Below are 57,671 nucleotides of genomic sequence, written 5' to 3'. Positions count from 1 at the left end.
CCTTACTTGGCGGTCAGGCCGTCCACGTATTCCTGGTTTTCGCCGATCCACTTTTCCACGACCGGGCCGTAGTCGTCCGTGTCTGCCTCGTTGAACATGGCGTTCTCCAGCGAGTACAGGGTCTCGGAGTCCATCTTGAAGTCCTTCAGCCAACCGGCCAGGGTCGGGAAGTCTTCCGCGAAGCTGTTGCTGGAGTAGGCGTAGATGCCCTCGGCGTCGCCGAGGGTTCCCTCCGGATCTTCGAGATCCTTGAGCGGGAACGCATCATAGGCCCAATGCGGGCGCCACAGCGTGACGGCGATGTTCTCGCCGGCGGCGGTGGCCGACTTGAGCTCAGAGAGCATGGCCGGGGTGGATGAGGTCAGGTACTCCATCTTGTCCAGGCCGTAGGTCGGGATGACGTTCTCGGTGGTGGCCTCGGTCAGGCCGGCACCGGGCTCGATGCCCACCAAACGGTTGTCGAACTTGTCGGCGTTGGCGGCAAGGTCCTTGAGCGAATCGACCGGAGCGTCCTCGTTCACCGCGATGGTCAGCTTGGCTTCGTCGTTCCACTGGCCCAGTTCGGTGATCTTGTCACCGTATTCTTCCAGGTAGCTGGCGTGCGTGACCGGCAGCCAGGTGTCCAGCGTCAGGTCATAGTCGCCCGTGGACAGGCCGGAGAATACCGGGGCCGGGTCGGCGTATTCCAGCGTGACCTTGTAGCCCTTCTCCTCCAGGATGGCCTTCCACAGTTCCGACGCGGCGATGCCCTCATCCCAGCCGTTGAAGACCGCGATGGTGACGTCCTGCTTGTCCCCGTTGTCCAGGCCGCTGGCTGCCTGGCCGCCGGCCTGCTCGCCGTTGCCACAGGCAGTCAGTCCGAGGGCCGCAATGGCGGCTACGGCCGCGAGCTTGCTGTAATGCTTCATATTGTTCCCTTCGTTATGCCCGTTAGGGCACGTTGATTGGTCTTGGAGCCAGACGTGTCAGGCGTCCTGCAGGCTTTGCTTCGCCGGCCGGCCGGAACGCTGGCGCCCTCCGGGCCGGGAGGCCTTGCCCACGCTGGCGGTCACTCGGTCCAGGAAGATGGCCAGGATCACCACGGCCAGTCCGGCTTCGAAACCGAGGCCCGCGTCGATCCGGTTCAGGCTGGCGACCACTTCCCCGCCCAGCCCGCCGGCGCCGACCATGCCGGCGATGACCACCATCGACAGGGCCAGCATGATCACCTGGTTGATGCCGGCCATGATCGTGGGCATGGCCAGCGGCAGCTGGATCTTGCGCAGGATGCTGCCGGGACTGGAACCGAAGGCGTATCCCGCCTCCACCACTTCCTTGTCCACGCCGCGGATGCCCAGCTCGGTGAACCGCACACCGGGTGCCATGGAGAAGATGATGGTGGCGATGATGCCGGGGACCACGCCCACCCGGAACATCACCAGGGCGGGAATCAGGTACACCATGGCGGGCATGGTTTGCATGAAGTCCAGGATCGGCCGGATGATGGCCGAGGCGGTGGCGGAACTGGCGGCCAGAATGCCCGCCGGGACGCTGATGACGATCGCCACCACGGTGGCCACGATGACCAGCGCGAACGACTCCATCGCGTGGTCCCACTGGTTCACGCCGACGATCAGCAGGAAGCCGACGGCGGTGCCCAGCGCCAGCTTCCAGCCCTTGGCCGCGTAGGCGATTGCGGCGAACACGATGATGATCACCACGGACGGAGGCGTAATGAGCAGCCACTCCAGACTGTCGTAGGCGCCCAAGAAGACACTGCGGATGAAGGCGAAGACCGCGGCGAAGGTCGCCAACAGCCAGTCAAGAGCGACGTCAACCCAGTCGCCCAGCGGGATGCGGAATTCGAGATCCATTAGAGGGTTCCCCCTTCAGCCGACGTCTTAACGTCCATCGATGTCTTGTTGAGCGTGCGCGTGACTTCCTGTTCGGGAATCGGCGCGGGAGCGCTTTCGACGATCGGAATGTCCGTGGTGCTGGACGGCACGTTGCCCAGGGCCGCAAGCAGTGTCACCCGGGGAATCACGCCCACCAGCCGGCCCTCGTCATCGACCACGGGCAGCGGAATGGGACTCTCCACAGCCAGGCCAAAGAGCTCCGAGAGCGGGGTTTCGGCACGAACCGGCCCGTTGCCATTGCGGACCGCGGCGGCCAAGTCCTGCGCCCGCGATTCGACCAGATGCATCACGTCCCGGTCGCGTACCGTGCCGAAGAAGGTCCGGCGCCGGTCCACCACGAAGGCTGCCGAAGTCTGCAGATCGCGCATGGTGCGCAGCGCGTTCCGCGGGCCGCCCGAGAGATTGACGACGGCGCGGGCCGGCTCCATCACCGATCCGGCGGTCAGCACGCGCGTCCGGTCCACATCCTGGACGAACTGCGCCACATAGTCGTTTGCGGGGTGCGTCAGGATGTCGTCGGGTGTGCCGATCTGCACAATCCGGCCGTCTCGCATCACGGCGATCCGGTCGCCCAGGAACATGGCCTCGTTCAAGTCGTGGGTAATGAACACGATGGTCTTGCCCAGATCCGCCTGCAGCGCGACCAACTGCTCCTGCATTTCGCGGCGGATCAGCGGGTCGAGGGCAGAGAAGGCCTCGTCCATCAGCAGAATGTCGGTCTCGGCGCACAGCGCACGGGCCAACCCGACGCGCTGCTGCATGCCGCCGGAGAGTTCCGCCGGGAACTTGTCGCCCCAACCTTCCAGCCCCACCAGCTTCAGGACCTTCTCGGCCCGGGCCAGACGCTCAGCCTTGGCCATGCCCTGAACCTCAAGGGCGTAGGCGGCGTTGTCCGCCACGGTGCGGTGCGGCATCAGCGCGAAGTGCTGGAAGACCATCGAAATCTTTTGCTGCCGGACCTTCCGGAGCTCGCCGTCGGAGATGGTCGATATATCCGTGCCGCCGACCACCACACTGCCCGCGGTCTGCGGCTGCAGCCCGTTGAGGGTGCGGATCAACGTCGACTTACCGGAGCCGGAGAGCCCCATCACGACGAAGATTTCACCGGCCCGGACGTCGAACGACGCATCGATCACTGCGGCAGTCCCCAAAGCGGAGACCTCCTCGCGCGTCTTTCCGGCTTTCAGGCGCTTGACTGCTTCGGCCGGTCGCTTGCCGAAGACCTTGTAGACATTTTGTACGCTCAGTGCAATTTGTTCGTTCACTACGGCCCGTCTACGCTGCAGCGCCGCCAGGAGCGGGCGGATTTGCAGCGATTGGTGCTTGGTCTCTTGCGGACAAATACACGCGTCAAACTCATAGGCTCCTGGTTGCCGTGGTGACGGCGCCCAGAAAGACGGTTTCGCCGAAGCGATGACGGGAAGCTCCCCCAACCGCCAGTTCGACGTCCAGCACATGTGGACTTGTGCCACGGGTCTGCGTTAGCTCGCCCACATGCCGTTCGTATTACTGGTTGTTCGTCCCCCACCGTAACAATCCGCTGTTCACTGTGAGCTGAATATCGGGCTGAAATCGGTAAAGTCATTGCAGGCTAGCAGCGGTATGGCCCCGAAATCCCGGGGCTGCGAAGGAGTTATGCCATCGTGACCACCGGCGCAGCAAACCGCGCGTTTTCGCAAGTGGATGCGTCCTGCGCAACAGATTTGCCTCACCAGGACGGGACGACTGTTGCCGTCCGTTGCTCCCGCAGGCGGGCAGGCACTCTCCGCTAAAGACACCCGCCTCCCTCGCTTCAGAAAGCATCCGGCAGCCAGGCAAGGCCGCCGGCAGCGCCGTATCAGACCGAAGTGATACCGAATAGACATGGAAGTCTTCTTGGCAATTGACGCCGGTGCTGTAACGCTCGACACACGCGAGCAGGTCGCGGTCACCATAGTCGACAAACAGAGTTACCCGACCATGCACCGCCCCTCGTACACCACAAGCACACTCGACCTGAGGAGAAGCATGACATTCGACGTTTCCGCCATGCGCGCGGAGTTCCCGTCACTGACATCTGGACTGGCCCATTTCGATGGCCCCGGAGGCACGCAGACGCCGGCGGTCGTGGGAGAAGCGATCGCCCAAACCCTGACTGGGCCGTTGTCCAACCGCGGCACCTCGGTCGCCAGCGAACGCAACGCCGAGAACGCCGTCGAAGGTTTCCGCACCGCCTTAGCCGACCTGCTCGGCGCCAAGCCCGAGGGGATTGTCTATGGGCGGAGCGCCACTCAAATCGCCTACGACTTCTCTCGCACCCTGGCGAAGACCTGGAAACCAGATGACGAGATCGTCGTCACCGGGCTCGACCACGACTCCAACATCCGCCCTTGGCTCCAAGCCGCCCAGACGGCCGGCGTCACCGTCCGCTGGATTCCGCTCGACCCCGCCACCGCAGAACTTGACCTTTCCGGCCTCACCGAGATCGTCAATGAGCGCACCCGTCTGGTCGCCGTCACAGCCGCTTCCAACCTGCTGGGCACCAAGCCCCCCGTTGCGCGAATCGCGGCACGCGCGCACGAAGTCGGTGCCCTCGTCTACGTCGACGGCGTCCATTACACCGCCCACGCCGCCGTCGACGTCAAGGCACTGGGTGCGGACTTCTTCACTTGTTCGCCGTATAAGTTCTTCGGACCGCACTGCGCCGCTCTCGCCGCCGACCCCGACTTGCTGGAAACCCTGAAACCCGACAAGCTCCTCCCATCCACCAACAACGTCCCCGAGCGATTCGAGCTCGGCACCCTGCCCTACGAGATCATGACTGGCGCGACCGCGGCCGTGGACTTCATCGCCAGCCTCGCACCGGTCGACGGCCCACGCCGGGAGCGGCTTATCGCCGCCCACCAGCTCATGGAGCAGCACGAAGTGCGACTACGTCACCGCATCGAAGAAAGTATTGCCAGCCTCGGGGACCGCATCACCGTCCACTCGACCGCCGCCGATCGAACCCCGACACTGTTCTTCACCTTCCGCGATAAGAACGCCACCGATGTCTCCCGGTTCCTCGCCGACGGTGACATCCTGGCCCCTGTCGGCAACTTCTACGCCCACGAGCCCTTCCAGGCCCTCAAGCTCACCGTCGATGCCGGCATGCGCGTCGGACTCGCCCCCTACAACGACGACACGGAGATCGACCGACTCCTCACGGCCCTGTCAGAGTTCCTCTAAGGACGACGGCTAGCGCCTTCGAGTTGTCGCAGCACGCGGGAGGGGTAAGCTCCGAAGTCACATCTGGTAAACGATCTGGCCATACGGCCGCAACGTCGTGTTGGCTCATTCTTCGATGGCGCGTAGGTGCTGTCGGCATACAGTGGCACGGCAGGCCGCCGTCGTCGTCGAGACCGAAGTCCCACCGGGACAAAAGAAAACACCCCGGTCCGAAGACCGGGGTGTCGCACGATGACCCGAGTCACCGCGAAGGATGTCTCAACTCATTACCTGGGTGGAGCTGAGGGGACTCGAACCCCTGACCCCCTGCATGCCATGCAGGTGCGCTACCAGCTGCGCCACAGCCCCTTGGAAGGGAAGTCTTTGCCGATGTGTCGGCGTGTATTCCACAGTGTGAATATCACCGATGGTGTCTTCACGAGTGGAGCTGAGGGGACTCGAACCCCTGACCCCCTGCATGCCATGCAGGTGCGCTACCAGCTGCGCCACAGCCCCGTTATCCTTGCGGATTCCGTGCCGCTTCCTTCGAAGCAACTTGAATATTCTATGCAGAGATCAGCACGGATTCCAAATCAGCGGACGGGTTCGGAACGTGTCACTGGCGCCGCACAGGACGGTACCATGCGGCAGGTGCCACGTTCCGCCTCGGCTACTCAGTCCCCGTTGACGCCGGCTTGTCGTCCAGTTGCAGGTCGATGGACGGGCAATCCTTCCACAGCCGTTCCAGGGCATAGAAGACGCGGTCTTCCTGATGCTGCACGTGGATGACCACGCCGGCGTAGTCCAGCAGTACCCAACGTCCTTCGGAGCGGCCTTCGCGGCGGATCGGGCGCAGATCCTGCTTGTGCAGTTCCTCTTCGATGCCGTCGACGATCGCGTTGACCTGCCGTTCGGTCTGCGCGGAGGCGATGAGGAACACATCGGTGATGGCCAGCCGCTCGCTGACATCGATGGCGACGATGTCTTCGGCGATTTTGTCGCTGGCTGCCTTAGCGGCGGTTCGCGCGATGGCGATAGAGCTTTCGGGTGCGGTCATGTGTCTCCTTGAAATGTAAACCAGCTATTGATTGGCGGCTTCAGCCGCCGAAAAGTCCAAGCATCATGGCGATTCCCGCTGCGAAGGCAGCGGCGCCAAGCACCAGGGCGGCACCGACGGCAAGCCGGGTCCGGTGGACCCGGGCCAGTCCCGCGGTCCGGGCGTCGAGTGGATCCAGTCCGTGGGCACTGCTGGCCTTGAGCGGGTGGATCGTAGCGCCGCGTCCCCCGGCCAGCGCTTCGGCCTCGGCCAGGATCTTTGACCGCGGTGCAGCACCCGTTGCTTCGGTTGCCCGGGGTGCGGGCGCCTGCTCCCGCGGCACCGGAACAGCCTGGGTTCTGGCGGAAGCTTCCGACTTCGTTGCAGGTGCTGTCGGCCGCCGCGGGCCGGGCGCCGCTTGGCGCTCGGGAGGCGTCTGGGCCGGAGCCGGCGTCGTCACTACAGGAACGTAGGACGTCGAGGACGGCCGGAGCACATGCTGGTCGGACCCCGGCACCGCCACGAACTCCATCGGCGCCGACGCAATGTCCGCTATCGGCCGGTTCGAGGCCGAGTGCCGCCGCTGTTCGTTCTCGTCGCTCAGCCGCTTCTTATCGGCAGCGCGGCGATTGAGGACTGCGGCACGCTCGGCCAGAGCCTTCTGCTGCGCTAGCAGTTCCAGGTCCACGTCATGCGGAGACTGTTCCTGCCTGGACTCCATCATGGCGACCATGTTCTTGGCCTGGCCCATCAGCAGGTCGCGGGCGGCCAAGGCCTGCTCCACGCTCATCTCGCCGGCGTCGACTGCCTCGCGTCCAGCGGCGGAGAGCAGTTCCTGCCCCTCGGTCTGCGGCTGGACCGGGTGCCGTCCTGTGTCACCGCTTCGCCGGGCGCGGCGGCCGCCTTCGATTGGCGGACGCTGCGGCTCATACGGGGCATCGGCCGGCGCAGCCGAAGTGCGGGTCCGGCCGTCGGCTGGCTGAGCCGCGGTGCGGGCCCGGCTTGCCATGGGCTTAGCCGAGCCGGCCGGGTCGACAGCCGGAGCGCCGGAGCCACCGGTCTGGCCAACCGCGGGGCCAGCCGAGGTTCCGGCAGGACCATCAGCCGGAGCATCCGGGGCGAGCCCGGGGTTTTCACGCTGCAATTGCTGTTGGCGCAACTGGCGCCGGGTCGGCACCTGCTCCCGCTCGGGGGCGGGAATCTGCGGCAGCGCTGCGGTCAGGGTCTTGAGCGCACGGCGTGCCTCTCGCTCGCGGGCGCGAGCCTGCGAGGACCGCTCGCCCTGGCGTTCCCGGGAGGCTGCGGGGCCGTCGCCGGAGGCTGCGGGGCCGTCGCCGGAGGCTGCGGGAGCTTCTCCCCCGCCGTCTACCGGGGCACCACTTGCTTGGGCATCCGGGACCTTCGGTTCGATGCCGGAGGCAGACTCCGGACCCGTACCGGCGCCATCGCGCTGCATCCGGATGTCCCGGCGGCTGCGCGGCGGCTGGGATTGATTGCTCATGCTGTACTGATCACCCAGTAGTAAACGACTGATTTCATTGGCTCGGTTCAAGTTGGCTCGTCACGGCGGCGCCCTGTGACGAGCGCCGGTAGAGACCGTACTTGGCTATGTACTGTACTACGCCGTCCGGAACCAAGTACCAGACGGGCTGGTCCTCGGCCACGCGCTCACGGCAATCCGTGGACGAAATGGCCATCGCCGGAACCTCCAGCAGGCTGACGTCCTTGCGGCCCAGGTTGTGCAGCTCGTGCCCCGGCCGGGTGACGCCCACGAAGTGCGCCAGCGACCACAACTCGTCGATGTCCTTCCAAGACATGATCTGCGCCAGCGCGTCCGCACCGGTGATAAAGAACAGTTCCGCGTCCGGACGCGCCGCGTGCAGGTCACGCAACGTGTCGATGGTGTAGGTCAGCCCCGGACGTTCGATGTCCACCCGGCTGACCGTGAACCGCGGATTGGACGCCGTGGCAATCACGGTCATCAGGTAGCGGTGTTCGGCCGGGCTGACATCGCGCCCGGTCTTCTGCCATGGTTGGCCGGTGGGCACGAAGACCACCTCGTCCAGGCCAAAGACGGACGCTACCTCGCTGGCTGCCACCAAGTGTCCATGGTGGATCGGATCGAACGTTCCGCCCATGACGCCAAGCCGGAGCTTGCGCCCCGGATAAGTGAGGTGCAGTTCTCCGGCTGGCGGGGCTTTGATAGGCAGCGCGGGCACGAACGGCTAGTGGCGCGCGGCTTGGCCGTGATCGTGCTTGTTCGGGAACTGGCGGTGCGGATCCACCTGTTCCTCGACGGCCGAGTGGCGCTGGCCCACACTGGTGAAAGCGATCGTGGCGAACATCAGGAGTACGAAGAAGGCCATGATTCCGGCGCCGATGGTCCACGCGGGGACCGGCAGTTCGACGTGGTGGGCTTCACTGGCCACGAGTGCGGCGTCGAGGACCTGAGACAGCATGATTCTCCCTTGATGTTTTTCAGTCCGGCCGCGCTCAGGCGGACGGGATATGGCTTCCTACTCATGGTACGCGTTCCGGCAACGGAACCGTGATTCAGCCCTGAGCAGGCCGACTCGCTCCAGGTTTAGTCGCGGACCTGGCCGTCGCCCTGGACGATCCATTTGGTGGTGGTCAGCTCCCGCAGGCCCATCGGGCCGCGGGCATGCATCTTCTGTGTGGAAATGCCCACTTCCGCGCCCAGGCCCAGTTCCCCGCCGTCGGTAAACCGGGTGGACGCGTTGACAATCACGGCGGCCGAATCGATCTCGGCAATGAACCGTTCCGCGTTGCGCAGGTCGTTGGTGATGATCGCTTCGGTATGCCCCGTGGTCCAGGTGCGGATGTGCCGCAGCGCGTCGTCCATGGAGTCCACCATGGCCACCGCCAGGTCCAGGTCCATGTACTCGCGGGCCCAATCGTCGTCGGTAGCGGTGGTGGCCTCGACGCCGGACGGCAGGATACCGGCCACGCGCTGGTCCACGTGCAGCCGCACTCCCGCGCCGGCCAGCGCAGCGAGCACATCGGCCGAGGCGGCGGCGTCGCGGTGCACCAGCAGGGTCTCCACGGTGTTGCAGACCGACGGCCGCTGCGTCTTGGCGTTGAGCAGGATGTCGACGGCCATCTCCGTGCCCGCCGATTCGTCCAGGTAGATGTGGACGTTGCCTTCGCCGGTCTCGATCACCGGCACCTTCGCGTTGTTGACCACCGACTGGATCAGTTCACGGCCGCCGCGCGGAATCAGCACGTCCACCAGCCCGCGCGCCTGCATCAGGGCGTTGGCGCCGTCGCGGCCGTAGTCGTCCACGCTCTGCACCGCATCGGAGGGCAGGCCCACCCGGTCCAGCGCATCACGGATGATGCCCAACAGGGCAACGTTGGTGTGCCGGGCCGCGCTGCCGCCGCGTAGGATCACGGCATTGCCGCTCTTGAGCGCCAGGCCGGCGATGTCCACGGTGACGTTCGGGCGCGCCTCGTAGATGGCGGCCACCACGCCCATCGGGACATGGACTTGGCGGAGCCGCAGCCCGTTCGGCAGGGTCTGCCCGCGCATCACGGTTCCCACCGGATCCGGAAGCACGGCAAGGCTTTCCAGGGCAGCGGCCAGCCCGTCGATCCGCTTGGTGTCCAGCGTCAGCCGGTCCAGCAGCGCGGCGCTGGTGCCGCTGGCTTTGCCCTCGTCCAGGTCCTGGCGGTTGGCTTGCAGCACCACGTCCCGCTTGGCGACCAGCGATTCGGCGATCTCCCGCAGCGCCTTGTCCTTCCACGCCCGGTTGGCCCGTGCCATCCGCCGTGCGGCGTTCCGGGACCGGACGGCGATGGCCTCAACGGCCGCGGCGGCATCCGGCTGCTGGCCGTCCTGGGACGCTTCGGCCGTGGACTGGGAAGAGGCTGTCTGGGTCATACAGCCGATTTTAGCCGGTGCGCCACGGGAAGCACGACGGCGGAGGTCACGTTACGCTGCAACCCCGGCCGGCGGCGTGGTTCAGAGCAGCACCAGGTCGTCCACGTGGATGATTTCGCGTTCGTACTGCCGGCCCAGCGACGCCGCGAGTTCCTTGGTGGAGCGGCCGAGCATCCGCGGCAGTTCGTAGGAGGAGAAGTTGACCAGTCCGCGGCCCACCACCCGGCCGTCGCCGTCGGCCAGTTCCACCGGATCCCCCGGCTCGAAGTCGCCCTTGACCGAGACGATGCCGGCCGGCAGCAGCGACCGGTGCTTGTCCCGCACGGCCTGCACGGCGCCGTCGTCGAGAATGAGCCGGCCCTGGACGGAGGCCAAATGCGCCAGCCACAGCAGCCGCGGCGGCCGGCGGGTGCCGCTGACCGCGAACCACGTTCCCACGTCCTCGCCGGCCAGCGCGCGGGCCGCGTTCGGTGTAGACGTGACCAGCGCCGGAATGCCCGAACCGGCGGCGATTCCGGCGGCCTCAACCTTGCTCATCATGCCGCCGGTGCCGACGCCCGCGGCTCCGGTGCGGCCAATGTTCACGCCGTCCAAATCCTCCGGCCCGGCCACCAGCGGAATCCGCTGCGCGCCGTCCTTGGGCGGACCGTCGTAGAGCGCATCGACGTCGGAGAGCAGCAGCAGGGCGTCGGCCTTGACCAGGTGCGCCACCAGCGCGGCCAGCCGGTCGTTGTCGCCGAAGCGGATTTCGTGAGTGGCCACGGTGTCATTCTCGTTGACAACGGGGACGACGCCGAGGTGCAGCAGCCGGTGCATCGCCCGGTAGGCGTTGGCATAGTGCTGGCGGCGCATCAAGTCCTCGGCGGTCAGCAGCACCTGGCTGACGGTGATGCCGCGGGCGCCGAAGGCCTGCGTGTAGCGGGCCATCAGCAGGCCCTGTCCCACGCTCGCGGCGGCCTGCTGGGTGGCCAGGTCCTTGGGCCGGCGGCCCAGGCCCAGCGGGGCCAGTCCGGCGGCGATGGCGCCGGAGGACACCAGGATGACTTCGGTGCCGGCGTTCCGGCGCGTTGCCAGCACTTCCACCAGAGACAGCAGCGCCTCCTCGGAGATGCCGCCGGCCACCGAGGTCAGTGAGGACGAGCCGACCTTGACCACCAGACGCTCTGCCGTCGCCAGCAGGGTCCGGTCGGCCGCCGTGGCCGGCTCAGAGCTCATCGTCGTCGTCATGGTCTTCCTTCTCGATCCAGACGCCTGACTTGCGCTCGGCCTCGAGCTCGGCGCGGGTGGCGGCCCTGGCCTCCTTGCGCTCCTGGTACTGCTCGCGCTTCTCTTCGCGGGTGGGCCGGATGTACTCCATCAGGCGCAGGTCGGTGCCGCGCGGGGAGGACAGCAGTTCCGCGCCGGCGGCCATGGTGGGCTCCCAGTCGAAGACCACCGCGTCGTCCTCGCCGATCACCACGGTGTCTCCCGGGCGCGCTCCGGACTTGAACAGCTGGTCCTCGACCCCCAGCTTGGCCAGCCGGTCGGAGAGGTAGCCCACGGCTTCGTCGTTGTTGAAGTCGGTCTGCTTGACCCAGCGCTCCGGCTTGTCGCCCAGCACCCGGAACAGCGGTTCCAGGTTCTTTTCTTCGCGGCGGATGATGAAGCCGCGGTCGTTCACGGACCGCGGGCGCAGCACGGCGGGGGCGACCTTCGGCGGGGCAGCCTTCACTTCGGCCCGCGCCGCGGTGACGATCTCGGCCATGGCGAAGCCCAGTTGACGCAGGCCCTCGTGGCTGGAGGCCGAGACTTCGAAGACTCGATAACCGCGCTTTTCCAGCTCGGGCCGGACGAACTCGGCCATGTCGCGGCCGTCCGGCACGTCCACCTTGTTCAGCGCCACTAGCTTGGGGCGCTCGTTCAGCGGGACCACGTCGCCGTCGGCCCCGGCGTAGCTCATGTCCACCGCGTACTGTTCCAGTTCGCGCTCGATGATCGCCAGGTCGGAGAGCGGGTCGCGGTCCGCTTCCAGCGCGGCACAGTCCAGCACATGCACCATGGCGGCGCAGCGCTCCACGTGGCGCAGGAAGTTGTGTCCCAGGCCCTTGCCCTCGCTGGCGCCTTCGATCAGTCCGGGCACATCGGCGATGGTGAAACGTACGTCACCGGCCTGCACGACGCCCAGATTCGGAACCAGCGTGGTGAACGGGTAGTCGGCGATCTTTGGCCGCGCCGCGGACATCGCCGCAATCAGGCTGGACTTGCCCGCCGATGGGAAGCCGACCAGCGCCACATCGGCGATGGACTTCAGCTCCAGGACGATGTCCCGCTCGTCGCCCGGAATGCCCAGCAGGGCGAACCCGGGCGCCTTGCGCTTGGCCGACGCCAGCGCGGAGTTGCCGAGCCCGCCCTGGCCGCCGGCAGCGGCCACGAATTCGGTGCCGTCGCCCACCAAGTCGGCGAGCACATCGCCGTTCTTGGTCTTGACCACGGTGCCGTCCGGCACGGGCAGCACCAGCGTGGCGCCGTTCTTGCCGCCGCGCCAGTCCCCCATGCCGGGGCCACCGTTGGTGGCATGCCGGTGCGGGGCGTGGTGGTAGTCCAGCAGCGTGGTGGTCTGGCTGTCCACGCGGAGGATCACGTCGCCGCCGTTGCCGCCGTTGCCGCCGTCGGGCCCACCCAGGGGCTTGAACTTTTCGCGCTTGACGGAGACGCAACCGTGGCCACCTGATCCGCCGGATACATGCAGGACTACCCGGTCAACGAATGTTGCCACGTGATCGATCTCCTCTATGCCGGTGGGCCCGAACCGAAACGGCCCACCAGTGATTCTAGTCTGGTTAAAACACCAGTGAGGCGGACCGTCGGCCCGCCTCACTGGAAAGCATTTTGCTGCTGGGGATTACTCCGCAGCCGCTGCCACGATGTTTACCACGCGGCGTCCGCGGCGGGTACCGAACTCAACGGCACCGGCCTCAAGGGCGAACAGCGTGTCGTCGCCGCCACGGCCGACGTTGGCGCCGGGGTGGAAGTGGGTACCGCGCTGGCGGACGATGATCTCGCCGGCGGAAACTACCTGGCCACCGAAGCGCTTGACGCCCAAGAACTGAGCGTTGGAGTCGCGGCCGTTGCGAGTGGAACTCGCACCCTTCTTATGTGCCATTTGTTTTGCCTACCTTTTGATCTTAAGGAACGTTACAGAAAGTCAACGGACCGCTTACGCGATTCCGGTGACCTTGACCTTGGTCAGTGCAGAACGGTAGCCCTGGCGCTTCTTGTAGCCGGTCTTGTTCTTGTACTTCTGAATGACGATCTTCGGACCGCGGAGATTCTCGACGATCTCGGCGGTGACCTTGACGTTAGCCAAGGCATCGACAGCAGAGGTGACCTTGTCGCCGTCGACCAGGAGCAGAGCAGGCAGCTCGATGGTGCTACCAGCCTCACCGGGGACGCGGTCAAGGGTCACGAGGTCTCCAACGGAAACCTTTTCTTGGCGGCCGCCGGCGCGGACAATCGCGTACACCACTTGGGAACTCACTTCTCTAGACGTTTATTACAGTTTTTGCTCGAATACGCAGGCACGCTCATGACGGCCTGGAAAGCACTGTGCATCCGCGCCTGCGGGTGGAAACCCTTCGAAGGCGTACGCACCGAAGATCTAGATTACGCTATTGCGGCTATCCGCCGCAAACCAGCGGCTCCGGGAGTGCCGGAGGGGCTCTGCGTGATCCTTTACCTGGCGCGAGCGGACTGGGATCCGTTCGGTCGCACCTAGTAATACTACTGCCGTCACGCCCGGACGCGTGCATTTCCCCTCCGCGACACGGCGGGCACAGCACAGGCCGCGGACCTTTTGGGTCCGCGGCCTGTCCTGTCACTGGTTGCTACAGCTCCGAGGCGGGCACTCCCACGCCCAGCACCAGCGGAGCGGCTGCTTCGGTCTTTCCTGCTGCTGCCTCCGCCAAAGCGGGCGCTGCCGGCGCGGACGCGGCATGCCGGTGGCTGCCGTTGCCCTCCGCGGAGATGGCGGCATCCACGGTCTCCACCGGGGCATCGGCCGCACCCTGCGGGCTGCTGGCGGCACGACGGCGGCGCGGCTTACGTACCGGGGCTGCTGCAGCCGGAGCCTGCGGCTCGGCGGCGGCCTCCGGCTGGACCTGGTCCGTCGGCCCCGACGGCTCGGCAGTTTGGGACTGGGCTGCCGGGGCCGGTTCCGGTGCGGCCACCGGGGCGGTCCGCTCCGGCTTCTCCACCGGGGCAACCTTGTTGAAGGCCTCGGTCAGGCTTTCCAGGGTCAGCGACGGCTCTTCCGGGGCGGCCACCGGAGCGTGCGTGGCGCGCGGAATGGCTACGGTTTCGCCGTTGATCTTCAGCACTCCCGCTCCGCCGTCCTGGTCGGCCGTCGCCGCGGGGGCAGCTACGGCTGCAGCAATGCCGGAATCGTCGGCACGGCGCGACCGGCGCTTGCGGCCGGAGGCAGCAGGCTGTCCCTGCGCCGGGGCCGCGGCCGCGGGTTCGGGCTTGCCGGCGCCGCTGGCAGCGGGGGCTGCCTCGCCGTCGTGCTGTTTGGCCTTGGCCGCCTCAGGATGCTCTTCCGCCTCGTGGGCGGCGTGGGCTGCGGCGGCGATGTTGGCCAGAGCCGCGCGGGCGGCCTCGGCCTTGGCCCTGCGCTCAGCGTCGTCCTCCTGCACCACAGGTGCCGGCGTCTCGGCGGGCGACTCCTGCTGGCCCTGGCCGCGGCTGCGGCGCTTTTCGCTGCGGGATTGCCGCTCCGAACGCTTCTCGATCCGGACCTGGTGGTGCTCGGTCGCGGCGCCAGTGCGGCGGTGCTCGACCGGTTCGTCGTGGGTGATCACGCCGCGGCCGGCGCAATGCTCGCACTGCTCGCCGAAGACTTCCAGCAGCCCGGTGCCCATCCGCTTGCGCGTCATCTGAACCAGGCCCAGCGAGGTCACCTCGGCCACCTGGTGCTTGGTGCGGTCGCGGCCCAGGCACTCGACCAACCGGCGCAGCACCAGGTCCCGGTTGGACTCCAGCACCATGTCGATGAAGTCGATGACGATGATGCCGCCGATGTCGCGCAGGCGCAGCTGGCGGACCACTTCCTCGGCCGCTTCAAGGTTGTTCTTGGTGACGGTTTCTTCGAGGTTGCCGCCGGAGCCGGTGAACTTGCCGGTGTTGACGTCCACGACGGTCATCGCCTCGGTGCGGTCGATCACCAGTGAACCGCCGGACGGCAGGAACACCTTGCGGTCCAGCGCCTTGTGGATCTGCTCGTCCAGCCGCTGGGCAGCAAAGATGTCCGTCTCCGACGTCCACTTCTCCAGCCGGTCCACCAGGTCCGGGGCCACGTAGGTGACGTAGGCCTCGATGGTGTCCCAGGCTTCCTCGCCGGAAACCACCAGCTTGGAGAAGTCCTCGTTGAACACGTCGCGGACCACCTTGATGGTCAGGTCCGGCTCCGCGTAGAGCATTTCCGGTGCCAGCGTCTTGGTGGAGCCGGCACGCGATTCGATGCCTTCCCACTGCGCGCGCAGCCGGTTGATGTCGTTCATCAGTTCTTCTTCGCTGGCGCCCTCGGCCGCGGTGCGCACGATCACGCCGGCGCCGTCCGGAACGTGTTCCTTCAGGATCTTCTTCAGCCGGTTGCGTTCCACGTCCGGCAGCTTGCGCGAAATGCCGGTCATCGAGCCGCCGGGTACATAGACCAGGAAACGGCCCGGCAGCGAGATCTGGCTGGTCAGGCGGGCGCCCTTGTGGCCTACCGGGTCCTTGGTCACCTGCACCAGAACCGAATCGCCCGACTTCAGGGCGAGCTCGATCCGGCGCGGCTGTCCGTCCAGGTGGGCGGCGTCCCAGTTGACCTCACCGGCGTAGAGCACGGCGTTGCGGCCGCGGCCAATGTCGATGAAGGCAGCTTCCATGCTGGGCAGCACGTTCTGCACCTTGCCCAGGTACACGTTGCCGATCAGCGAATCCTGCTGCGTCTTGGAGACGAAGTGCTCCGCGAGCACACCGTCTTCGAGCACGCCGATCTGGATCCTGTCGTCGCGCTGGCGGACCACCATCTGGCGGTCGACGGATTCGCGACGGGCCAGGAACTCGGCCTCGGTGATGACCTGGCGGCGGCGGCCGGACTCGCGGGATTCGCGGCGGCGCTGCTTCTTGGCCTCCAGCCGGGTGGAGCCCTTGACCGAAGCGACCTTGTTGCTGGGAGCGGTCTCTACCACCGGGCGCGGCGCCCGAACGCGGGTGACAGTGTTGGGCGGATCGTCCTCGGAGCCGCCGGTGAGTTCCAGATCGGCATCGCCGCGGCGGCGACGGCGGCGGCGGCGCGACGTCACGCCGTCCTTCTCCCCCGCACCTTCTTCTGCGGTTTCGGCGGCCTCGTCGGATTCTTCCGTGCCGCCCGCCTCGCTGCTGCCGGCCTCAGCCTCGGCGCGGTTGCGGGTGCGGCCGCGGCGGTTCCGGCGGCTGCGGCGCTGCCCACCGTCTTCGTCCTCCTCCTCGGAGTCCGCTGCCGCGGCCGGTTCCGGCTTGGCGGCGGCGACGGCGGACAGGTCCGGGGCGTGGAAGAGCAGGGATACCGGTGAGGCCGGAATGGTGAACGGATCGTGCCCACCCGCTTCGGCGGCTGGTTCTTCGGCCTGTTCCTCTTCGACGGCAGACCCGACTGCGGGCGCAGGCTGCTCCGCGGAGGCAGTCGCTTCCGCTGCTTCCGGGGCGGCGGCCGTGGCCTTGGTGGAACGACGACGGCGCGAGGGCGCCTTCGCGGGCTGCTCCGCCTCGGTGGCGGCCTCGGTACCGGCGACGTGCTGAGCCGGTGCCTCGGTGCCGGCGGCCGCCTCGGCGGTGGTTGCCTGGGTGGTGGCTGCCTGGGCGCCCGAAGCGCCCGTTTGCAAGGCCGTGGGCTCCTGCCCACCGGCCGGGGCCTCGCCTTCGGCGGTGGTCAGTTCAGCCGCGGCGGCCTCGGTGGTCTGCGCCGCGGTGCTGCGGCGGGTCCGCGTCGTGGCGGTAGTGCGACGGCGGCTGGCCGGCTTTTCGGCGGGTTCCTCCGCGCCTTCGGCCTCCAGGATGCCGTCGGCATCGACGGGCTGCTCGACCGGCTGCTCGGCACGGCTGCGGCGCCTGCGGGCCGGCTTGCCCTCGGTTTCGCCGTCGGCCGGCGCTGCTGGGTCCAGCACACCGTCGGGAGCGGCTCCGCCGGCGGGCTCGGCCGACTCGGCGGCCGGCTGCGCGTCGGTGCCCTCCTGCAGTGCCGCTTCCTGTGCTGCTGCTTCGGCTGCCTTCTGTGCGGCGGTCTTGCGCGGCTGGCGGGTTCGGGCCTTGGCGGCGGGGGCCGCTTCGGCAGCCGGGGCGGCGGCGGGTTCGCCAACGCTTGCGAAAGCTGTCTCTGTTGCCGCGGCGGTGGCCCCGTCCGGCTGCGTGGCCTGGGCGGCCGCTGCTTCGGCGGCCTTCTCGGCGGCGGTCTTGCGCGGCCGGCGCGTCCGGGTGGGGGCTGCCTGCGTTGCTCCGGCGGGCTGGCTGCCTCCCGGAACCGCATCGGTCGGCTGGTCAGCCGCGGGAGCCGCATCGGTGCCCCGCGCTGTGGCGGAGGCACCGCCGTCGTTAGTGGACTCAACGGCCGCGGCGGGCAGTTGCACATCCAGCTGGTCCTGCGACGGTGCGGACACAGTGGGCTTGCGACGGGGGCGCGGCGGTTTCTTGGCTGTTCCCTCCGGTGAGTCGGCCGGTGCGGAGGTAGCGGGTATTACCTGTTCATTATCCATTTAAAATTTTGCTCCAACCCTTGCGGCACCGGCCACATCCCGGTGCCCTTGGGGGCATGTAGCCGGGTGTCCGGGCGCCTGGGGCTGCCCGCCACCGAAAGTCGTCTTGGTATCACCCGAGCTCGCGCCATCACGTGGGGCGCGGCACACCCGGGGACCAGCGGCGCTTTTCCGTCTGCCGTATCTATCTTCTCTTCACCGGCAGGGCCGCCCGGCGGATTCCCAGCGCCCATCCGGATTGATGGGCTCCTTGTTCGGGAAGCATCGCCGACGGACCTGGAAGCCTGTCGCTGGACCAATAGCGGCATGTGGGGCCGCTATCAGCCACGATCATTCTCTCACACCGGGTCCGTTTTGGTGAGTATTAGCCTTTCCCTCCGGCGTAGAATCGAGCCAATTGCCCCCGAGCTCGAGGAACACGGTGCACATCGACGCGCAACCCTCCACATCCCTGGCCTCCACCGCCTCCGGCCACCGGCCGGACAGCGAGGTTCCCGGCATCGCCCGGGAAAAACCGTTCGCTTGGCTGCTGCTGACCACCGGCGTCTTCGGCTGGATCATGTCCGGCATCCTGGTGCTCGAGCGGCTGGCCACCTATCAGGACCCTGACCATGTGACCAGCTGCGACATCAACCCGTGGGTTTCCTGCGGCAAGGTGTTCCTGCACTGGCAGGCCTCGCTCTTCGGCTTTCCCAACCCGCTGATCGGCATCGTCGCCTTCGCGGTTCCCATCACGACGGCGGTGGCGATCCTTGCCGGGGCACGGTTCCGCCGCTGGTACTGGATCGGCCTGCAGACCGGCGTCACGCTAGGCTTCACCTTCGTCGTCTGGCTGTGGAGCCAGGCGCTCTACGACATCCACATCCTGTGCCTGTACTGCATGGGCGTGTGGGCCGCGATGATCGCGATGATGGTCCACACCACGGCGCGGAACCTGGCGCACGGGGTCATCAAGGCGCCCACGGGCGTGGTCCGCTTTGCCGGCAGCTGGGCCTGGACCATTACCGCCCTGCTGTGGATCGTGACCGCCGGGTCCATCTTCCTGGCGTTCATCGACGCGTTCCTGGGCTGATTTTTCTGCGCTATTTTCGTGCGCTTTTTCGTGCGCTGATCTTCGTCTTAAACGGCCAGAGGCCGCGTCCCCGTTCGGGGTCGCGGCCTCTGTGCGTTGCGCTGAGCCTAGTTGCGCTCAGCCTAGGAGAACCAGATGCCGATCTCGCGCTCGGCGGACTCCGGTGAATCCGAACCGTGGACCAGGTTCTGCTGCACCTTCACGCCCCAATCGCGGCCGAAGTCGCCGCGGATCGTGCCGGGAGCGGCGGTGGTGGGGTCGGTGGTGCCGGCCAGCGACCGGAAGCCCTCGATCACACGATGCCCCTCGAACACGGCGGCGGCCACCGGGCCGGAGAGCATGAATTCGACCAGCGGCTCGTAGAACGGCTTGCCGACATGCTCTTCGTAATGCTTTTCCAACAGCTCGCGGGTGGGCTCCACCAGCTTCAGTTCGGCCAGTGTGTAGCCTTTGGCCTCGATGCGGGCCAGGATGCTGCCGGTGAGACCGCGGGATACGCCGTCGGGCTTGACCAGTACCAGTGTGCGTTCAACGCTCACAATTTCTCCTCTGTCGCTTCACGATTAACCCCGTTTTATCCTACGGGACGGGCTGGCGGCTGCTCAGCGGACGTCGCCGCCCGCGGCCCCTGCCTCCCCGCCGTGCTGGCGCTCCCAGTCCGCCTGTTCGGCGTCGCGCTGTGCGTTCTCGCGGTCCAGCCGGCCGCCCGTGCGTACCGCGTACCACCAGGACAGGGCGAACAGCAGCCCGACCACGAACATCACCGGTTCGACGATGCCGGTGGCGATCAGCAGCACCTGCAGGCCCCAGCCGATGGCGTAGCCGGCGGGGCGGCGCAGCAGCGCGCAGCAGAGCACCAGCAGGACGCTGAGCCCGATGCCGAGCCCCAGGATCAGTGCCGGCGCGACCTCATCGCGGTAGAGCCCGAACACCACCAGCGTGGCGAAGAAGGCAACGAAGGCTTCCAGCAGCAGCACCGTGGAGGCGAACATGGTCTTGATCGAGCGCCGTTTCTTGGGCGTGTCCGGGCGCCATTCGCGCTGGGCTTTGGTCAGTTTGGCCATGGATCTTGTTACTTTCCTAGCAGGATTCGGGCGTCGGCGACCAGGGTGATGGACCCGGTGATCAGCACGCCGCCGGAGAGGTCGTTGTTGGCTTCGGCCCGGGCCACGGCCCATTCGATAGCGTCGTCCAGCCGGGGCGCGATGTGGACGGCGTCCTCGGGGAATCCGGCGGCCATGGCGTCCTCGGCCAACTGCTCGGCCGGAATGGCCCGGGGCGAGTTGGACGCGGTGACGCAGACTTCGTCGGTCAGATCCTTGAGCTGCTCGCGCAGTTGCTGGAACAGTCCGATGGCGTCCTTTTCCTGCAGCACCCCGACCACCGGGACCAGCGTGGTGAAGTTGAACGCCTCCAGGATGGCCTGCGCACTGGCCTTCATCCCGTCGGGGTTGTGGGCGGCGTCCACAATGATGGTGGGCGCGGTCCGGACCACCTCCAGCCGGCCCGGCGAAGTGACCTCCAGGAACGCCTCGCGGAGCACTTCGACGTTCAGCTCTTTCTCTCCGCCGCCGAGGAACGCCTCCAGCGCAGCCACGGCCACCGCCGCGTTCTGGGCCTGGTGCGCGCCGTGCAGCGGCAGCAGCAGGTCCTCGTAGCGGCCTGCCAGCCCATTGATGGTCAACTGCTGCCCGCCAACCGCCACCATGCGGGACTCGACGCCGAATTCAACGCCTTCGAAGCGGAACGGCACCTGCATGTCGCGCGCCTGTTCCAGCAGCACCTCGGCTGCGTCCAGCGGCTGCGCGGCGCTGATCAGGAAGCCACCGCTCTTGATGATGCCGGCCTTCTCCCGCGCGATGTCCGCGGTGGTGTCCCCTAGCAGCTCCGTATGGTCCAGCGAGATCGGGGTGACCACCGAGACCTGGCCGTCCACCACGTTGGTGGCGTCGGTGATGCCGCCCAGGCCGACCTCGACCACCGCCACTTCCACCGGCTCGTCGGCGAAGATGGCGATGGCAAGGATGGTCACGCACTCGAAGTAGGTCAGCCGCGGTTCGCCCTCGGCGTTCAGCTCCTGGTCCACAATGTCCAGGTACGGCCGGATCTCGTCCCAGACCCGGACGAAGGTCTCGTCCGCGACGGGCTCGCCGTCGATGCTGATCCGTTCGGTGACCTTGGACAGGTGCGGACTGGTATAGCGGCCGGTGCGGAGCCCGTGTGCCCGCAGGCCGGCCTCGATGATCCGCGCCGTGGACGTCTTGCCGTTGGTCCCGGTCAGGTGGATGCTTGCGAAGGCCTTGTTGGGTTCGCCCAGGATGTCCATCGCACGGAACAGCGGTTCCATCCGCGGTTCCATCTTGTTTTCCGGGGCGCGGCCCAGCAGTTCTGCGTAGACGCTCTCAACGCCGAATTCGTCACTCATGGTCGGTGTCCCTTCAGGATCCGGTCTTTTCCACGGACACGGCATCGCCGTCTCCGGCCACCAGGACAAGGTCCACGGTGAGGGTTTCTTGCGAGACCAGCCCCTGGTGCAGGGTGAGGGCGTCCAGCACGGACTGGTCTGCCGTCACCGTGGTGCGGATGCGGTCGCTGACTACCAGTCCGGCGTCCTTGCGGGCCTGCTGGATGGTGCGCACGTAGTCGCGCGCCACGCCCTCGGCTTCCAGTGCCGCGGTCACGGTGGTGTCCAGGACCAGGAAGCCACCGCCGGGCAGCATGGTGACTGCGGCACCTGCGGCGGCGTCCTCGGCGACCACCGTTTCCAGCGAGTATTCCGACGGCTCCAGCACCAGTCCCCCGGCGGTGACCACACCGGCGTCGTCCACCGACCAGTCACCGGACTTGGCCGCCTTGATGGCCTGCTGCACGTTCTTGCCCAGCCGCGGTCCGGCGGCCCGGGCGTTGACCACCAGCTTTTGCGAGATGCCGAACTCTTCCGGCGAGGCGTCCGCGGCGTCGATCAGCCGGACGGACTTGATGTTCAGTTCGTCCTGGATCATCACCGCGTACTGTCCCGAGAGCCGTTCGGCGCCCGGGACCACCGCGGTCAGCGAGGCCAGCGGCAGTCGCACCCGCAGGTTCGCTCCCTTGCGCAGGCTTGACCCGGACGAGCAGATCTGCCGAGTGGTGTCCATCAGTTCCACCAGCTCGGCAAGCTGCGGGAACTCACCGGCGTCAGGCAGGTCGGTCAGATGGACCGAACGTCCGCCGGTCAGGCCGCGCCAGATCTCCTCGGTCACCAGCGGCAGCAACGGAGCGGCCACGCGGCACACGGTTTCCAGCGCGGTGTAGAGCACGTCGAACGCGTCGCGGTCCTCGTCGAAGAACCGCTGGCGGGAGCGGCGGATGTACCAGTTGGTCAACGTGTCCAGGTACTCGCGCAGCGCATCGCAGGCACCGGAGACGTCGTAGGCGTCCAGCGCGGCGGTCATGTCGCGGACCAGGTCCCCGGTGTTGGCCAGGATGAACCGGTCGAGCGACTCCATCCCATCGATCCGGGCGGTGTCGCCGAGGACGGAGCCCGCCTCGAAGCCGGCGCCGTTGTTCGCGGAGTTGGTGTAGAGCTTGAAGAAGTGCCAAACGTTCCACAGCGGCAGCATCACCTGGCGGACGCCGTCGCGGATGCCCTGCTCGGTGACAATCAGGTTGCCGCCGCGCAGGATCGGTGACGCCATCAGGAACCAGCGCATGGCGTCGGAACCGTCGCGGTCCAGCACCTCGGACACGTCCGGGTAGTTGCGCAGGCTCTTGGACATCTTCTGCCCGTCCGAGCCGAGCACGATGCCGTGGCTGATCACATTGCGGAACGCCGGGCGGTCGAACAGCGCGGTGGCCAGCACGTGCATGGTGTAGAACCAGCCGCGGGTCTGGCCGATGTACTCGACGATGAAGTCCGCCGGGTTGTGGCTATCGAACCAGTCCTTGTTCTCCATCGGGTAGTGCACCTGGGCGTACGGCATGGAGCCGGAGTCGAACCAGACGTCCAGCACATCCTCCACCCGGCGCATCATCGACTGGCCGGTCGGGTCGTCCGGGTTGGGTCGGACCAGGTCATCAATGTACGGACGGTGCAGGTCCACCTCGCCGTCGTGATTGCGCGGCAGGGTGCCGAACGCTTCCTCCAGTTCGGCCAGCGAGCCGTAGACCTCGCGGCGCGGGTAGTCCGGGTTGTCCGATTCCCACACCGGGATGGGCGAGCCCCAGAACCGGTTACGGCTGATGGACCAGTCGCGGGCGTTCTCCAGCCACTTGCCGAACTGGCCGTCCTTGACGTTTTCCGGGATCCAGTTGATCTGCTGGTTGAGCTCGACCATCCGGTCCTTGAACTTGGTCACCTCCACATACCAGGACGAGATGGCGCGGTAGATCAGCGGCGTGCGGCAGCGCCAGCAGTGCGGATAGCTGTGCTCGAAGCTGGCCTGCCGGACCAGCCGGCCCTCGGCCTTCAGCACGCGGGTGATCGGCTTGTTCGCCTCGAACACCTGCATGCCGGCGATCTCGGCCAGCGGGCCCTCGGCGAAATTGGACAGGAACTTGGCGCCCTCGTCCACGGACACGATCACCGGGATGCCGTGGTCCTCGCAGATCTTCTGGTCGTCCTCACCGAACGCCGGAGCCTGGTGGACAAGGCCCGTACCGTCGGTGGTGGTCACGTAGTCGGCCACTACGATCTGCCAGCCATTGCCGGTGCCCCACTTTTCGGCGTCCGTGTAGTAATCCCACAGCGGCTCGTAGCGCAGGCCGGCCAACTGGGTGCCGGCGTAGGTGGCGGTGACCGCTTCGGTGGCGGCAGCGGCGTCGTCGTACCCCAGATCCTTGGCGTAGGAGCCGAGCAGGTCCTCGGCCAGCATGAACTTGTCCCCGGAAGCCAGGGTTCCGTTCGGTCCCGCCGGCAGCACCACATAGTTGATTTCAGGGCCGACGGCGAGCGCTGCGTTGGTGGGCAGCGTCCAGGGCGTGGTGGTCCAGGCGAGTGCATTGACGCCGGCCAGTTCCGCGGCCAAGGGGTTCTCCGAGCCGTCCGCCCGGATCGGGAAGGTGACCGTGACCGTCTGGTCCTGGCGCATCTTGTAGACGTCGTCGTCCATCCGCAGCTCATGGTTGGACAGCGGAGTCTCGTCCCGCCAGCAGTATGGCAGCACGCGGAAGCCTTGGTAGGTCAGGCCCTTCTCGTGCAGCTGCTTGAAGGCCCAGATCACCGACTCCATGTACTCGACATTGAGCGTTTTGTAGTCGTTCTCGAAGTCCACCCAGCGAGCTTGGCGCGTAACGTAGTTCTGCCATTCATCGGCGTACTTCATCACGGACGTGCGGCAGGCATCGTTGAACTTGTCGATGCCCATGGCGACGATCTGGTTCTTGTCCGTCATGCCCAGCTGCTTCATGGCTTCCAACTCGGCGGGCAGGCCGTGGGTGTCCCAGCCGAAGCGGCGCTCCACCTTGTGGCCGCGCTGCGTCTGGTAGCGCGCCACCAGGTCCTTGACGTAGCCGGTCAGCAGGTGGCCGTAGTGCGGCAGCCCGTTGGCGAAGGGCGGACCATCGTAGAAGACGAACTCGTTCCCGCCATCTTCGCCGGCATCGACGGAGGCCTGGAAAGTGCCGTCCTGCTGCCAGTATTTGAGCACCAGTTCCTCGATCTCGGGGAACTTGGGCGAGCTCTCGGCAGCGGCAGCGCCGGCGGTGGAGGCCTTGGGATAGATCAGTGGCATTTTCGTCATCCTGGAAAGACAGCTCGGCAAGTGTGGGTACTTCTGCGAGGACGTGCCCTGCTCCAGCGCACCGGTGCGGCTTGAAAGCCGAACCTGCTGCCGGGGCGGAACCCGCGGTACCACCTCACTTGCTGGCCTGATGCGCCGAAACCGGTGCAAAGGGACAGCCACTCGTTCGCTGCTGTGACGGGCTTACCCGTCCGGCTCTACTAGGCCCGGTGTTGCTGTGTGGACCGTTCTTCCGGAAGCTCACCGGTGATGGCCGGGTCGAAGCTTGTAGCTCAAGTTTAGGGCCACATCGCCGCGGCTGTCGAAACGCCCGGCAGCACGGCCGGCAGCGCGGCCGAAAGCTCTGGACCCGCGGCAGGCTTGCCTGTCTTATTGCCGGCGAGGCCGCAGATGCCAGGTTCGCCTGCCCGCCGTCCTCACTGAACCGCCAACACATCCAGAACTTTGGTGCGCCAGTATCCGTTGCGTCTTCTGCGGCGGTGTGGGTCGATGTAACCGGGCGGGATGAACCAGGGGATGCCGTATTCGACCACGATCTCCCAGTCGCCTTGTTCGACCAGGTCATGGTGAAAGATACATAACAACACGCCGTTGTTTACACTTGTCCGCCCGCCCCGGTACCAAGGCACGATGTGATGCGCCTCGCACCAGACCGCCGGCATCGTGCAGCCGGGAAACGCGCATCCGCAGTCCCGTACGGCGAGCGCCTTGCGGACCGCCGGGGTAAAGAACCGCGATGCGCGGCCCAGATCGAGGACCTCACTCTGCGAACCCAGCACGACCGGAATAATCGACGCGTCGCACGCCAGTTTCCGCACCGTCTTGACCGAGATGGGATGGCCGAACACCGGGTGCGCCGGGCCCATCAATTGGCCCGCGAGTTCCTTGAAACCGGTGGTGACCATGATCTGTGCGCGGTGCCCGCCGGTGGCCGGCAGCCTGCCAGCAGACAAAGCCACCATGCACCCGGCCACCAGACCGGCCAACTGCTTCTGCGCAAACGAACGCGGATCCAACATCGCGGCATCCGGATCCGTCGTTCCATCCTCGAACACAGTATGGTTTGTCCCGGTCGCGGGAGCGGGCAAGAACGCAGCGGTCCCCGGCACCTCGCCATCCCCGTCGACAGTGGTGCCGCCGGCAACGCCCGTGCCGTTGCCGGCAGTGATGTTCTCCCCGGCCAGCCGTGGATTGGTCGCCGTGTTCATCACCGTCGCCAACGCCTGGTACTGAGCGTCATCGGCCGCCAAAGTGAAGTAGTGCAGCCCCCCGCGCCGCCCCCGATAGAACACACCCTGCTTCGCGCGCAGCGCCGCCTCGGAAGGCTCCTTCCCGGCCGCGTCTGCGGCCGCTTCCCACATCCTGGCCACCTTGCCCAACACGTCCTGGTCGGCTTCTACCGCCTGAAGCACCAGCGCCGCTTCCATCTCCGACGCAGTATCCACCCCGGCAGTCGGACGCACCCGCGCCACCGCATCAGTGATCAGCGAGGCCGCCCGGCCCGCGATTCGGCCCTCTGCCAAGGCCTTCCCAAGCACCGGCAGCCGGACGCTCCCGGGCTCGCCTGAAGGCAGCCGTCCGGCGAGCGCAGCCTGACCCACCCTGATCCGCCGCTCTGCCTCGGCCGCACCGATCCCCAGTCGAGCCCGCAAATACTCGGCATTCGTGCGGAACTCCGTCCCCCTGCGGGCGCTGCCGTCCTCGCCCTTCTCCGCTCCCTGCCCGTCAGATCCGTCCGGACCGGTGCCGGCGCTCAATGCTTCCGCCGGATCAGCCCAACCGGGCTCCCCCGTGTCGGCACCCGCAGCAGGGACTGAGCCACCAGCCGGTGAAGATTCCGCGGCGCGGCAATCAGCAACCGCAGGGCCTCCGAAAAGTCCGTCCCGCTCCCCTACACGGGCAACATCGGCCCGCTCTACTGCCCATGCTCCTGCCAGCTGGAAGAACTCCACGAGCTTGGAGATGTCCTCAACAACCGCAACAGTCGCTGCCAGTTCGCGGGTGGACATCTGGTCCATTCCAGCGACGAAGCCGCCCGCCCCGCTGGCCAAGTCGACGCGCACTCGGTCCAGGGAAGCAAGTATCCCCGGGTCTTGTTCGAGCGGTGCAATGGCCATACTCCATTTTTCTTCGAACACAGATTCGAAGCAATCGGATTCCCCGATTGTGTAGGGATAGTCGCTGGAGTGCAGGCCGTGCTGTCCCGGGAGAAACGAGTGCTAGCTAGGCGAGTCCGACCCCGGACAGGTCCGAAGCCCTACCGTTATTTCCGAATCAGCTTGTGGGCGGCGGCCTGCGCCACCGGGCGCATGACGATCTGGTCAAGGTTCACGTGGTGCGGCACATTGAGAGAGTAGGCCACGACGTCGGCGACATCTTCGGCCAGCAGCGGCTTCTCCACACCGGCGTACACCTTGTCCGCTGCCGTCCGATCGCCGCCGAGACGGTTCAGCGAGAACTCTTCGGTCTGCACCAAGCCCGGCAGGATGTCGATCACGCGCACGTTGTGTTCGGCCTCCTCCAGCCGCAGGGTACCGGCCATGGAGTGCTGGGCGAACTTAGCGGCCACGTAGCCGCCGCCTCCTTCGTAAGCGACGATCCCCGCGGTGGAGGTCAGCAGCACGACCGAGCCTTCACCGTTCTCCCGCAGGGCCGGCAGGAACGCCTGGATCATCCGCAGCGAGCCGAGGACATTGACGTTGTACATCTTTTCCCAGTCGGCGGACTTTCCTTCGGCGATCGAATCCACTCCGAAGGCGCCGCCGGCGATATTCACCAGCGCGTCGATCCCACCGCCCGAGAGCACATCGGCCACTAACTGATCGACAGAGTCCTGGTCGGTCACATCGCCGGGCAGCGCCACTGCGCCGGTTTCTTCTGCGAGCGCGGCGAGCCGGTCTGCACGCCGCGCCACAGCCACGACCTCCCAACCGCTTCCGCGCAGCGCCCGCACGGTGGCGGCGCCGATACCCGAACTTGCTCCCGTTACTACTGCGCGCTTCGTCATGGATCACAGCCTAATGGCGAACGAAAACGGAGGCTCACGAGGACGACGCCGCTGCGAGCCGATGGAATGCTTCGGGATCCGTTCGTCATTGCTAGGCCGAGGAGTGGCTGAGTGGCGGGAAAGAGTACCTCACCGAGCGCATGGGCAATGACCGAATGATCAGCAGGGTCTATCGGGTGATCAGGAGTGGCTTCAGCGGCATCGCGCACGATACGCGCTCGAGTTCGACGCCGGCGGCCGCGCCCGAAACGCGGTTGTTCCGGCCGGTGTCATCACACCAGTCGATGTTGTAGGGCAGCGCGGTCACCGAGGCCTCGCCGGCCGCAGTTTCGGAAGGAACCGTAAATGTATAAGTGAAGCCGCCGCCGTCGTTCATTGGAGCGGTTTCGTGGAGAACTTCTGCACCGGAAGCATCTGTCACGATCACTTCAATCTGTGCCTCGGCGCCGTAGCGCGGGTCGCAGCCGGCGTCCGGCGCAGACACCTTTACAGTCTGCCCCGGAGTCGCCTCCGCAGGCCTCACGGAATAGTCCGGCGGAAGACAAGGCGGAGCCGCGAGCCCCGTGATAACCCCGCACCCCGCCATGGAACCGCCCAGAACCACTGCAACCACGATGGCCAGGACGGCGGCGCCCCGTGCGCTGCCACCTGTGCGGCGGCCCCCGACTCGAGTCATCCGATCCCGCGGGCGGCCGGCACCACGCGATTCCCCCGTCCGCCGCCGCATGTCAGCCGGATTCCCTGCCGAGTTCCTCCAGGATCAAGTCCCGTAGCACCGCCGCCTGGTTGTGCGTCTCATCCTTGGCGCCGTAGAGCAGGCAGAGCTTCGGATGCTCGCGGGCCAGCTCCAGCAAGCGCTTCAGCGCCTCGGAGCCGTCCAGCTCCTTGCGGTACGCCACCGTAAACGCTTCGAACTTCTCGGGCTGGTGGCTGAACTCCTTGCGCAACTCGGCGGATGTCCCCGCTTCCTTCAGCCAGAGGTCCAGCCCCGCATCGTCCTTCTTGATCCCGCGCGGCCAGAGCCGGTCCACCAACACCCGGTAGCCGTCGCCGTCGTCGGCCGGTTCGTAGACCCGCTTGATCTGAACGTCCGTCATAGCCGCATGCTACGCGAGGCGGGCCGGGGCAGGTAGGGCGGGCACCACCGTCGTGAATCTTCATTCCGTGCCCGGCATGAAAGAATGGCCAGCATGGCAGAACATACCCCGGGCACAGACACGCCCGTTTCCGTAAACGTTCCCGACAAGCCCGCCCTCGAAGGCCTTGAGGACGCCCTGACCCGGCGCTGGCGCGGGGAGGGAACCTACAAGTTCAACCCTGAGACCACGCGGGAGCAGGTCTACTCGATCGATACTCCCCCGCCGACGGCGTCCGGCTCGCTGCATGTGGGACACATGTTCTCCTACACCCAGACCGACGTGCTGGCCCGCTATCAGCGGATGCGCGGGATGAACGTGTTCTATCCGATGGGCTGGGACGACAACGGCCTGCCCACCGAGCGCCGCGTGCAGAACTTCTATGGCGTGCGCTGCGACCCGTCGGTGCCGTACAACCCGGACTACCAGCCGCCGGCCACGCCGGCGAAGAACCAGCGCGATTTCGACGTCGTCTCCCGCCGGAACTTCATTGAGCTCTGCGAGACCCTGGCGGTGGAGGACGAGAAGGTTTTCGAGAACCTCTTCAGCACGCTGGGCCTGTCCGTGGACTGGGACCTGACCTACCGCACCATCGACGACGTGTCACGCTCGGTCTCGCAGCGCGCCTTCCTGGCCAACCTGACCGCCGGCGACGCCTACATGGCCGAGGCCCCCACGCTCTGGGACGTCACGTTCCGCACCGCCGTCGCGCAGGCCGAGCTTGAGGACCGGGAGATGCCCGGCGCCTACTACCGCTACGCCTTCGAGACCGCCGACGGCGAGAAGGTCCACATCGAGACCACCCGTCCCGAGCTGCTGCCGGCCTGCGTGGCGCTGGTGGCGCACCCCGACGACGAGCGCTACCAGAAGCTGTTCGGCACCACCGTGAAGTCCCCGCTGTTCGGCGTGGAGGTAGAGGTCAAGGCCCACCCGCTGGCCAAGCCGGAGAAGGGCGCCGGCATTGCCATGGTCTGCACCTTCGGCGACCTGACCGACGTGACCTGGTGGCGCGAACTGCAGCTGCCCACCCGCTCGATCGTGGGCCGCGACGGCCGGATAGTGGCCGAGACGCCGGAGTGGATCACCACCGAAGAGGGCACGGCGAACTATGCAGAGCTGGCCGGCAAGACCGTGTTCTCCGCCAAGGAGAAGGTGGTGGAACTGCTGACCGCCGGCGGCGAGCTGGACGGCGAACCCAAGAAGATGTCCCACCCGGTCAACTTCTACGAAAAGGGCGACAAGCCGCTGGAGGTCGTCACCTCGCGCCAGTGGTACATCCGCAACGGCGGCCGGGACGAGGACCGGCGGATGAGGCTGATCGGCCGCGGCCGGGAGATCGAGTTCCACCCGGCGTTCATGCGCTCGCGCTACGAAAACTGGATCGAAGGCCTCAACGGCGACTGGCTGGTCTCCCGGCAGCGCTTCTTCGGTGTGCCGATCCCGGTCTGGTACCCGCTGGACGCCTCCGGCAACCCCGACTACGACAACCCGGTGCTGCCGAGCGATGAGATGCTGCCGGTCGATCCGGCCGCCGAGCCCGCCCCGGGCTTCGAGGAGTCGCAGCGCAACCAGCCCGGCGGCTTCATCGGCGACGCGGATGTGCTGGACACCTGGGCCACTTCGTCGCTGACGCCGCAGATTGTGGGCAAGTGGAGCCGGGACGAGGCGTTCTTCAACAACGTCTTCCCGTTCGACGTCCGCCCGCAGGGCCACGACATCATCCGCACCTGGCTGTTCTCCACTGCGGTGCGCGCCGATGCACTGAACGGCTGCGCGCCGTGGAAGCACGCGGCGCTCTCCGGCTGGATCCTGGACCCGGACCGCAAGAAGATGTCCAAGTCCAAGGGCAACGTGGTGGTCCCCACCGACGTGCTGGAGCAGTTCGGTGCGGACGCGGTCCGCTACTGGGCGGCCTCCGCCAAGCTCGGCGCGGACACCGCCTACGAGGTCGCGCAGATGAAGATCGGCCGCCGGCTGGCGATCAAGCTGCTCAACGCCTCCAAGTTCGTGCTGAACCTGGGCGCCACCGAGGCGTCGGTGATTGCCGACGACGCGGCTGTGGTCACCAACCCGTTGGACATCTCGCTGCTGGGCCAGCTGGCCGACGTGGTGGAAACCGCCACGGCGGCGTTCGAGAAGTACGACCACGCCCGGGCACTGCAGGTCACCGAGAGCTTCTTCTGGTCCTTCACCGACGACTACGTGGAACTGATCAAGGACCGCGCTTACGGTGCCGCCGGCCAGGCGGAGCAGGACTCGGTCCTGGCCACCCTGGCCACCACGCTGGACGCGCTGCTGCGCCTGTTCGCGCCGTTCCTGCCCTTCGCCACCGAAGAGGTCTGGAGCTGGTGGCGCGCCGGTTCCGTGCACCGTGCCGAATGGCCGACGACGGCGGGGCTCGCCTCGGTTGCCTCCGGCGCGGACAAGGGCCTGCTGGGCACCGTCGGGCTGGCGCTGGGCGGGATCCGCAAGGCCAAGTCGGAAGCCAAGGTCAAGCAGCGCACCGAAGTGCTCACCGCCACGATCAGCGGGTCGGCCGCCCAGGTTGCGCAGCTGGAGGCCGGGCTGGGCGACCTGAAGGCCGCCGGCAATGCCCGCGAGGTCATGCTGGCCGAGGCCGAGGGCGAGTTGACCGTCACCAAGGTGGAGCTTGCCGCCGCGGAGGCTGCGGCCGAGTAACCGCCGCCGGGCCGTTCAGGCGGACCCGTTAACGAGGGGAAGCCCCATCAGCGTTTCGCCGTTGGTGGGGCTTCGACTCTTTTGATCCAAAGGTGACGGCTTTGGGTCTCGCGAACTCCGCTGATTTTCAGGTCTTCCTAGCCTCGTCACTGGCTGGCAGTTTGTGGAGCTAGTCCACTACTTGTCACTGAATCTTTGGTGTTCGGTCCCGCATCTTTTGGTGGATGCGTATAGATATTTATACTCCTGCGCAAGCAGACACGCCATAGCTCGCCGAATTTAATTTCAGGCTGGCTACGGCGCGTCGGCTTGAGGCAGTTGATCGCCGCCGATGGGTCCGGCGGAACCGATCAGTCGAATTCGGGGCTGGTCGTCCGGGAGCGCTTGATCTCGTAGAAGTACGGGAAGTCGGCCAGCGCCACGGCGCCGTCGAAGATCTTGCCGGCGGCCTCACCGCGCGGAATGCGCGTCATCACCGGTCCGAAGAAGGCTGTGCCGTTGAAGGCCACCACCGGGGTTCCGACTTCGTCGCCCACCTTGGAGATGCCTTCCTCGTGGCTGGCGCGCAGCTGCTCGTCGTACTCGTCCGAGGTGGCGAAGCGGGCCAGGTCAGCGGGCAGTCCGACCTCTTCCAAGGCGGCGGCGGTGACGGACTCGTAGTCCTTGTTGCCGCCGTTGTGGATGCGGGTGCCCATGGCGTCGTAGAGCTTCCCGACGTAGGCATCGCCGTGCAGCTGCTGGGCGGCAATGATCACGCGCACCGGCCCCCAGGCCTGCTTGAGGAACTCCTTGTATTCTTCCGGCAGCTCATCGCGGCCATCGTTGAGCACGGCCAGGCTCATCACGTGCCAGTCCACCTTCACGTCGCGGACCTTCTCCACCTCCAGGATCCAGCGGGAGGTGATCCAGGCGAACGGGCAGGCCGGATCGAACCAGAAGTCGACGGTGGACGGTGCAGCGTTTTCAGACATATGGCAGTGCTCCTTCATGAGGACCGGTTATGGGTGCTGTTCTGCGTAACTGCGCCGCCGGAGGATTTGTTCCGCCACGGCACAGCGCGCGGCAGCTGGCTGCGACGCACGTACGGCCGCACCGGCTCCGCGGTCAGGCAGAGTCGCGGCGGCGGATGGCTTCCACATCGTGCGGGATGAGCGTGGGCTCGGTCCCGTTCAGGACCGTCGCCGCGGTGATCACGGCGGTGGCAATGTCCTCGCGGCCGGGCAGGTCGAACATAATCGGCTGCAGGGTCTCTTCCATGATCGCGCGCAGACCGCGGGCGCCGGTTCCCCGTTCCAACGCCAGGTCGGCGACGGCTTCCAGTGCGTCCTGCTCGAAGGCCAGCTCGACGCCGTCAAGCTGGAACATCTTCTGGTACTGCCGCAGCAGCGCGTTCTTCGGTTCGGTGAGGATCTTGATCAGCGCCGGCCTGTCCAGTTCGGACACCGTGGTGATCACCGGCAGGCGGCCGATGAACTCCGGGATCAGCCCGAACTTGAGCAGGTCTTCCGGCATGACCTCGCCGTAGTTGTCCTGCTGCTGGACGGCGTCCTTCAGCGGGGCGCCAAAGCCGATACCCGTGCGGCCGGCCCGCGAGCCGATGATCTCTTCCAGCCCGGCGAAGGCGCCGGCAACAATGAAGAGGATGTTGGTGGTGTCGATCTGGAGGAACTCCTGCTGCGGGTTCTTTCGTCCGCCCTGCGGCGGCACCGAAGCTACGGTTCCTTCCAGGATCTTCAGCAGCGCCTGCTGCACGCCTTCGCCGGAGACGTCCCGGGTGATCGACGGGCCGTCGCCCTTGCGGGTCACCTTGTCGATCTCGTCGATGTAGATGATGCCCTGCTCGGCCTTCTTGATGTCATGGTCCGCGGCCTGGATCAGCTTGAGCAGGATGTTCTCCACATCCTCGCCTACGTACCCGGCCTCGGTCAGCGACGTGGCGTCGGCCACCGCGAACGGTACGTTCAGCTGGCGCGCCAGGGTCTGGGCCAGGTAGGTCTTGCCGCAGCCGGTGGGACCGATCAGCAGCACGTTAGATTTGGCGATCTCCACGTCCTGCAGCTCGCCGGCGGCGGCCAGCGCGGCGTTGCCCGGGGCCGCGTGGCCGGAGCGGATGCGCTTGTAGTGGTTGTAGACCGCCACCGCGAGGGCGCGCTTGGCCGGTTCCTGACCGATCACGTATTCCTGCAGGAACCCGAAGATTTCCCGCGGCTTGGGCAGCTCCAGCAATTCAGAGGCGGCCACGCCGGCACCGAATTCTTCCTCCAGCAGCTCGTTGCACAGCCCGACGCATTCATCGCAAATGTAGACGCCGCCGCCGGCGATCAGCTTCTTGACCTGCTTCTGGCTCTTCCCGCAGAACGAGCAGGTGAGAAGCTCCGCGCTTCCGGCGGTGCGGGCCATAGTGTGTCCCCTTGTCTGGTCCTCGAGCGGTCGTCCGGTGGTGGTCGGTGGTGCAGTGTCAGGCGGACTTGTTCCGCCGCTTGGCCACCACGTCGTGGGATATCAGCGTCGGCTCCGTCTTGTTCAGCACCGCGTCGGCGGTGATCACCACGGAGGCAATATCCTCGCGGCTGGGCAGGTCGAACATCACTGGCTGCAGGGTCTCTTCGATGATCGCCCGGAGCCCGCGGGCACCGGTCCCCCGCTCCAGCGCGAGGTCAGCCACTGCTTCCAGGGCATCCTGCTCAAAGCTCAGTTCAACGCCGTCCAGCTGGAACATCTTCTGGTACTGCCGCAGCAAGGCATTCTTCGGCTCGGTGAGGATCTTGATCAGTGCCGGGCGGTCCAAGTTGGACACCGTCGTGATCACCGGCAGACGGCCGATGAACTCCGGAATCAGGCCGAACTTCAGCAGATCCTCGGGCATGACCTCGCCGTAGCTGTCCTTTTCCGCTGCCGCGTCCTTGAGCGGGGCGCCGAAGCCGATGCCCTTGCGGCCGGCCCGCGACCCGATGATCTCCTCCAGCCCGGCGAAGGCACCGGCCACGATGAAGAGCACGTTGGTGGTGTCGATCTGGATGAATTCCTGGTGCGGATGCTTCCGTCCGCCCTGCGGCGGAACCGAGGCCACGGTTCCCTCCAGGATCTTCAGCAGGGCCTGCTGCACGCCTTCACCGGAGACGTCGCGGGTGATCGACGGGTTCTCGCTCTTGCGCGAGATCTTGTCGATCTCGTCGATGTAGATGATGCCCTGCTCGGCCTTCTTCACGTCATAGTCGGCGGCCTGGATCAGCTTCAGCAGGATGTTCTCCACATCCTCGCCCACGTAGCCGGCCTCGGTCAGCGCGGTGGCGTCTGCCACGGCGAAGGGAACGTTGAGCCGGCGAGCGAGCGTCTGCGCCAAATAGGTCTTGCCGCAGCCGGTGGGGCCGATCAGCAGGATGTTGGACTTGGAGACCTCTACGTCTTCCAGCGGACTGGCATCGGAGAGGTTGGCCGTCCCTTTGGGGGCATGGCCGGACTGGATGCGCTTGTAGTGGTTGTAGACCGCCACGGCCAGCGCGCGCTTGGCGGGCTCCTGGCCGATCACGTACTCCTGCAGGAAATCGAAGATTTCGCGCGGCTTGGGCAGTTCAAAGCTGCCCAAGTCCGAAACCTCGGCCAGCTCCTCTTCAATGATCTCGTTGCACAGCTCGATGCATTCATCGCAGATGTACACGCCGGGGCCGGCGATCAGCTTCCGGACCTGTTTCTGGCTCTTGCCGCAGAAAGAGCACTTGAGCAGGTCAGCGCTCTCACCTATGCGAGCCATATCCGTCCCCTTACTTGGTTCTACGTCGGCACTTGCTGCGGCATTGCAGTCTCAACCCCGCCTAGAATGCCGAGTTGGTGCTGCGCTGCCGAAGCTAGCTGACACCAACTCTAATTCACTGCGCCGACAGTTTCAGTAACCACACTGCCCGTGGTGCGATATGACGCGCCACGGGCAGTGAAGGCAATCCGGCAATCTTACTCGGTATTACTTGGTGATCGCTGGTTTGTGGATCTTGCGGGAGTCGAGCACCTGGTCGATCAGCCCGTATTCCAGGGCGCCATCGGCCGTGAGGATCTTGTCGCGCTCGATGTCCTTATTAACCTGGGCCGCATCCTTGCCCGAATGCATGGCCAGCGCGTTCTCCAGCCAGGCGCGCATCCGCATGACTTCGTCCGCCTGGATCTGCAGGTCGGAGGCCTGGCCGCGTTCGCCGCCGCCCAGCGCCGGCTGGTGGATCAGCACCCGGGCGTTCGGCAGGGCCAAACGCTTGCCCGGCGTACCAGCCGCCAGCAGCACGGCAGCAGCGCTGGCAGCCTGGCCCAGGCACACGGTCTGGATTTCCGGTCGGATGTACTGCATGGTGTCGTAGATCGCAGTCATCGCGGTGAACGAACCGCCCGGCGAGTTGATGTAGATGGTGATGTCGCGGTCCGGGTCCGTCGACTCAAGCACCAGCAGCTGGGCCATCACGTCGTCGGCAGAGGCGTCGTCCACCTGGACACCCAGGAAGATGATGCGGTCCTCGAACAACTTGGTGTAGGGATCCTGGCGCTTGAAGCCGTACGGCGTGCGCTCCTCGAACTGGGGCAGCACATAGCGGCTCTGCGGCATATTCGCGGCGTGACCGCCGGCAGCGGCACCGAAGTTGTAGTTCATGAGATTCTCCTGCTTGTATTCGGGTCGGTGGCGCGTGGGCTCAGGATTCCGTCGTCGAGGCGGAGTCGCTTTGCGTCCCGCCGCCGCCGGTGACGCCGCCTGCGTGGGCGGAGATTTTGTCGAAGAACCCGTAGGCCAGGCCCTCCTCGGCCGTGAACCACTTGTCGCGGTCGTTGTCGATCAGGATCTGCTCAACCGTCTGCCCGGTCTGCTCGGCGGTCAGCTCGGCCATGACCTGCTTCATGTGCAGGATCAGCTCGGCCTGGATCCGGATGTCCGATGCCGTGCCGCCGATGCCGCCGGACGGCTGGTGCATCAGGATCCGGGCGTGCGGGGTGGCGTAGCGCTTGCCCTTGGTGCCCGAGGACAGCAGGAACTGGCCCATCGACGCCGCCAGGCCGGTAGCCACGGTAACCACGTCGTTCGGGATGAACTTCATGGTGTCGTAGATGGCCATGCCGGCCGTGACCGAGCCGCCGGGCGAGTTGATGTAGAGGTAGATGTCCTTTTCCGGGTCCTCGGCCGAGAGCAGCAGCAGCTGCGAGCAGATGGCGTTGGCGTTCTCGTCCCGCACCTCGGAACCGAGCCAGATGATGCGCTCTTTGAGCAGCCGGTTGTAGATGTAGTCTTCGCGGCTAGCGGCCTCGACCGTTGCCATCTTCGGAGTGGCGGATTCATTCGACATGCTGAAATACCTCTCGCTTCTTCCCCGGGCCATTCCGTCATCCGGCGGCCCTCGGGTCGTTTATCTACTTGGACAGTAACGTGTTCGGCTGCCCGATTCCTCCCTGACGACGCACTGTTCGCTGACGGCGCATCAGGCCAGTGTTGGCGCGGGAAAACCTCTGCCTGCAGCAGAATAACGACGCCGGAGCTTGCCTTCCGCAGGGCCGTTCACCACGCGCTCAACGCGCCTTTTCCAACGGGCCGAAAGTCGCGCGCCCGCACCAGGCACCGCCTTCGTACAACCCTTCAGAGGCGAGGCGGCACCGCCGTCGTGCGCGCATTGGCGCCACGTCATGCCCGAGGCGGGCACCGCCGTCGTGCACGGGAGTTAAAGCGGCGGACCGCCGGCCCCTTGCGGGAGTCCGGCGGTCCGTCCTGCGGCAGTGCCGCTACTTCTTCGGAGCTTCCTCGGCGGCCTCTTCGGCAGCGTCGGTGTCCTCCATCGACTCGGTGTCGGCGGCGTCTGCTTCGGCTTCGTCGCCGCTCTCCGCGCTGTCGGCGTTAGCAGCCTCGGCTTCGGCAGCCTGGATCATGTCCTCGACGTTCGGCTCTTCCTCGCCGGCGGGGCGGACGAAGTCGCTCAGGTCAACCTCGTTGCCGTTGGTGTCAGTGACCTTGGCCAGTTCCAGGACCTTGGCCAGCGCCTTGCGGCGGCGGACCTCGCCCACCATCATGCCGACCTGGCCGGACTGGTCCAGCAGTTGCGCGAACTGGTTCGGGTCCATGCCGTACTGGCCGGCGGAGGAGACGATGTAATCGATCAGTTCGGCCTGGCTGACGCCCAGCTCTTCCTTGTCGGCCACGGCGTCGAGCACGATTTCGTTCTGGAAGGCCTTCGCGGTGTTCTCGCGGACCTCGGCGCGGTGCTCCTCGGTGTCGTGGTCTTCACCGTGGCTGCTTTCCGCGCGGAAGTGCTGTTCCATCTGCTCTTCGACGACGGAATCCGGCACCGGGACCTCGACCAGCTCCATGAGCTTGTCCAGCACCTTGTCACGGGCCTCGATGCCCTGCTCCATGACCTTGGCGTCGGCGGCCTGCTTGGCCAGGTCTTCCTTCAGCTCGGCGATGGTGTCGAATTCGCTCGCCAGCTGGGCGAAGTCGTCGTCGGCCTCGGGCAGCTCGCGCTCCTTGACGGCCTTCAGCTTCACCGTGACGGTGGCGTCCTGACCGGCGTGCTCGCCGCCGGCCAGCTTGGTCTCGAACGTGGCGTCTTCGCCGGCGCTCAGCGCGGTGACGGCTTCGTCCAGGCCTTCCAGCATGGTGCCGGCGCCTACCTGGTAGGACAGGTCGGCGGCGGAATCAACCTCTTCGCCGTCCACCTTGGCGGACAGGTCCATGGTGATGAAGTCGTCGGCAGCGGCCGGACGGTCAACGGTCTTCAGGGTGCCGAAGCGGCCGCGCAGGTCGTCCAGCGCCTTCTGCACGTCTTCTTCGGAAGCCTCGGTGGCCTCAACGGTGACCTCGAGGCCGGCGTACTCGGGCAGCTCGATCTCGGGGCGGATGTCAACCTCCACGTGGAAGGCCAGCTGGCCCTCGGTGGCGGTGGGATCCGGGACCTCGGTGATTTCAACCTCGGGGCGGCTCAGCGGGCGGATGCCGGTCTCTTCGATGGCGCCCTGGTAGAAGCCGTTCAGGCCCTCGTTGATGGCGGTCTCGATCACGTAGCCGCGGCCAACGCGCTGGTCGATCAGCTTGGCGGGAACCTTGCCCTTGCGGAAGCCGGGAACCTGGATCTGGCCCGCGATGGTCTTGTACGCCGCGTCGATGCTGGGCTTGAGTTCCTCAAAGGGGACCTCAACGTTGAGCTTGACCCGGGTGGGGGTGAGGGTTTCGACAGCGCTCTTCACAGCGTTAGGACTCCTGATAGCTATAGGGGTTAAATCTGCACCAAGAATACAGAGTCGGGGCGACAGGACTCGAACCTGCGATCTCCTGCTCCCAAAGCAGGCGCGCTAGCCACTACGCTACGCCCCGTAGTGCACACGCAAGTCTACGGGCTATCCCGGCCTGCTGCACAATTACGTTCCGCGGTGCCGCTGCGCCGATGAAACCCTGGCACCGCAGCCGCTAACAGAAAAGGCGGCCCTACTGGACCGCCTCTCACTGCGAGGGGATGACGGGAATCGAACCCGCGTAATCAGTTTGGAAGACTGAGGCTCTACCATTGAGCTACATCCCCGAGGACGTTGAAACTTTAGCACGACGGCGGCCCCGTTCAACAAATCGGCCGGGCCGCTGCTGGGGAAACCATGCGTCCCTACTGACTCCTGCACGGCAGGGTCAAGCGTCGAGGACAGGGCCTATGGACCCTGCCCTAGCAGTCGGGCTAGCGGGCCAACTAATCCGCGCCGCTCTTGCGCCGCCTCCCCAGCCCCAGCGCGCAACGCACCGGTGAGGACAGGGTTTTGCCGCCGAGGGCGGGGTTTAGCTGCGAAGGCAGGGTGTATATCCCCTGCCTTCGCCGATAAACCCCGCCCTCGCGCATCAGGCAGGGCCGGCAGGTGAGAAAGCCGCGCGAACAGGCAGCAACCCTGCCCGAAAGCAGGCAGGGCCGGCAGGTGAGAAAGCCGCGCGAACAGGCCGGCAACCCGCCGGAATCAGGCCGGCAACCCTGCCGGAATCAGGCCGAGCAACTCGCCGAAAGTCAGGCGGGCTGGCAGGAGGGGCACCAGTAGAGCTTGCGGGCTGCCATGTCCGTCAGTGCCACCGCGGTGCCGCAAACCCGGCAAGCCATGCCCTGCCGCTGGTACACGTAATAGGCGTTGTCCGGCCAGACCGGCAGCACCCCACCGGCCGAGTCGGTGTCCCTGTGTTCGGGCCGGGTGGTGATGATTTTGCCGTCGCGGACGCCGTCGCCCATCACATCCACGATGTCCGCCCATAACAGTCCGGCTTCCTCCGGGGACAATTGCTTGCCGGGCAGCCAGGGGCTCAGGCCGCGGCGGAACAGCGTCTCGGCCCGGTAGATATTGCCAACGCCGGCCACCACGTTTTGGTCCATCAGCAGCTGCCCCACGGCGGTGCGCTTGGAGGTCAGCCGGCGGACAAACTCGGCGGCCCGGTCGGTCCCGGCCAGCAACGGGTCAACCCCAGCCTGCAACGGGTCAGCCCCGGCAGACCGAGGGTCACGATCGCCCTGCAGCGGGTCCGGACCCAATTTGCCGACGACGGCGGACGCCTCCTCGGGCGTGAGCACCTCGCAGGCGGTGGGGCCGCGGAGGTCCGCCCAGCCGTGGTCGGACACCAGCCGGACCCGCACCTGGCCCACCGGCTCCGGCGGGCCGTCGTACGCAACGGGAGCACCGTCGTCGTACGTTTCCCTCTCCCCCACCCGGCGCGGCGCCCCGATGCTGGAAGCGCCGCGGAAGGTCGCGTCCCCACCGAAACTCCACGCCCCGTACAGGCCCAGGTGGACCCGGAGCACCAGGCCGTTGTCGAAGTGCAGGAACAGCTGCTTGCCGTGTGCGCGGGCGGCCAGCAGCGTGGCCCCGTCAAGCCGGGCGGCGCCGGCGGTGAAGCGGCCCTGCGGGCTGGAGACGGCAAGCCGCGCGCCGGCGAAAACGTCCTGGAACTGGCGGGCCAGGCGGTGGACCGAATGGCCTTCGGGCATGGTTAGGCCGGGACCTCGCCGGTGGTTTCGTAGGAGGCGATCTTGCCGATCCGGCGAGCGTGGCGTTCGGCGTTGGAGAACGGCTCGGCCAGGAACGCCTCGATGATGGCGGTGGCTTCCTCCACGCTGTGCATGCGGCCGCCGACGGCGACGACGTTGGCGTCGTTGTGCTCGCGGGCCAGCTTGGCGGTGTCCAGGTTCCAAGCCAGCGCCGCGCGGATGCCCTTGACCTTGTTGGCCGCGATCTGCTCGCCGTTGCCGGAGCCGCCCAGCACGATGCCCAGCGCTTGCACTCCGGCGGCCTGGTCTGCCACCACGGCGAGCGCGGCGTTGATACAGAACGAGGGGTAGTCGTCCTCGGCGTCGTACGCGGTGGGTCCGTGGTCGATGACCTCGTGGCCCTGGCCGGTCAGGTGCTCAATCAGGTGGTGGCTGAGGTCCAGGCCGGCGTGGTCGGTGGCAATGTGAACGCGCATGAGGTCCTTCTGTTGCGTGCGGGGAGGGAGATTGGCGGCTTCCAGCCTACTGGAGGCGGCGCGCCGGTCCCGATTAGCGGCGGATTTACGACGGCGGTGCCCGCCTGGGCGGGGACGGTGCGCACCGACTCTCATCGCACGGCTCCAGGCACTATTCAGCAGGTGCCCTGATGACGGCCGAAAGGGGCGCCTGCTGGATAGTCGATGGGCGGGGCGGCAGCAGGAGCCGGACCCTGCGCACGGCCGCCGGCCCTTTACTGATCCCCGTGGGGCGGCCACAATAGCGGCATCCGTACCGACAGGATGCGAGCGTGTCGCCTATAGTCCATTTCCCCGTCAACACCCTGGCCCTCAAGCGCGGGGGCCTGGTCAAGGCGGTGCGCACCCGGGCCAACACGCTGGCCGAGAACGGTGCGGTGGAACAGATCTGGATCGAGGTGCTGGGCCTGCAGCTCCGGCTGGCCGGCGACGTGGCCGAGCTCAAGACCGACGGCCATCTGCATCCGGACGTCAAAGTCCGGAGCGTCCTGTATGGACTGGATCCGAGTCCTGAGCCGGACACCCGCGAGCCGGTTCAGCCGCCGCCGGAGGACGACTACGACATTGTTCCGGTCGGCAACTCCGGCTTTGCTTTTGGGTACTTCCGCGATGGCATCCAGGAATACTACGTGCGGTTTCAGCCCGACGGTGCCCTCGCCGCCGTCGAACAATTGGCACCCAACCGCACGCGGATTCGCCGGGAGGATATGGACGAGCGCGGCCGGCTGGCGCTGGTGCAGCATTTCCCGGAAGCGTCCAAGACACCCACCGCGCAGCGGCTGATCGGCCGCAACGGCCGCTGTTTCCTGACCATCACGCAGCACCCCGGCTCGCCCAAATGGGGACGCAGCTACCTGTTCGACGGCGTGGCGCACGACGACGGCGATGCCCTCGCCTTCGCGGATCCGGCCGACCTCTACCGGCATGCCTTCGAGCAACTGCTGGCGGACGAAGCCGCTCCGGTGCTCACGTCCGAATTCCGCGAGAACCTGAACAACCTGCCCGGGCGGACCCTGGACGACGCCGTCCGCAGCGTCCGGCACCCCAACCTGCGGCGCGTCGCCGCCGTGCACAGCAACCATCTGGAGGCGCCCTACGTCGCGGGTTCGGGCGTCAGCCGCAACTGGCGCAGGCTGCTGGAGCATCTGGACCAATGGGACGGGCTCGTCCTGCACACCGACGCCCAGCGCGAGGACATTGCCGCCGAGTTCGGCCACGCCGACCGGCTGCACACCATCGGGCAACTGGCTCCGCCGGAGCAGCCGACTCCCTCGGCCTACGCGGAACAGCAGGACCAGCCCCAACCGGACCAGCCGGCGCCGGACCAGCCGGCGCCGGACCAGCCCGCCGCAGCCACCGATCCGAACCGGCTGGTCATGGTCGCCCGCCTGCACCCGAAGAAGCGCGTGGACGAGGCCATCCAGGTCTTTGCCATGGTCCGGGCCGGCAACCCGCAGGCCAGGCTGGAGCTCTTCGGCTTCGGCTACGGCGACGAGGAAGAAGTGACCATCCGCGCGCTGATCAACGAACTGGGCCTCCGCGCCGCCGTCGGCTTCCCGCCCTTCACCAACAACCCCGCGGATATCTACGCCACCGCCTGCGCCACGCTACTGACGTCGGCTTCCGAGGGCTTCCCGCTGATCCTGCTGGAGAGCATGTCCTTCGGCGTCCCGGTCGCCGCCTATGACGCCAACTACGGCCCGCGGGACGTGATCCGCCACGGCGGGAACGGCTTCCTGGCGCCGTTCGGCGACCGGCAGGCCCTGGCCGACGGCATCCTGGCGCTGATGCGGGACCCGGAGCTGCGATCGCGGATGGCCCAGGCCAGCCGCGAAACCCTGAAGCGGTTTGACGAGGCCGGCTATGTCACCGGCTGGACCAAGGCACTGACCGGTTGACGCGCGTCGTCCGGAGGGACACAGAACTCGTCCGAGAGGACACAGAACGGAAACTATTCGCCTTTTTCCCACAACTACTGCGCCGCCGCCCCTCGCGGTGAGACAATGACCACATTGTGCAAGGGTTCTTTCAGATTCCCTGCACATCCGACCGGTCCTTTACCCAAGGACACCTGTACTTCTGGAGGCGATCTTGCCAGGTTTGAATCTCACCCGTGACGAAGCGCGGGCCCGCGCCGAACTGCTCAACGTCGAGTCGTACGACGTCACGCTGGACCTCACCCGCGGCGCCAAGGTTTTCGGCTCGCGCACCGTGGTCACCTTCACCGCCACCGCGGGCGGGTCCACCTTCATTGATGCCATCACGGACACCGTCCGCTCGGTCACGCTCAACGGCACGGCGCTGGATCCGGCCGAGGTATCCGACGGGGTGCGCATCCAACTGCCGGACCTGGCCGAGCACAACGTGCTGGAGATCGACGCCGACGCGCACTACATGAACACCGGCGAGGGCCTGCACCGCTTCGTTGACCCGGTGGACAACGAGGTCTACCTGTACAGCCAGTTCGAGGTGCCCGACTCGCGCCGCATGTTCGCTGTGTTCGAGCAGCCGGACCTGAAGGCGGCCTTCCGCTTCACCGTCACCGCGCCGTCGCACTGGGACGTCGTCTCCAACTCCCCCACCCCGGCGCCGCAGCCTGTGCGTTCCACGGACGACGGCGCTGCTGCCGCCACCTGGGCGTTCGACCCCACCCCGCGGATCTCCTCCTACATCACCGCACTGATCGCCGGCCCGTACCAGTCGGTGCGCAGCGAGCTGACCAGCTCCGACGGCCGCACCATCCCGCTGGGCGTGTTCGCGCGCAAGTCGCTGATGCAGTACATGGACGCCGAGAACATCTTCACGCTCACCCGGCAGGGCTTCGAGTTCTACGAGAAGCAGTTCGGCACCCCGTACCCGTTCGCCAAGTACGACCAGCTGTTCGTGCCGGAGTTTAACGCCGGCGCCATGGAAAACGCCGGCGCGGTCACCTTCCTGGAAAACTACGTGTTCCGCTCCCGCCCCACCAACGCCATGGTGGAACGCCGGGCCATCACCGTGCTGCATGAGCTGGCGCACATGTGGTTCGGAGACCTGGTCACCATGCGCTGGTGGAACGACCTGTGGCTGAACGAGTCCTTCGCCGAGTTCATGTCCACGCTGGCCGCCGCCGAAGCCACCGAGTACACGAACGCGTGGACCACCTTCGCGTCCATGGAGAAGTCCTGGGCCTACCGGCAGGACCAGCTGCCCTCCACGCACCCGATCACCGCGGAGATCAAGGACCTGGAGGACGTGCAGGTCAACTTCGACGGCATCACCTACGCCAAGGGCGCCTCGGTGCTGCGCCAACTGGTGGCCTGGGTGGGCCAGGAAGAGTTCATGGCCGGCGTGCGCGAATACTTCGACAACCACGCCTGGGCCAACACCGAGCTGGCCGACCTGCTGGGCGAGCTGGAGGTCTCCAGCGGCCGCGACCTGAAGGATTGGTCAGCCAAGTGGCTGGAAACCGCCGGCGTGAACACCCTCCGCCCGGAGATTTTAACCGACGACGGCGGCGCCATCACCTCGTTCGCGATCCTCCAGTCTGCGCCGGAGGGCTACCCGACCATCCGGCCGCACCGCCTCGCCGTCGGCTTCTACAACCTGGACGGCAACGGCAAGCTGGTGCGCACGCACCGCGAGGAACTGGACGTGGACGGCGAGCGCACCGAGGTGCCGCAGCTGGCCGGGCTGGCCCGTCCCGCCCTCATCCTGCTCAACGACGACGACCTGGCCTACGCCAAGATCCGCCTGGATGAGGCCTCGCTGGCCACCTCCAAGAACCACCTGAAGGACTTCACCGCGTCGCTGCCGCGCACGCTGGTGCTGGCCTCGGCCTGGGACGCCACCCGCGACGGCGAGACCCCGGCCCGCGAGTACGTGGAGCTGGTGCTGAACAACATCGCGTACGAGTCCGACTCCTCGGTGGTGCTGGTGCTGCTGCGCCAGCTGGCCACGACTCTGACCTTCTACGTGAACCCGGACGACCGGAAGCGGCGGACCATCGCCGCTGCGGACCGGCTCTGGGAACTGGCCGGCGAAGCAGCCGCGGGGTCCGACTCCCAGCTGCAGTTCGCCAAGGCCTTCGCCGTACACGCGCAGACCGAGGAGCAGCTGGACACCGTCGCCGCACTGCTGGACGGCGGGCGCACGCTGGAGGGGCTGACCGTGGACGCGGACCTGCGCTGGGAACTGCTCACGTCCCTGGTGGCCGGCGGCCGCTTCGGCCAGGCGGAGATCGACGCCGAACTGGAGCGCGACCAGACCGCCACCGGCCAGCGCGCCGCCGCGCTGGCCCAGGCCGCCATCCCCACCGCCGAGGCGAAAGCGGCGGCCTGGGACGCCGTCGTGGTCAAGGGCGACCTGCCCAACGCCACCCAGCAGTCGGTCATCGCCGGCTTCACCCGCGTGCACGACACGGCGCTGTTGGAGCCGTACGTGGCCAAGTACTTCGACGCCATCGAAGACATCTGGACCACCCGCACGCACGAGCTCTCGCAGCAGATTGTGGTGGGGCTCTACCCGTCGCAGCTGACCACCCAGGCCACCGTGGACGCCACGGATGCCTGGCTGGACGCGCTGGCGGATCGCACGCCCGCGCTGCGCCGTCTGGTGCTGGAAAGCCGCGACGGCGTGGTCCGCGCCCTCAAGGCCCAAGCCGCCGACCGGTAACCCTGCCGTTCTGCCGTCCCCGGGAGCGCACGCGGCTTCGACACGTCGCTCGTTCCTCGCTCCGCGAGGCGCCGCTTAGCGCTCCCGCGCCCGGCCCATCTCGGTGGTCGACCAAGGCCGCTTGCGGCCGCGTGGAGACCCGCCCCGTATCACCGCGCTGCCCGCCGGAACACCAGTTCCGGCGGGCAGTGTCGTCTCCACCGGCCGCCGATACGACTGGCGACCCCCGGCGACAGACTTCCCGTTCGCCGGCGGTTCACCACTAGGACACCTGCCGCATCTACGGTTCATTGAGCGCTCCGCGGAGAGGTACTGCACTGGCCGCCGGCGGATCTAGAATGCCTCAACAGTGCGGATGGGAAGGAGCCCGATGTCCAGCCGCCAGTCCCGCCGACGCCGGATCGCCGGTGCGGCACGGGACGTACGGCAGTTGCCCGCCGGTGACTGTTGGAGGCCGAAGCTGGCATGGGCCCGCTGACGGTTGCCGGGCAGCTGGCGGTCATGCTGGCCGTTTTCTACCTGCCCGGGTTCCTGGCGCTCCGCGCACTGCGGCAGCCGGCGATCCGCGCCCTGGTGCTCGCCCCGGCCGCCGGTACCGCACTGGCCGCGGTCGGCACCATGGTCTGCCTGCTCACCGGCGTGCGCTGGAACCTGCTGTCCGCCGCCGTGCTGGCCGTGCCGGGCATTGGACTCTGCTGGCTGACAGGGCGGGCCATCGCTCCGCCCGAAGCCCGCGGCGTAGCCGTGCCGCGCTCGGTGAAGTGGATGATGGCGGCGTCGCTGGCCATCACGGCCCTGGTACTGGGCTGGGTGATGCTCGAGGCCATGGGGTCCATCCATCGCGTTTCGCAGGCGTGGGATCCGACCTACCACGTCAACGTCCTGCAATGGATCAAGGACAACGGCCAGGCCAGCCCGTGGAGCATCTGGCCGATCTTCGGGGGCGCACCGCCGTCGTTCTATCCCGCCGGCTGGCACGCCATGGTGTCCTTGGTGCCGGGCGACGTCGTGACGGCGGGAAATTTGTCCTGCCTGGTCATCGGCTGCCTGATGTGGCCGGCCTCGCTCGCGCTGCTCGCCCGCGCATTGTGCCCGGCACGGCCGCTGGTCTGGGTCCTGACGCCGCTGATCGCCTCCTCCATGCTGGCGTTTCCCTTCGTCCAGATGTTCCGCGCCGGCCAGTGGCCCAACGGCTTCGCGGCAGCCCTGCTGCCGGCCATCCTCGCGCTCGGCATCGAACTGCAGCACAGGGTCCCGGGCACCACGGACGGTCCTGCGGCCGAGCGCATTGTCAATGCATACGCCGGCCCCGGCGCCCGGAAAAGCTCCCCGTCGCATGCCAGTCGGCGTAGGACGACGGCCGATCTCGCCGCCCTCGCGATGGTCACCTTCGGCGCCGCCTGGATCCATCCCTCGGCCCTTGCCAGCCTGCTGGTACTCGGCGGCGTTTATCTGGCCCGCACCGCCGTCCTCGGGCTGGCCCGCCTATGGCGGAGCCACCGCGGGCGGTTCGTTGCTGCCATCGGCTTCCTCGCGGCGGCAACTGTCGCCGTCGTCGTCCTCCTGACCCAATCCCAGCTGTTGGCGGCCGTGATGTCCTATCCGCGCGGCCGCACGGCGGGCTGGGAGGACGCGCTGGTGTGGTTGTTCTTCGACCTGCCGCGCCAGCCGGACAGCGCCGATGCCGTTCCGGAAAGCTACGCCGTCGCCGTCGGCGTCCTGATGGTGTGCGGCGCGCTGCTGGCCTGCTTCAGCCGGAGGACCTGGCCTGCGGTGGCCGGGATGGCGGCCGCCGTCGTGCTGTTCATCCTGGCCGCGGGGCCGGAAACCCGGCCGTTCCGCTGGCTGACCGGCTTCTGGTACACCGACCCGCCGCGGATCGCGCCGCTGGTGCACATCTTCGGCGTGGTCTTCGCCGCGCTGGCGTTGGACCAGTTGTGCACGCTGCTGGTGCGGCTGATTCGCCCGCTGCGTGCCCGCGCCGGGCGCCAAAAGCTGGCGGCGGCAGGACTGGCTTTCGCCGTACTGGCCGCGGTCTTCGTGACCACCGGCGCCTTCCGGCACGACGTGCGCGTTGACGCGGCCTCCATCCGCTACGGCATCACCGAACACCGGGACGGCCGGGCACTGATGGACGACGAGCAGGACTTCATCCGCTCGCTCGGGCCGCTGCTGCCTGGCGACGCCATCGTCATCGGCGATCCGTTCAACGGCCTCCCCTACATCTACGCCCTTACCGGCCATCAAACCGTCTACTTCCAGAACGTCAGCACCGCGGGCAGCAAGGACAAGGACTACCTGCGCCGGCATTTCCGCAACATCGCATCCGATCCCCGCGTTTGCCCGGCGCTGCAGAGCACCGGCGCCACCTACCTCTACGACGACGAACCGATCCGCGGCTACCAGCACAGCGCCAAGCACCAGTGGCCCGGCTTCGAGAACATCGACTTCTCCCACGGCTTCCGCCTGATTGCCTCCCACGGCAGCGCGGCCCTTTATGAAATCACCGCCTGCCGCTGAGCCGCGGCGGGAACGAGTCATGTGGGTGCGCCTGCGGAGGTGCAGGGTTTAATGGCCCCATGGACCTCTCCCAGCACCACTACTCAATTTCGCTCCAATGGACCGGCAACCGGGGGGACGGCACCGCCAGCTACCGCGGCTACGGGCGCGACCACGTAGTCCGTGCGGCTGGCCTGCCGGATCTGGCCGGAACCGCCGATCCGACCTTCCACGGCGACAAGGACCGCTGGAACCCGGAACAGCTGCTGCTGACCGCGCTGTCCCAGTGCCACATGCTCTCTTACCTGCACGTCGCGGTGAAGAACGGCATCGTCGTCACTGCCTATGACGACGACGCCGAGGGCACCTTGCACCTGAACCGCGACGGAAGCGGCGAATTCACTTCCGTAACGCTCCGGCCGCGCGTTGCCATCGCGGATGTCGGGCAGTCGGAGCTCGCCCAGCGCCTGCATGGGGACGCCAACAAGGTCTGTTTCATTGCGCGCAGCGTGAACTTCCCGGTCCTCCACGAACCCCAGGCTGTCCCCGGCTGAGACAATGGTTGTTGACAGCATCAGTGAACAGAGACTATCGATGACCGAAACACCCCAGAACCCCGCACAGCCCGCCTCCCCCGCCGCGCCGACGCAACCGGCCGAGGGTACGGCCCTTCCGTCCCGCTTTGGCCAACCGCTGGCCACCTTGACGCCGGCACCGGCGGCCGCGAACGCGTTCAAGCAGCCCGAGTACACGGACAACTTCTACGACGCCGTCGGCGGCCACGAGACGTTCGTGAAACTGGTGGACGTGTTCTACGACGGCATCGCCGAGGACGATGTACTGCGGGAGATGTACCCCGAAGAGGACCTGGGACCGGCCAAGATCCGGATGCGGATGTTCCTCGAGCAGTACTGGGGCGGCCCGGGAACCTACAGCGAACAGCGCGGACACCCGCGGCTGCGGATGCGGCACCAGCCCTTCAAGGTGAACTTCGACGCCCGCGACCGCTGGCTGTCGCACATGCGCCGGGCGGTCGATTCCTTGGAGCTGCCGCCGCTCCACGAGCAGACCCTGTGGGACTACTTCGAACGTGCCGCCCACTCGATGGTGAACAGCGCCTAAGCAGCTCTGCTTAGAGCGAGGCGCCGCTGCGCACCAGCACGTGCCCGCGGCCGGTGCTCAACCGCAGCCACCGGCCATTTCGGTACAGCGCGGCCGGGTTCCCGTCCAGGAAGCCCAACGTCAGCGCCGCGAACGCCGCCCCCGAAGGAATCTCGACGTCGGCCGGCAGTCCACCCGGGCTCGGCAACGGCCTGCTCCACACGGTGCCGCGGGCGTTGTTGACCATCAGCTGCCCCGGACTCTCCGGCAGCGCTTCGGAGACCTCCCGGACCCCTTCCCGGGCGGCTTCCTCCAACACGGCGGACTCCAACAGGCCGGCGTGTTCCCAGCCGGATCGCGGCGGCAGCACCCCGGTCCACGATTCAGTGACAGTGGTCGACGGAACGGTTAGGCCGGTTTCCTCAGTCCCCATCCGGGCCAGCCGGTCCCCCACCGCACCCAACGGCACCGTCTCCTCGATGGCGGCCGGCGCGGCCAGCGGCATCACCCGCAGGCCCAGGATCGTCGGCGTCGACTCGCCCAAGATCCGAGGCCGCATCAAGCAGACGTAGGCAGCCAGCACGCTGCCAAAGGCCTGCAGGTGGATCGAGCTTTCGCCGGCGGCGCGGGCCCGGCTGACATACGTCTTCAAGTCCGCCGCAACCTGGACATCGGCCAGCTGCAGAACGGGCGTCCCGGCGGGGGTCACTGTGAGGCCTCCTGTCCGGCGCCGGCAGGCTGGGTGCCGTTGCGGAACGGAACCGGCGGCCCGGCCCATTGCTGCAGGGCGGCGCGGTAGCCGTCGGGCAGCGGCACCGGCCGTCCCGTGGCTGCAGCTGCCAGCACCATGGTCGACGCGCCCAGCGCATGCACGGTTCCGTTCTGGTCCTCGTCAACGACGGCGTAGCACAGGTCGAAGCTGGAGTTGCCAATCCGTGTCACCCATACGCCCACGTGCACGGGGTCGGTCCGGAATTCCAGCGGCACCCGGTACTCGATTTCCTGCCGTCCCACCAGCGTCTGATTTTCGGTGCCGGCCAGCTCACGCAGGGTCGCGCCCGGCCCCACGCCGGCTGTTGCCGGAAGTTCCGGCCGCAGCAGGTGCAGCAGCACCCGGGCCGTTTCCAGATACCCCAGATAGGTCACATTGTTCACGTGGCCATAGGAATCAATGTCGCTGAAGCGTAGCTGGATCGGGAAACGCGGGGCATTCGGCGGAACAGTAGGCATGCTGCCATCTTCTCAAAGCGCGGCAGCCGCGACGAACCAGCGACGTACGGGCCCGCTCCCGGCCGTTGCACCGCGTCGGAGTTGAGTGGTTGACGGGTGCGAACTACTGTCGGAGGTATTCGTACCCGCGGGTAACCGGCAAGGAGAGCACATGACCGCCACTGAGGAACACGCCGATCCGACGGCGGTGTTGCTGGACTTGCTGGACCTCTCCGACGCCGACGGCGCCAACACGGACGAGGAAATCTTCGTCGGCGTCTCGGATAGGCAGCCGCGCGGGCGCGTCTTCGGCGGCCAGGTGCTGGCCCAGTCGGTGATCGCGGCGCACAGGACGGTGGAACCGGACCGGCCCATCCATTCCATGCACGGCTACTTCCTGCGCGCCGGCGATGCCGACCTGCCGATCACCTTTGGCGTCGAACGGCTGCGCGACGGACGGTCCTTCTCCGCCCGCCGCACGCACGCTTACCAAAACGGCGTGCCGATCCTCTCGATGATCGCCTCCTTCCAGACTCCCGCCGAAGGTCTGGAGCATCAGGAGGCCTTCCCGGACGGCATCCCGGACCCGGAAACGCTGCCGAGCACCGCGGACCTGCTCGGCAAGGTGGACCACCCGGTGGCCCAGCACATGGCGTACCACCGGCCGTTTGATGTCCGCCATGTCCACGACGCGCTCTACATCCAGGCCAAGGGCGAACGCCAGGCAGTCAATGCCGTCTGGATGAAGACCAAGGGTCCCCTGCCCGACGACCAAGGCCTGCACCGCGCCGCACTGGCCTTCGGCAGCGACTACACACTGCTGGAACCCATCCTCCGCCAGCACGGCGTCAGCTGGGTGACTCCCGGCATGAGCGTCGCCAGCCTGGATCACGCCATGTGGTGGCACCGACCGGTGCGGGTGGACGACTGGCTGCTCTACGTCCAGTCCTCCCCCAGCGCCTCCGGCGCCCGCGGCCTCGCCGTCGGCAAAATCTTCAACCGCGACGGCGAACTGGTCGCTACAGTGGCCCAAGAAGGCATGATCCGCATTCCCTGATCCTTGTGGCCGATATCCGAGGGCCGGCGCTATCCGGTGGCTCGGAGCGATGCGGGCAGTTTCGCCTCAAGGTAGGGGGCCAATGTGCGCGCGAAAGTATCCGTTACGTGAACGCTGTCCCGGAAGATGAGCGTATTCCCCACGACCAGCGGACAATCGTCCTTGCCGCAAAAGCGACTCGTCAGATCGATGAAGGTGACCTGGGGCAGTATTCCGGCCGCTGCTTCGATCGGGTCCTCGGCCAGCACGTCTTCGCGGGCTCGGTCGCATCGGCTGAGGTCGTCGAGGTTCTCGGCCACGCAGGACAGCACCGGGCGTTCCTTGCCAAGGTTCGGGGCCGCGCGGATGGCAATGACGTCGGTACCGGAATCGAGAAGCTTCTGCCACATGTCGGCATAGCCTGCGGCGCCGGGAAGATGGCCGGTGCCGGAATCTACAAAGTCCGGGTCATTGAAACTCGTGGTGAAGACGGCCGCCGGCCGCAATTCATTTAAAGCGTCCAAGGTGGAGGCGTTGGCTTCTGCACAACGCGTCCCTCCCCGGAGCTCAAGCTGGCGCTTCTCACTGGAAAATGGGCACGAAGCGTGGGAGTAGAGGACAACCCGCCAGCCCTTCTCCCGTCCCAAGCGGTCAAGGGCTCCGGACATCGCACCTGCTTGGGAATCGCCCACCAGCGCCACCGTGACCGAACCATCTGGGTCACCAAAGTGGCAAGGCTTGGTCGTCGGTGATTTCTGTTTGGCCAAACACTCGGGTGGCGGGGCGTCTTTCGCCGCTTCCGCCGGGTTCGGAACGACCACAGGAATATCAGATTCAAAGTACCGGTCCGCTTCGGAAGTCATGGCCGCGGCTCCCAAAACTCCCCCATCCAGAATCTGTTGTTCCAGGGCATCAAACCGCTCGGACTCGCTCCGTGCAGCCGCTGCCAGTGGCTGAGTGGCCGCGGCGACCAGCAACATGGACAGGAGGGCAACCAAGAGCGTTCGGCCGTGGTGCAGCGTGAGCCAGCGGTTCGACCGCAAGGGACGCTCTAGGGCGTAGTAGCTGATAACTGCCAGTAGCGCGGTCAACGCGAAAAGGATGGGAAGCTCGCGCAAGCGTGGCAGGCGCTGAGCCTCCGCGAGAAAAAAGGTGATGACCGGGAAGTGCCACAGGTACAGACTGTAGGAAATGTCGCCGATCCATTGGACTGGTCTCCATTCCACAATGCGCGTGAGAGACAAGGATCCGCGGGTACGCCCAGCGGCAATCACCGCCGCGGTGCCCAAAACAGGATAGAGCGCGTTAACTCCAGGGAACGGGCTCGCGCCGTCAAGGGTAAAGACACCAACCGCTATCAGCGCCCAGCCACACAGCGCCAAAACGCTGCGTGCCGCGGCAAATCGCTCTGTGTAGCGCACGATGACTGCGAGGATGCCACCTACGCCAAGTTCCCAGAGCCTGGTCAGCGTCGAGAAGTACGCTGAAACGTCACCTTGACTGACCTCGGCGACGCTGAAGGCGAATGAGCCGATCGTGATCGCGCTGAACATCGCCAGGGTCAGCGGCAGATACCGACGCAAGACTCCGCGTCTTCGTCGGCTAACCGCGGCCGCTGCGAGGACGACCAGCGGCCACAGCAAGTAGAACTGCTCTTCAACAGCTAGTGACCAAAAGTGCTGAAGCGCGGTAGACGGAGTCTCCGCAGCCAAATAATCTACCGACTCGGCGGCAAGAACCCAGTTTTGCACATAGAAAACCGATGCCAGGGCCTGCGAAGCCAGGCGCTCCCATTCGATATGGGACAGGAGCAGATAGGCGGCCGCCAAGGTCACCAGAACAACGGCCAATGAAGCAGGCAAAATGCGGCGTGCGCGGCCGGCCCAAAAGGAGATGAGATTCAGGCGCCCCGTGCGGCCGACTTCCCGGAGCATGTGACCGGAAATCAGGTATCCCGAGATGACAAAGAAAACGTCAACGCCGATAAACCCCCCTGGTGCCAGGGAAGGTCGAAGGTGATAAACGATCACTACGAGCACTGCGACGGCCCGCAGGGCCTGGACTTCCGTCAGGAACTTCCGGTTCAGCCAACGGCTTGCCGTTGCCGGACGGTCCTGGCTGCGGGACATAGTCGTTGCTACGGAGGTATTCATGGCCGCCCTTTGGTTCAAAGCATTTTCTTGGCTGGCAACGACGTGGAGAAATCAGATCGTCCGAAAGACTCGGCCATGCCCGTACTGGGCATGGCCGAGCGAACGTCAGCGGTCTTCCGGAGGGTCAAAGGCTCGCCAGGAATGGTTTCAAATTGGACGTGAAGGTCTGGTACAAACCATCACGGGCGTCTGTCACGGCTTTCCTGGCTCCGGCTTCGTCTTCCAGTACCGACTCCGTCAACTCCAGCAGTTCGGTGCTGAGGTTCGGCGAGTCCACGCGCACTCCCCATTCGGGATGGTCGATGTCGTCGAGGAAGTACTGCAGCTTGGGGTGCGAGACCAAGCTGAGGATGGGAGTGCCCAGCCCAAAGGGAATCATTCCGGCATGGCCCCGCATGCCGATCACCAACGACGCTTCCCGATAATGTTTGGTCGCGGCTTGGATTCCGTCCCGGTTGAAACTGTCTACACCAATCCTGGTGCCGTACTCGCGATAGAGATCAACCGCGATTTGTTCGTCGGGAATGGTGTGGGCAGCGACGCGGACTTCAGCTCGGTCTCCCAGTGTGCCGATGAACTGGTTCATGGCAGATACGAAATCACCGTAACCCTCCTTGAAGCGGAGGGATGCGCGATCGTATGCCACGTTCAGATAGACGAGGGGCTTCTCATGCGCCGACCTGTCAGGTTTCGGCACGTCCTCAAACCCGCTGTCCGGCAAACACCCGAGGATGGTGGTGGGGCATGGAAGGTAGGTGACCTTTTCCTGCAAAGACTCGGGCAACAACTCCCGGACGCGCTCGATGGAGCCATGGTTGCGCAGTCCCACGAAGTCTGCCCTGTCAACCGCCGCGATAACCGATTCCCGGAAAAGGTCGCCAGCAATCGTCTGGCCGTCAAACAGGTTATATCCAACAGCTATGAGCCCCAGCGGAACCTTCAGACGGTCAAGGCAAGATCTGGGTACGTTCCACTGCCACCCGCTGTTGCCGTTCGGCGACGTGTCCGGAAGGAACAGCCCGCCGCCACCGACCAAGAGACCCTGGGTAGCGTTCACCTGCTCGACGCACTCGTCGTCGAACACCTGGTGTACGTGGTAACCGGACCAGCCGCCCACAGGACGCAGATGCGAGACGCTTTCACGCACGGCGACCGGTAGGAGCTCATCCCCATAGTTGCCGTAATTGTCTACATAAAAGGCGGCATGTGACAGCTCGATGCCGCCCTGCTGCAAAGAACTCAGGGTCCCAGCGTCCGGGGTCGGCCGCAGAGACCGCTCATGCACCAGGCGGGCCTTGTGTTTCAGCGGATCAAGCGAGAGTGACGCACGAGCATGTTCACGCGATTTCTCGCGGTCCCGCAGAATCCAATACGTTTCGGCCAGAAAGAGCTCGGCCTCCGCCGCCCGCGTCGATGGGAGTGCAAGTTGCGCGGCTGCAAGTGCATCGTCGTACCGCGACAACGCGCGGTACGCACGGGCCAGCCGAAGTGCATAGGACGAATCGATGCGGCCATATTCAACGGCGTTCGCTTCGAGGACCTCCAGCGCTGCACGGTAGTTCCCCTGGGCGTAGAGCTCAGCGGACTTTTGCACCACCAGGTTCTCCCCGCCGAGGCCCTTGATGCTCACCAGCGCGCCGGCTTCGCCCGAAGCCGGCGCCTTGGAGAGGTAGTACTGTGCTAGCCGCTGGTCCGCGAGACGCCCTTCTGCTGCCAGTTCCGCGCCGAGTCGGATGAACTCCGAGTCAGACATGGCGTATTGCCGCCACAAGTCCTCCAGTTCTCGATATCCGTGTTCACCGCCAATCCAGGGCTTGTATTTACCCGTGAAGTGGAGGATACGGGTATCCGCGGGAATCTGTGCATGCGGTTTCGTTGCACGCTTCACCCAGTTGTACTTGCGGGGTAGTTCGTTGTAGTCACCGTCCAGCGCAGCGGTCAAGACTCCTTGGTCGTGCCGCTCCACTTCGTAATCTCCGCTGTGGCCGATCTTGTCGAGACGGTCGGAGAACGTTCCATCCGTATAGGTCGCGTCAAAGACCAGCAGGCCGCTGTTAAGCTTGCGCCCGTTGGCGGAGTCGAAGAACTGGGGCACCGCGCTAAAGGCGTGCGGCAGGTCGAACAGTTCCCCTATTTCGCCTAGGACGACCATGTCCGTGTCCAGCGTCATGAGCCGCTCATAGCCACCGATACGGAAAGCATCAAGGATGAAGTAGGCCTTCTTGTAGAGATAGTTCTCCGCATCACCCTTGACGTAGTCGTCGTAATGTTCGGCCTCGACCTGCCTAAATTGCAGGAAAGGATGAATGTTTAGGGCCCTGCTCACGTTGTGGATACTCAGTCCATCGTGGAGGACAACAAAGTCAGCGGCGGTGCCCGGATTGGTCAGCATGAGGCTCTTGAGCAGAGTCATGAAGCCGGGGAAATAGTTGTCATCAACGAAGGACACGTAGGCCCGGTTGTGTTCTCTGGTCAATGTGTTCCTACCTCAACGAAATCTTGATGTCGGTCTTGTCTACGGCCCTCGACAGAACCCAGTCCCGCTCGTTGGCGTAGCTGTGAGCCTCGGCAACGGGAAGATGCATGGCTTCGTGCAATCTGAAGGGGTTTCCGTCATAGAAATCGAACCCGAACAGGTCAATCGCGGTGCTGACGTTGAGGAAGTCAATGATCCGCACGACGTTGAAGCCTGTTGTCGGCACCTTGAACAGTTCCTTTTCCGCTTCGGGAATGATGGTTGCTCTAGGCCAGCGCAGTGACTCAGCTCCAAGATACTTTTGCGCCTGAAGATCAACGTGTTTGATGATCGACTTCCGCCAGGCCGACTGCTTTCCGCTGAAGACGAGGCGTACGTCCACCGGGACGGACCAGTTGAAGTTGTGCATATGGATCGTCGCGTGGATTGACGTCTTGCTGCCCGTCGACCTCGGTTCCAGGGCAAAGGAGTTGAAGCGCACGACAACGTCGTAGGAATCAATTTCTTCGCCGGCATCGTGGTCAAGGAGCCTCGCAGAGTTGGCGACGAGGCACACTCGCTTACCGGCCAGATACTGGCGCAGTCCGGACACGTCAATCGGGGCAAGCTGCGTCGAGGCGTCCGGATCCATGTACGCAGCCACGCGCCGTGGCCTGTCGGAGGTCACCGCTGACCAAAGTCCGGCGACCGGTTCGAGCGAAGCACCCGTCGCAACAACACGGGCAGAAAGGGCGTCGTATACCGACTGGAAATCGTTATTTGCGTCTGCATCTGCACGCGCTGCGGTGAGCGAAGAAGCGAAGTAGGGCAGAGCCTGAGCCATCGAGGCCCCGCCGTCGAGCAGGAGCTCTCCTTCGATCCACGGCGAGAGGACCTCGTTGCCAGCAACGTTCCCCTCGACACCCGCAGCCATCCGGGCTATTTCTGCGTCGACCGCGGTGCTCACCGCCAGGTTCCCGTCGGCCACTTCGTCGTCAGGGAGACTATCCCCGGTGAGGTCTTCGAATTTCCGGGCTGCTTGCTGCGCCCCTGCGTTGTCGCCAGCCGCGGCCCGGGCACGGGCCAAGAGCCGCCAACTCGCTTGCGACTCCGGACGAGACATGGTCAGTAGGTCCGCAATTTCAACGGACCACCCGGTTTCGCCGGCCGCCAACGCCCGCCGGCCCACCAGAAGCAGCGAATCGAACGATTCGCGGCGCCAGCCGAACCATGGCTGCCAGCCGAACGCGATCATGGCTCCGGTGGCCGCATCGCGACGAATCTCCGTGGCGTCCCGCAGATGCGCAAGGACGGCCCGGGTTAATTGGATCCTTGCCCAATCAGAACTGGCCGAAGCGTCCAATGCGCGCCGCGTTGAGTCTGTCACGAGCGATGCGTATCGACGATTGATCCGCGAATAGTGGATGGGCTGTGCGGTAACACGCGTGACAGCACGCTTGGTGATCCGGCGCACCCGGTTTTTGACGTTGTTCAATTTGTTCCTCCTGCTGAAACGACCTTGCAAGCCCGTCGTCATTCGGTATCGATGACGATGATGCCGAGGTGCTTAGCCGTCCACCCGGCGCAGCCGGGACAGCGGTGCCAGCTCGCCCGGGAACACTTGCTTGACGCCGTCGCCCATGGCATCTTCCAGGATCCGGATGTCGCGGATCAGCGCCTCGAAGCCCTTCGGCTCCAGCGAGG

Annotated in this window: 43 protein-coding genes, 4 tRNA genes and 1 pseudogene; 9 read left to right on the top strand and 39 right to left on the bottom strand. The window is 66.2% G+C overall.

Annotation, left to right across the window (positions count from 1 at the left end; genetic code table 11):
* Nucleotides 1-2 precede the first annotated feature (2 nt).
* The 3 genes from AC5RWT_RS03460 to AC5RWT_RS03450 are packed head-to-tail and all read right to left on the bottom strand — an operon-like array spanning nt 3 to nt 3,160.
* Nucleotides 3-908, bottom strand: coding sequence for a glycine betaine ABC transporter substrate-binding protein (locus AC5RWT_RS03460; protein WP_494079145.1), 906 nt, complete (start codon nt 906-908; stop codon nt 3-5).
* Between the two features lie 57 nt (nt 909-965).
* The gene (locus tag AC5RWT_RS03455; protein ID WP_494043616.1) at nt 966-1,853 is read right to left on the bottom strand and encodes an ABC transporter permease; all 888 of its coding nucleotides are present in this window, start codon (nt 1,851-1,853) and stop codon (nt 966-968) included.
* Entirely contained in the window at nt 1,853-3,160 is a 1,308-nt protein-coding gene (locus AC5RWT_RS03450; RefSeq protein WP_494079144.1) for a quaternary amine ABC transporter ATP-binding protein, read from the bottom strand. The genes AC5RWT_RS03455 and AC5RWT_RS03450 overlap by 1 nt, the downstream gene beginning before the upstream one ends.
* Before the next feature lie 610 nt (nt 3,161-3,770).
* Here AC5RWT_RS03450 and AC5RWT_RS03445 point away from each other — a divergent pair.
* Nucleotides 3,771-5,102 (top strand): cysteine desulfurase-like protein, encoded by a 1,332-nt coding sequence (locus AC5RWT_RS03445; RefSeq protein ID WP_494079143.1) that lies wholly within the window; start codon nt 3,771-3,773, stop codon nt 5,100-5,102.
* A 275-nt stretch (nt 5,103-5,377) separates the two neighbouring features.
* Here AC5RWT_RS03445 and AC5RWT_RS03440 read toward each other — a convergent pair.
* The 12 genes from AC5RWT_RS03440 to AC5RWT_RS03385 form a co-directional block, all read right to left on the bottom strand.
* Nucleotides 5,378-5,450, bottom strand: a tRNA-Ala gene (locus tag AC5RWT_RS03440).
* 74 nt (nt 5,451-5,524) lie between these two features.
* Nucleotides 5,525-5,597: transfer RNA gene (locus AC5RWT_RS03435), tRNA-Ala, on the bottom strand.
* Between the two features lie 154 nt (nt 5,598-5,751).
* Entirely contained in the window at nt 5,752-6,138 is a 387-nt protein-coding gene (rsfS, locus tag AC5RWT_RS03430) for a ribosome silencing factor (RefSeq protein ID WP_494043614.1), read from the bottom strand.
* Nucleotides 6,139-6,178: 40 nt separating this feature from the next.
* Entirely contained in the window at nt 6,179-7,618 is a 1,440-nt protein-coding gene (locus tag AC5RWT_RS03425; protein WP_494079142.1) for a hypothetical protein, read from the bottom strand.
* Between the two features lie 34 nt (nt 7,619-7,652).
* Nucleotides 7,653-8,297 (bottom strand): nicotinate-nucleotide adenylyltransferase, encoded by a 645-nt coding sequence (nadD, locus tag AC5RWT_RS03420; RefSeq protein WP_494044174.1) that lies wholly within the window; start codon nt 8,295-8,297, stop codon nt 7,653-7,655.
* 45 nt (nt 8,298-8,342) lie between these two features.
* Nucleotides 8,343-8,576: a hypothetical protein gene (locus AC5RWT_RS03415; RefSeq protein ID WP_494043612.1), complete on the bottom strand. Its 234-nt coding sequence runs from the start codon at nt 8,574-8,576 to the stop codon at nt 8,343-8,345.
* A gap of 125 nt (nt 8,577-8,701) precedes the next feature.
* Nucleotides 8,702-10,018 carry a glutamate-5-semialdehyde dehydrogenase gene (locus tag AC5RWT_RS03410; protein ID WP_494079141.1) on the bottom strand — a complete coding sequence of 439 codons (1,317 nt, stop codon included), beginning with the start codon at nt 10,016-10,018 and terminating at the stop codon, nt 8,702-8,704.
* Nucleotides 10,019-10,099: 81 nt separating this feature from the next.
* Entirely contained in the window at nt 10,100-11,245 is a 1,146-nt protein-coding gene (proB, locus tag AC5RWT_RS03405; protein WP_494043610.1) for a glutamate 5-kinase, read from the bottom strand.
* Nucleotides 11,223-12,773, bottom strand: a complete 1,551-nt coding sequence (gene obgE, locus AC5RWT_RS03400; protein ID WP_494043609.1) for a GTPase ObgE — start codon at nt 12,771-12,773, stop codon at nt 11,223-11,225. Before obgE ends, proB begins: the two co-directional genes overlap by 23 nt.
* Nucleotides 12,774-12,899: 126 nt before the next feature.
* Nucleotides 12,900-13,160: a 50S ribosomal protein L27 gene (gene rpmA / locus AC5RWT_RS03395; protein WP_127513717.1), complete on the bottom strand. Its 261-nt coding sequence runs from the start codon at nt 13,158-13,160 to the stop codon at nt 12,900-12,902.
* A gap of 54 nt (nt 13,161-13,214) precedes the next feature.
* The gene (rplU, locus tag AC5RWT_RS03390) at nt 13,215-13,523 is read right to left on the bottom strand and encodes a 50S ribosomal protein L21 (protein ID WP_127513859.1); all 309 of its coding nucleotides are present in this window, start codon (nt 13,521-13,523) and stop codon (nt 13,215-13,217) included.
* 358 nt (nt 13,524-13,881) lie between these two features.
* The gene (locus AC5RWT_RS03385; RefSeq protein ID WP_494079140.1) at nt 13,882-17,766 is read right to left on the bottom strand and encodes an Rne/Rng family ribonuclease; all 3,885 of its coding nucleotides are present in this window, start codon (nt 17,764-17,766) and stop codon (nt 13,882-13,884) included.
* 397 nt (nt 17,767-18,163) lie between these two features.
* On the opposite strand from AC5RWT_RS03385, the gene AC5RWT_RS03380 reads away from it, so the two are divergent.
* Nucleotides 18,164-18,838, top strand: a complete 675-nt coding sequence (locus AC5RWT_RS03380; protein WP_494079139.1) for a vitamin K epoxide reductase family protein — start codon at nt 18,164-18,166, stop codon at nt 18,836-18,838.
* Nucleotides 18,839-18,960: 122 nt separating this feature from the next.
* On the opposite strand, the gene ndk is transcribed toward AC5RWT_RS03380, so the two are convergent.
* From ndk to AC5RWT_RS03340, 8 genes are all read right to left on the bottom strand, one after another.
* Nucleotides 18,961-19,377 carry a nucleoside-diphosphate kinase gene (ndk, locus tag AC5RWT_RS03375; RefSeq protein ID WP_127513711.1) on the bottom strand — a complete coding sequence of 139 codons (417 nt, stop codon included), beginning with the start codon at nt 19,375-19,377 and terminating at the stop codon, nt 18,961-18,963.
* A 63-nt stretch (nt 19,378-19,440) separates the two neighbouring features.
* On the bottom strand, nt 19,441-19,902 hold the full coding sequence (locus tag AC5RWT_RS03370; protein WP_494079138.1) for a DUF4233 domain-containing protein: 462 nt from the start codon (nt 19,900-19,902) through the stop codon (nt 19,441-19,443).
* An 8-nt stretch (nt 19,903-19,910) separates the two neighbouring features.
* Entirely contained in the window at nt 19,911-21,263 is a 1,353-nt protein-coding gene (locus tag AC5RWT_RS03365) for a bifunctional folylpolyglutamate synthase/dihydrofolate synthase (RefSeq protein ID WP_494079137.1), read from the bottom strand.
* Between the two features lie 13 nt (nt 21,264-21,276).
* The gene (gene ileS / locus AC5RWT_RS03360; RefSeq protein WP_494079136.1) at nt 21,277-24,558 is read right to left on the bottom strand and encodes an isoleucine--tRNA ligase; all 3,282 of its coding nucleotides are present in this window, start codon (nt 24,556-24,558) and stop codon (nt 21,277-21,279) included.
* A 416-nt stretch (nt 24,559-24,974) separates the two neighbouring features.
* Complete coding sequence (locus AC5RWT_RS03355; protein ID WP_494079135.1) at nt 24,975-26,675, bottom strand: HNH endonuclease signature motif containing protein; 1,701 nt, start codon at nt 26,673-26,675, stop codon at nt 24,975-24,977.
* Between the two features lie 146 nt (nt 26,676-26,821).
* Nucleotides 26,822-27,565 carry an SDR family oxidoreductase gene (locus AC5RWT_RS03350; RefSeq protein WP_494079134.1) on the bottom strand — a complete coding sequence of 248 codons (744 nt, stop codon included), beginning with the start codon at nt 27,563-27,565 and terminating at the stop codon, nt 26,822-26,824.
* 169 nt (nt 27,566-27,734) lie between these two features.
* Nucleotides 27,735-28,049: a hypothetical protein gene (locus tag AC5RWT_RS03345; protein ID WP_494079133.1), complete on the bottom strand. Its 315-nt coding sequence runs from the start codon at nt 28,047-28,049 to the stop codon at nt 27,735-27,737.
* A 244-nt stretch (nt 28,050-28,293) separates the two neighbouring features.
* A complete protein-coding gene (locus tag AC5RWT_RS03340; RefSeq protein ID WP_494079132.1) occupies nt 28,294-28,662 on the bottom strand; it encodes a DUF488 domain-containing protein in 369 nt (122 codons plus the stop codon).
* A 93-nt stretch (nt 28,663-28,755) separates the two neighbouring features.
* Between AC5RWT_RS03340 and valS the strand changes: the two genes are divergently transcribed.
* A complete protein-coding gene (gene valS, locus AC5RWT_RS03335; protein WP_494079131.1) occupies nt 28,756-31,380 on the top strand; it encodes a valine--tRNA ligase in 2,625 nt (874 codons plus the stop codon).
* 350 nt (nt 31,381-31,730) lie between these two features.
* Here the strand turns inward: valS and AC5RWT_RS03330 are convergent, their stop codons facing one another.
* The 10 genes from AC5RWT_RS03330 to AC5RWT_RS03285 form a co-directional block, all read right to left on the bottom strand.
* The gene (locus tag AC5RWT_RS03330) at nt 31,731-32,351 is read right to left on the bottom strand and encodes a mycothiol-dependent nitroreductase Rv2466c family protein (protein ID WP_494043597.1); all 621 of its coding nucleotides are present in this window, start codon (nt 32,349-32,351) and stop codon (nt 31,731-31,733) included.
* A gap of 133 nt (nt 32,352-32,484) precedes the next feature.
* On the bottom strand, nt 32,485-33,780 hold the full coding sequence (gene clpX, locus AC5RWT_RS03325; RefSeq protein WP_494079130.1) for an ATP-dependent Clp protease ATP-binding subunit ClpX: 1,296 nt from the start codon (nt 33,778-33,780) through the stop codon (nt 32,485-32,487).
* A 58-nt stretch (nt 33,781-33,838) separates the two neighbouring features.
* Nucleotides 33,839-35,131 carry an ATP-dependent Clp protease ATP-binding subunit ClpX gene (gene clpX, locus AC5RWT_RS03320; protein ID WP_494079129.1) on the bottom strand — a complete coding sequence of 431 codons (1,293 nt, stop codon included), beginning with the start codon at nt 35,129-35,131 and terminating at the stop codon, nt 33,839-33,841.
* Between the two features lie 207 nt (nt 35,132-35,338).
* The gene (locus AC5RWT_RS03315) at nt 35,339-36,010 is read right to left on the bottom strand and encodes an ATP-dependent Clp protease proteolytic subunit (RefSeq protein WP_494079128.1); all 672 of its coding nucleotides are present in this window, start codon (nt 36,008-36,010) and stop codon (nt 35,339-35,341) included.
* Nucleotides 36,011-36,050: 40 nt separating this feature from the next.
* Nucleotides 36,051-36,668 (bottom strand): ATP-dependent Clp protease proteolytic subunit, encoded by a 618-nt coding sequence (locus tag AC5RWT_RS03310; protein ID WP_127513857.1) that lies wholly within the window; start codon nt 36,666-36,668, stop codon nt 36,051-36,053.
* Nucleotides 36,669-37,125: 457 nt separating this feature from the next.
* Nucleotides 37,126-38,583: a trigger factor gene (tig, locus tag AC5RWT_RS03305; protein WP_494079127.1), complete on the bottom strand. Its 1,458-nt coding sequence runs from the start codon at nt 38,581-38,583 to the stop codon at nt 37,126-37,128.
* A 54-nt stretch (nt 38,584-38,637) separates the two neighbouring features.
* Nucleotides 38,638-38,710, bottom strand: a tRNA-Pro gene (locus AC5RWT_RS03300).
* Between the two features lie 134 nt (nt 38,711-38,844).
* A tRNA-Gly gene (locus AC5RWT_RS03295) sits at nt 38,845-38,915 on the bottom strand.
* Between the two features lie 465 nt (nt 38,916-39,380).
* Nucleotides 39,381-40,346 carry an Fpg/Nei family DNA glycosylase gene (locus AC5RWT_RS03290; RefSeq protein WP_494079126.1) on the bottom strand — a complete coding sequence of 322 codons (966 nt, stop codon included), beginning with the start codon at nt 40,344-40,346 and terminating at the stop codon, nt 39,381-39,383.
* Nucleotides 40,347-40,348: 2 nt separating this feature from the next.
* Complete coding sequence (locus AC5RWT_RS03285; protein ID WP_494079125.1) at nt 40,349-40,822, bottom strand: ribose-5-phosphate isomerase; 474 nt, start codon at nt 40,820-40,822, stop codon at nt 40,349-40,351.
* Nucleotides 40,823-41,133: 311 nt separating this feature from the next.
* Here AC5RWT_RS03285 and AC5RWT_RS03280 point away from each other — a divergent pair, with 311 nt between their 5' ends.
* The 5 genes from AC5RWT_RS03280 (at nt 41,134) to AC5RWT_RS03260 (ending at nt 49,135) form a co-directional block, all read left to right on the top strand.
* Nucleotides 41,134-42,759, top strand: a complete 1,626-nt coding sequence (locus tag AC5RWT_RS03280) for a glycosyltransferase (RefSeq protein ID WP_494079124.1) — start codon at nt 41,134-41,136, stop codon at nt 42,757-42,759.
* A 202-nt stretch (nt 42,760-42,961) separates the two neighbouring features.
* Nucleotides 42,962-45,514, top strand: a complete 2,553-nt coding sequence (gene pepN / locus AC5RWT_RS03275) for an aminopeptidase N (protein WP_494079216.1) — start codon at nt 42,962-42,964, stop codon at nt 45,512-45,514.
* 465 nt (nt 45,515-45,979) lie between these two features.
* Nucleotides 45,980-48,034, top strand: coding sequence for a DUF6541 family protein (locus tag AC5RWT_RS03270; RefSeq protein ID WP_494079123.1), 2,055 nt, complete (start codon nt 45,980-45,982; stop codon nt 48,032-48,034).
* A 59-nt stretch (nt 48,035-48,093) separates the two neighbouring features.
* Entirely contained in the window at nt 48,094-48,567 is a 474-nt protein-coding gene (locus tag AC5RWT_RS03265) for an OsmC family protein (RefSeq protein ID WP_494079122.1), read from the top strand.
* Nucleotides 48,568-48,706: 139 nt separating this feature from the next.
* Nucleotides 48,707-49,135 (top strand): globin, encoded by a 429-nt coding sequence (locus AC5RWT_RS03260; RefSeq protein WP_494079215.1) that lies wholly within the window; start codon nt 48,707-48,709, stop codon nt 49,133-49,135.
* A 10-nt stretch (nt 49,136-49,145) separates the two neighbouring features.
* Here AC5RWT_RS03260 and AC5RWT_RS03255 read toward each other — a convergent pair whose 3' ends face one another.
* Complete coding sequence (locus tag AC5RWT_RS03255; RefSeq protein ID WP_494079121.1) at nt 49,146-49,823, bottom strand: DUF8185 domain-containing protein; 678 nt, start codon at nt 49,821-49,823, stop codon at nt 49,146-49,148.
* A complete protein-coding gene (locus tag AC5RWT_RS03250) occupies nt 49,820-50,344 on the bottom strand; it encodes an acyl-CoA thioesterase (protein ID WP_494079120.1) in 525 nt (174 codons plus the stop codon). Before AC5RWT_RS03250 ends, AC5RWT_RS03255 begins: the two co-directional genes overlap by 4 nt.
* A 151-nt stretch (nt 50,345-50,495) precedes the next feature.
* Here AC5RWT_RS03250 and AC5RWT_RS03245 point away from each other — a divergent pair, with 151 nt between their 5' ends.
* Nucleotides 50,496-51,380, top strand: a complete 885-nt coding sequence (locus tag AC5RWT_RS03245; RefSeq protein WP_494079119.1) for an acyl-CoA thioesterase — start codon at nt 50,496-50,498, stop codon at nt 51,378-51,380.
* 29 nt (nt 51,381-51,409) lie between these two features.
* On the opposite strand, the gene AC5RWT_RS03240 is transcribed toward AC5RWT_RS03245, so the two are convergent.
* The 4 genes and pseudogenes from AC5RWT_RS03240 to AC5RWT_RS03225 all read right to left on the bottom strand — a co-directional run.
* Complete coding sequence (locus AC5RWT_RS03240; protein WP_494079118.1) at nt 51,410-53,488, bottom strand: acyltransferase family protein; 2,079 nt, start codon at nt 53,486-53,488, stop codon at nt 51,410-51,412.
* 148 nt (nt 53,489-53,636) lie between these two features.
* The gene (locus tag AC5RWT_RS03235) at nt 53,637-55,988 is read right to left on the bottom strand and encodes a glycosyltransferase (RefSeq protein WP_494079117.1); all 2,352 of its coding nucleotides are present in this window, start codon (nt 55,986-55,988) and stop codon (nt 53,637-53,639) included.
* Between the two features lie 7 nt (nt 55,989-55,995).
* Nucleotides 55,996-57,504 carry a glycosyltransferase family 29 protein gene (locus AC5RWT_RS03230; protein ID WP_494079116.1) on the bottom strand — a complete coding sequence of 503 codons (1,509 nt, stop codon included), beginning with the start codon at nt 57,502-57,504 and terminating at the stop codon, nt 55,996-55,998.
* 30 nt (nt 57,505-57,534) lie between these two features.
* Nucleotides 57,535-57,671 (bottom strand): annotated as a pseudogene (locus tag AC5RWT_RS03225) (N-acetylneuraminate synthase family protein); the annotation flags it as partial.

The sequence above is a fragment of the Arthrobacter sp. Dra40 genome (assembly GCF_059091905.1).
Note: the sequence above shows the minus strand (reverse complement) of the source record. Positions and strands in the feature narration are given on the sequence as shown.

Coding starts and splice junctions, on each gene's coding strand:
- clpX (WP_494079130.1), bottom strand. CDS start 33,780: ATGGCCCGCACCGCCGGAAGCGCGGAGCTTCTCACCTGCTCGTTCTGC.
- AC5RWT_RS03315 (WP_494079128.1), bottom strand. CDS start 36,010: ATGAACTACAACTTCGGTGCCGCTGCCGGCGGTCACGCCGCGAATATG.
- rpmA (WP_127513717.1), bottom strand. CDS start 13,160: ATGGCACATAAGAAGGGTGCGAGTTCCACTCGCAACGGCCGCGACTCC.
- AC5RWT_RS03245 (WP_494079119.1), top strand. CDS start 50,496: ATGACCGCCACTGAGGAACACGCCGATCCGACGGCGGTGTTGCTGGAC.
- AC5RWT_RS03455 (WP_494043616.1), bottom strand. CDS start 1,853: ATGGATCTCGAATTCCGCATCCCGCTGGGCGACTGGGTTGACGTCGCT.
- valS (WP_494079131.1), top strand. CDS start 28,756: ATGGCAGAACATACCCCGGGCACAGACACGCCCGTTTCCGTAAACGTT.
- AC5RWT_RS03265 (WP_494079122.1), top strand. CDS start 48,094: ATGGACCTCTCCCAGCACCACTACTCAATTTCGCTCCAATGGACCGGC.
- AC5RWT_RS03285 (WP_494079125.1), bottom strand. CDS start 40,822: ATGCGCGTTCACATTGCCACCGACCACGCCGGCCTGGACCTCAGCCAC.
- AC5RWT_RS03370 (WP_494079138.1), bottom strand. CDS start 19,902: ATGGCCAAACTGACCAAAGCCCAGCGCGAATGGCGCCCGGACACGCCC.
- AC5RWT_RS03425 (WP_494079142.1), bottom strand. CDS start 7,618: ATGAGCAATCAATCCCAGCCGCCGCGCAGCCGCCGGGACATCCGGATG.
- AC5RWT_RS03250 (WP_494079120.1), bottom strand. CDS start 50,344: ATGCCTACTGTTCCGCCGAATGCCCCGCGTTTCCCGATCCAGCTACGC.
- AC5RWT_RS03385 (WP_494079140.1), bottom strand. CDS start 17,766: ATGGATAATGAACAGGTAATACCCGCTACCTCCGCACCGGCCGACTCA.
- AC5RWT_RS03415 (WP_494043612.1), bottom strand. CDS start 8,576: ATGCTGTCTCAGGTCCTCGACGCCGCACTCGTGGCCAGTGAAGCCCAC.
- AC5RWT_RS03365 (WP_494079137.1), bottom strand. CDS start 21,263: ATGAGTGACGAATTCGGCGTTGAGAGCGTCTACGCAGAACTGCTGGGC.
- AC5RWT_RS03290 (WP_494079126.1), bottom strand. CDS start 40,346: ATGCCCGAAGGCCATTCGGTCCACCGCCTGGCCCGCCAGTTCCAGGAC.
- AC5RWT_RS03460 (WP_494079145.1), bottom strand. CDS start 908: ATGAAGCATTACAGCAAGCTCGCGGCCGTAGCCGCCATTGCGGCCCTC.
- clpX (WP_494079129.1), bottom strand. CDS start 35,131: ATGGCTCGCATAGGTGAGAGCGCTGACCTGCTCAAGTGCTCTTTCTGC.
- AC5RWT_RS03330 (WP_494043597.1), bottom strand. CDS start 32,351: ATGTCTGAAAACGCTGCACCGTCCACCGTCGACTTCTGGTTCGATCCG.
- rsfS (WP_494043614.1), bottom strand. CDS start 6,138: ATGACCGCACCCGAAAGCTCTATCGCCATCGCGCGAACCGCCGCTAAG.
- AC5RWT_RS03350 (WP_494079134.1), bottom strand. CDS start 27,565: ATGACGAAGCGCGCAGTAGTAACGGGAGCAAGTTCGGGTATCGGCGCC.
- AC5RWT_RS03310 (WP_127513857.1), bottom strand. CDS start 36,668: ATGGCAACGGTCGAGGCCGCTAGCCGCGAAGACTACATCTACAACCGG.
- AC5RWT_RS03230 (WP_494079116.1), bottom strand. CDS start 57,504: ATGACGACGGGCTTGCAAGGTCGTTTCAGCAGGAGGAACAAATTGAAC.
- AC5RWT_RS03240 (WP_494079118.1), bottom strand. CDS start 53,488: ATGTCCCGCAGCCAGGACCGTCCGGCAACGGCAAGCCGTTGGCTGAAC.
- proB (WP_494043610.1), bottom strand. CDS start 11,245: ATGACGACGACGATGAGCTCTGAGCCGGCCACGGCGGCCGACCGGACC.
- ileS (WP_494079136.1), bottom strand. CDS start 24,558: ATGACGAAAATGCCACTGATCTATCCCAAGGCCTCCACCGCCGGCGCT.
- AC5RWT_RS03340 (WP_494079132.1), bottom strand. CDS start 28,662: ATGACGGACGTTCAGATCAAGCGGGTCTACGAACCGGCCGACGACGGC.
- AC5RWT_RS03355 (WP_494079135.1), bottom strand. CDS start 26,675: ATGGCCATTGCACCGCTCGAACAAGACCCGGGGATACTTGCTTCCCTG.
- AC5RWT_RS03270 (WP_494079123.1), top strand. CDS start 45,980: ATGGGCCCGCTGACGGTTGCCGGGCAGCTGGCGGTCATGCTGGCCGTT.
- AC5RWT_RS03410 (WP_494079141.1), bottom strand. CDS start 10,018: ATGACCCAGACAGCCTCTTCCCAGTCCACGGCCGAAGCGTCCCAGGAC.